The organism is Cupriavidus consociatus (assembly GCF_017814975.1).
Lineage (GTDB): Bacteria > Pseudomonadota > Gammaproteobacteria > Burkholderiales > Burkholderiaceae > Cupriavidus > Cupriavidus consociatus.
The window spans coordinates 1-57,671 of record NZ_JAGIQA010000008.1 but is presented as its reverse complement, the minus strand read 5'-3'; the positions used below and the strand labels follow the sequence as shown (position 1 = coordinate 57,671).

Genomic DNA, 57,671 nt, shown 5'->3' with positions numbered 1-57,671 from the left:
GTCAAAGGAAGGATTCCCTTCCGCCTTGCGCGAAGGCACGGTCGATGCCGCCGAGGCACCGTGGTCGGAACTGAAGGACATGTCTGGCGGCGGCTGGGTCATTACGGAAAGCAACCACAGGTATCGCGGCTACATACTGGTCGTCAACCGTGCGGCCCTGGATGCGCTACCAGGGCTGGTGAAGCAAGGATTTCTGAGTGATGCCCGTACTATCATCGACCGACACAATGCAGGCGCCAGGACTGGGGAGACGTTGGCGCGCAACAAGGCAATGGCTGGCCGGAATCCAAATGCGCTCTCACGCTATGATTATGACCAGTTCATCGGTCGCCTGAAGAGCTTTGTCAAAGACAGCCATCCGGATCGCGCGCAGATGGTGGCTCGGGCGCTGTCGGTGAGCAGCTTACAGCTGGCCCACAAGTACTTTCCTGATGAGGCCCCGGTGTTCGCGCTGGAACCTCTCCATCTCGCCCCAGTAGCAGTCGCGGCGACAAGCGCGACGAGGCAAGAACAGGCGTCCGCGACGCCATCCCCGTCCCCGGGACCTCCAACCACTGTTAGCTACAACGCGAGCCTGTCGCCGCTGTCGCCGGCAAGCAGCGCTTACCCGCAGCGGCAATCCCTGCGGTCGCGTCAGCTCGCGACGCTTCGGTTCTATCTCGGCCCGCACAATCCGGCATCAATCCTTCCCGTCCAACCAGCGGCTGCGGCAATCCAACGCAGCAAGGTTGATGTGCCGCTGAGCGTGGTGCTGGACTGCCCCTTCTGTGAGGCAAATGCCGATTCGCTCAAGCGCATCGTCTACAAGCCGGCTGAAAGCCGTTCCACGCAAGCCAGCTTCTCCTTCACGCCGGCACAAGCTCCCGCCGGAACGCCCTATGTCGGCACACTGCGCATCCTGGTGCTGAACGACGCCACGGGAGCAATACAGGATCGCATGGTGGTCGACGTCATCATCGATGCGGAAGACGCTGTACCTGCGTCTGTACAGCAATCCCCCGTGACCAGTGGCGGGGTCGAGCCGACGCCCGAGGCAGCGTGGAAGCCCGATATCGTCCTGCTTGTCACGGACAAGCAGGGGGTCAGTATCGAGATCCAGCCGATGAGTGCGGAGATGCAGGCTTTGATCGGCAAGCAGGCTTTCGACGAGCATGGCGAACGCAGGCAGTTTTCTTCAGGAATCGAGGACAAAGCCTTCCTGGATGCCGTGACCAACTCAGCTTACGGTGTGATGTCGGCAGTGAGCCTGCAAGGGCCACTGGTCAAGCGACTGAGCGCCACGGGAACGGAAGCGGCTGTCTCCAAGGCATCGCAAGCTAGCCTGCGCCTGACGGACGCGGAAGCAACGGCGGTCACTCAAGTGATCGGCGACATCGGCATGCAGTTGTACAGGAACCTGTTCACGGCCTCGAATGACCCGGGCTTGCTCACCATTATCCGCAAGCTTGAGGACGCAGCCGATGCTCCGCGTACCGTCCCGTTGCGCCTGAAGATTGTGACAGACGGGGTTTCGCTCCCCTGGCAGTATCTCCACCAGAGCGGCATGGATCCCGATCCGAAGAAGTTCTGGGGGATGCGCTTCAGCCTGAGCGTGTCGCGGGCAAGAAGCGGCGGGCCGGGCAGCGCAGCTCATCAGGCTCAGGAATTGCCGCAGAAGGTGGTTTTCGCCCGCTACGGTAGCACCGCCGATCCCACTGTGCCGTTGGCTCGTGAGCAGATGCGACAGCTGCGCCAGATTCCCATTTCGGACATGATGGAGGTCGATTCCGGGTCTGCGCTGCTGAACCAGGTGCTTCCGCAAGAGCGTAAGCGCATCTCTGCCGTGGTCGCATTTCTTCACGCATCGACTGGCGACGCCCAACCGGGCGATCGCTATAGTGACGGCCCTCAACTGAAGTTCAATGAAGGTGACCTGGTCACCAGCAACAAGCTTGAAATGCTGTTGAACAGGCAATCCGAAGAGGAACTGCGCGCGGGCATACCATACTTGACGAACGCCCCGCTGGTCATTCTCAATGCCTGCGAGACCGGGCCTTCCACGCAGCTTCCACACGTCAGCCTGGGAGATGTCATCGTTCGGCTCGGCGCGCAGGGTGTAGTTGTCACGGAGGTTGCGATCTGGATCACACTCGGTCATGAGGTGGCGACACGCCTGATCCAGAGACTGGGCAGGGGCGAGGCGGTAAGTGACGCCCTGACAGCGATTCGACGCGAGCTTTACGCCGAAAAGAAGAACCCCCTGGGTCTGCTGTATGTCTACTACGGCGATCCGGCCGCCACGCTTCGTTACTGATCTGCCAACGCCGAGGGTCAATATCATGCCCCTGAATCGTCGCGCTTTCCTGGCCACGCTTGCCTCTGCCTTGTGTCCGCTTCCGACAGTTGCGAATCCGCTGTGTCCTGTCGATCCGACGATCTCTGACCGGACTTTGCCACTGACCATTGATGTGCATACGCACATCTTCAACGGGCGCGACCTCCAGATTCGCATGTTCCTGGCAAAGACGACGGTAGGCGAAGACTCTGAACTTTACCCGCTCGTCAGCGGTGCGGGCGCGCTGTTGCAGGCGCTCGGCTGGCATTTTGCGCCAGACGCGCAAAGTGAACGCAAGGCCATCCGGAGCTACGCGGCACAACTCATCGAATGCAAGGATGCGGGGCAGATGCGATCATTGGCCGCGCCGGCATTCGAAGAGGGCTATGTCGTCGGCCGCCGCGAGCTGAAAGCGGCTGCCGACGCGGTCTACCAGACGCCCGACGGCGCCGCCGTTCTCGGGCCAAGGGACGCAGGGCCGGTGGGGATGGGTGCAGCCATTGATGCCCTGCCGGCTACCTACGATGAGTTTGAGCGACAACAGTTCGACACGGCCGGCATTTTGGGTAGCAACCCAACCTTTCTCGGGTACATCCGGTTCATCTTGCATAACTTCAACCATCGCCATGTCAACGCCATCGACTATCTGACGACCTATTCCCGCAACTCGGCGCGCAAGATTGACCTGATCATTGCCAGCATGGTCGACTATGACTGGTGGCTGGCGCAGGGAGCTCAAACGCCTACGACGCTGCCGGAGCAGGTTGAACTGATGGGGCTAATATCGACATTGACGGGCGGCCGCGTCCATGGATTCGTGCCGTTCTGCCCGTTGCGCGAGTTGATGACGAAGGGCACAGACGGCGTTGGCGCGTCGCTACGCCTGGTTCGGTATGCGATCGAGCAGCAGGGGTTCCTGGGGGTCAAGCTCTATCCTCCGATGGGCTTTGCAGCATGGGGCAATGCCGGCAAGACCGTCTGGCAGGATAAGAAGGGCTTGCCAGCGGCCGCGGCGTCGCCTGACTTCGGATCCCAGCTAGATGCTGCGATGGAAGCGCTGTTCCGGTATTGCATGAGGAATGACGTGCCAATCATGGCCCACACAAATCATTCAAACGGTCCCTACGAAGAATTCAAGGAGCTGGCGGGAAGCGACTACTGGTCGCTGGCATTGCGTAAGTTCCCCGGATTGCGCGTCAGCTTCGGCCACTTCGGCGACACTGACCCAGAAGACCATCACGGCGATAAGTCGCGCAAGTTCCTGAGCCTGATCACCGCCGCGCCCAACTCGGCCGGCGCGAATGCCTTCGCGGACAGCGGGTATTTTGCAGGAGTGCTGCTCAATCAGCCAAAGATAACCGAGTTGCTGCGGCACTTGTACGCTGCCTCGGACAACAACGTCCTGCGCGAACGGCTGATGTACGGCACCGACTGGACCATGATCCTGCCCCAGCACAATGTGGAGCGATATCTGTCGGACTTCATGGACGTGATGGCGCGGGTCGAAGCAGAAGAGCCGGGCAAGGTCGTGCGCCAGACCTCCCTGTCGAATGCCTTTTTCGGCCAGAACGCGGCGACCTTTCTCGGGCTGCGACCCGGCATGCGCAATCGCAAGCGGCTTGAAGCGTTCTACGCGGCGCGGCAGGTTCCCGATCCGGATTGGATGCACAAACTGCGTTAATTCAAGGCGTGGGTGCTTACACCGAGGCTACCCACTTCGTACGCGAAGACTTACCGCACACGCACCTGCCTGGAATCATGAGGGGGGATGTCTGCAGCCAGATGGGAGGCGAAAGCGAGTGCCGACAAGCACTCCCTGTAGCAGACCCACGACGAACTCCACGGCGGACACGATGCGTGGATGGGCTGCTCTCGGATCCCGTTGCGCTCGACTCAACGACCGCGGCCTATCCTGAAGGAAGGCAAGGTCGTGCGGAGAGGGCGAGATGCGACACGTACTTTTTCATCAGCCGGGGCACCCAGATCGGCCATGGCATGGTGCCCGCTACTATTGGCTTCTGTCGTTGCTATTAGTTGCCGCCGGCTCGATATATCTGGCGTGGACCGGACTGGCGCTAGTGTGAAATTTCTGTGACGCAAAAGACCCATGTTCGCCAGCCATCTCTTGTATTGGGGAAAGGTGGTTTTGTCCCTACATCAAGACATCAGGCCCCCCAGGTAAGCCAGCGATAGAAAAACAGGCTCTCTAATTGCGGTAGAGGTCGCGGATAGGTACGGGATACTGGTAGACCAACACAGCTTCCAGTTTGCCGTGGGCATTGACTTTGAAGACTTCGACGAGCACACGTTGCCCGCTACGATTCACGCCACTGACGTGATAAAACGAATGTCCCTTCCATTCGATGACGCCGACATCGAGGGTTGATTCGATACCGAACACGCGCGCCTGGTTCTGTAGACGCGGATCAAACGCCAGATCAAGGTAGTCCATTTCGCCTGGTGATGGTCAATATCCGTCTCTGACTCCCAGATCATGAGGAGCCACCATGCACCCACGACAAATGGATCAGTCAAGCGTGGCGATTGTTATTCTCTATCGGATCGCGGCGCCAGCAGGCAGGGAATGCACCAGGTCCCAGCACTTCAGGCATTCCAGAGGGCATAACACACGCCTGCCGGTAACGCGACCAATACTCACGCTATCATCCCAGATTTCCAGGCGAAGAGCCTGACACGATGGACTGCCCATTGGTACTTCAGTCCATATGCTGCCCGCCATTGATGGCGAGATTCGCACCGGTCAGGTAAGCCGCATCCTCTGTGCATAGGAAAGCGATCAGTCCCGCAACTTCCTCAGGCTTGCCGAGGCGTCCCATCGGAATCTGCGGCAGGATCTTGCTGTCCATGATGTCCTTAGGGACGGCCATCACCATCGTAGTCGCGAGATAGCCAGGAGATACGGTGTTCACCGTAACGCCTTTCCTGGCGACTTCCAGAGCTAGCGCCTTTGTGAATCCGTGCATGCCGGCCTTGGCAGCGGCGTAGTTGGTCTGGCCAAAGGCACCCTTCGAACCGTTGACCGACGAAATATTAATGATCCGGCCCCAGCCGCGCTCCACCATGCCGTCACAGAGTGGCTTGGTGACGTTGAACACCGAGTCGAGGTTGGTTTGTATCACCGCATCCCAGCTTGGCTTGTCCATCTTCTTGAACGCCATGTCGCGGGTAATACCGGCGTTATTCACGAGGATATCGACGCGGCCCACGTCGGCCACGATCTTCGCCATGCAGGCCTGGCAGTTTTCGTAGTCGGCGACATCGACCTCGTACGCGAGCATCTCGCGACCGCTCGCAGCCATGGTTGATAGCCATTCCTGTGCTTTCGCGTTTCCCGGCGAATATGTGACCACCACCTTGTGGCCTGCGTCATGCAAGCGGATCGAGATCGCCTCTCCCAAGCCCCCCATGCCTCCAGTAATCAGTGCAATTCTCTTTGTCATGCTCACTCTCCAGTTTTTTTTGTTAAAAAGACCCCGATGCCCGCCGAGAATGGCGGACCGACTTGATCAGTTCTTCGGGCAACAGCCTTCACCCCTGTCGGCGTGGAGGGTGACTGTCCGGGAACCGAAAGACTTGTTGTATGAATTTCGGCTCGTCGCGCTTGCGCACGCCCGCCGCGCTGGTCGCTCGCGCGGCGCCATCGGGGCTGGCGGAGAACTTCACCACGGTCAGCTCCGTGGACGGATTGATATAGATCTTTTGCCCGAAGCGTCCACTGGCTTCGATACTGCCGTCGCCGTCGTTGCGCTGGAACCAGTAGTTGCGGTAGCCGTAGCCTTCGCGGCCCGGCATCCTGTTGCCGCGTGCAAAGCGCTCTTGGTTGCCGGCGGGCTGCAGCGCGATGCGCACCGCCGCCGGCGAAATCCCGCCCGAGGCATCTCCCGCCGCTGCCCGGCGCACCGCCTCGGCAAAGCGGGCGGCGTCGCGCAGCGTGGAATTTAAGCCGCCGCTGGCCATCTCCGTGCCCTGGCGGTCCACCTGGGTATAGGCGTCATCGTCGGCGAAACGCGACCAGAGCCGCTCTGTCACCAGTTGCGCCCAATTCTTGCCGGTGATGCGCCGCAGCGCCCAAGCCACCGCTTCCGGCGAGCCGTTCTGGTAATACCAGTCCCTGCCCGCGTCGCGTTCGCCCGTGGTATGGACAACCTTGAGGAAATCGTAGATGGTGTCGGGTGCATCCGGCTGGCGCGGCACGATCCCCACCGCACCGAACAGTCCCAGGTCCGGCGGCAGCGTCTCTGGGTAGCCGACCGGCACCTCCATGTCCAGGTTCTGCTGCACTGTGGCCTCGCCGAACGGGTTGCCGGTCAGTTCCGGCACATACCGCGCCAGTCGGGCCTGCGGATCGAGCTTGCCTTCTTCTATCAGCATGGCGGCCAGCAGCCCCGTCACGGACTTGGTCATCGAGGCCCAGATATGCGGTTGGCAAGGGTCAAAGCCGGCGAGGTAGCGCTCATACGCAACCCTGCCCTGGTGCAGCACAATAAAGCCGTCAGTATGCGTGTCACGCAGGTAATCGGCCAGCCGCACGGTTGCGCCCGCGACGGCAAACGTGGTGCCGTCCAGGTCCGAGGCGGGCGGACCCGCCAGCGACAGCGGCTGGCTGGCATGCCGGATACCGGCCGTTGGTGACATCTCACGCGCATGCTGGAATGCCCAGCGCATATACGGCGGGCGCAACCCCGTGCCGCGGGTGACTTGCCTGTCGGGCAGCGGTGGGAAGCCTTGCATAACCTCGTCCTCGGCAACCGCCGAAGACCGGTCGATACCTTGAGCCAGGGAAACGCTCATCGGCGCCAACAGCAGCGCCACGGCCAACCACATCCGACTGCGTCCGAATTCCGTCCTGCGCGACACCGTTTGCGCTTGCATGCCCTCTCCATTGTTATCGAAGCGGGGACACGCGCGGTGCGCCGACTTCTATGTGAGTGCAAGCCTGCACGGTGCAGGCCGCGAGCGCCATAGTGCTGGCCGTGGGCCATGCCCACAATGATGTGTTCGGAATAGCGCCATAACCCGCTGGAATGTCTAGCGACGGCGGCATGGGCACAGACTCTGCTGATGGTCTTCAGGCGGCCCGGTGCGTGTCTATAGCATCAGGCGTCGAATATGAGCTTGCACGGTGGAGGAGATGCCGTATCTCGGTAGACACCAAGGAGAAACACAACGTCCATGTCAGATGCTTGATGCTCAGATCTCCTTAAGCACCACCCCCAAGGCGAGGGGCATCTAAAAATATGTCTCCACGCGGTGCAGCCGCCCGCCGCGTGCTAGGGTATTAAATGGCATTTGAATTGACTTCGACTCCTCAGTTGTCGATATGAGAAAGACTTACCATGTCTATTGCAAGATATCGAGGTTACGTCGTCGAGGGGTTCGCAAAACCTGCTGGGAGGGGCGTGTTCGCATCCATGGGGCGCGTCACTAGAGGCCGCCATACCGTCAGGGAGTCCGAAGTGCTCGGGCTTCACGACAGGAATGAGCGCGCCCAAAGCGAAGGCATCTCTTGGGCTCAAAGGTATGTCGACCAGCTCGAAGGCCCACATGACACCTAGCCCGTTGTTGGCGATTGCGCGCATCGTGGCGCTGCTGAAGGCGATGGGGCGCGCTTCCGTCATGCTACGATCCTCCGAAACGGACGGGGGCGACTATGGCAACAGAGACCTACGGGGGATACACCATTCGAGGCTTTGCGAAGCCCATGGGGGACGGCTCGTTCGAAGCTTCGGGGGGCCGTAGAGAAGGGAACCCAAGTGCTAGAGACCTCCGATCCGATTGGCTTTTATCCGAGCTTCCAGCGGGCAGTCGCGGAAGGCCTCGTCTGGGCGAGGGCGTGGGTTGATGCTCAGGTCTGAACCCTCCTGAACTCAACAGTCATCCGCGGAGGGGGCCTTTGATCTGCCACAGCGATCGGTAACCGCCTCGGGCGTCGGTGCTTAGACCGGGGTCAGTATAGTGTGCCAGTCACCATCCGCGCTGCGACGGCGAGCGATGCCCCGGGGATAGTATCCGCTTCACTGCAGTCGTTAGGTCGCTCGATGCGCAGGCTGGCGATCTCCGGCACCAGGCGACAACATGTGAATCGACACCAGCAAGTTGGAAGCGCAGTTTGCTTGCAATTCCACTATTGCTAGAAAAATATAACTCTGATTCGAACGCAATTACGGAGGGATCAACTTAATGATGAGCCGTGTGAGTGAGTCGGCCATGGGTGCTTCCAAGTTGCTAATCCGGGTAGCGGAAGCAGGTGAGCGGCAGGCAATTGCGGAGGTACTCGACAGCTGTGGCTTGCCAACAGACATTACTGGCGAACCGTCATCTTTCTTTCACGTGGCCCTTGTGAGCGAACACGTTGTCGGTTGTGCCTGCGCCGAGCAATATGGCGAAATAATTGTGGTGCGGTCCGTCGGCGTGCTACAGGAGTTTCGTGAGCACGATATCACCACGAAGCTAATTGGCAGCATTCTGATGCGCGCCCGTGCGCAGGGATGCCGAAAGGCCGTGCTCATTTCTGCTGGACGGTTTGGCTTGTCTGGCCACCACGGCCTCCCACTAGTGGAAGCGATGCCGGAGGCGCTCTCGCTGTCAGATACCCTGCTTCGAAGATTCCGGCGATAGGGGAATCTCCAAGCCTTAAGAAATGACTATTCCCGTCCAGGCAGTGTCTCAGAAATTATCGGAGCAAGATACCAAATCCCTGCGCTAATCCGCAGGGATTTGTATTTCGCCAGCGGGGGAAGGCGCCTACAGCTTGCGAATGCGCCTGACAGGGAAGACAGCATTCGTCACGGGCAGTGCCAGCGGCATGGGCCGTACCATCACCCTCCGGCTAATGCGAGAAGGTGCTGGCGTTGTGCTGGGCGGTGGCACACCCTTGACGAGGGCGCGGAACACACCGCGCAGGCGGTACGCGATGCCGGTGTCACCGCCTGGCTGCTGACCGGGGACCGCCGATGTCAAATAGGCTAGACTCGGTGAGCAAGTTCCAGACCTGATCCGCACCGAATTTGGGTGCGCTTGACCACGTCGATCGCCCTCGCGAGTCGCAATGCTTGAAAGCCCGGCGTGCATCTGGCGCCGGCCGCGCCTTGTATGACCGGCAATGCGGCAAACGGCCTGTGAACGCAATGGGAAACTTGAGTGGAGGACGGAAGGTTGAGCCAACTTGTCATCGCCTTGATTGCTTTCCTGTGCATCTTCTGCGCCGCCATGCTTGGACTTTACCTGCGCGACGTGTTGCCGGAGCATCACCTCAGCGAGGAATCGAGCAGTGCCATCAAGCTGGCGACCGGACTGATCGCGACCATCGCCGCCTTGGTGCTTGGGCTACTGATCTCATCGGCTAAAAGCACGTTTGACACGGTCAAGGGCGATCTTGTGCACAATGCCGCGAGCATTGTTCACCTTGACCGCCTGCTGTTCCATTACGGGCCGCCGGCACAGGAACTCCGTGCAACGCTTCGGCGCGACTATGCAATGTGGGTAGAGTTGCTGGCATCCAGGGACGCAGCCCACACGGCACGGCTGAGCAACCCGGAAATCAGCGTCCGCGTGGAGGCGTTTCAGCGTAAGGTGGCTGAACTCTCGCCCACCACCCCCTCTCAACGTGAGATTCAAGCGCGCGCCCTCCAGATCTCCGATGAAGTCTTCGCGTCCCGCTCGTTGGCGCTGCTGCAAAGGGAAGGCTCAGTTGCCCTGCCGCTTCTGGTCGTGCTGGTGTCGTGGCTCGCCATTATCTTTGGCGCATTTGGATTGCTTGCGCCGCGAAATGGGACGATTGTGGTCGCCTTGCTCCTGTGCGCGCTGTCAGCTTCAGGGGCGATTCTCCTGATCCTAGAAATGGATACGCCGCTCGATGGCGTGATCAAGGTTTCGCTGACGCCAATGCGCGAGGCGCTCGCGCGCTTGGGCAACTAGAACACCCTCATCGGCAACGCGAAGCTCAACAACCTCAATCCCGAGGCGTACCTGCGTCACGTGCTGGATCGCATTGCCGATCGTCCGATCAGTTTGTGGATGCGCAACCGCCCGTCCCGCCAGCGATACGTCGTGCTGCACCGGTGCGACCGTGATCTTGCCATGATGGATCGCCCGCTGGACCACACGGACGGCGCCGCGGTACGTTCCGCCATAACTTCCTTGTACCTTCCCATCCCGTACCGGCTTGCCGCGTCCACGTGACCGTCGATTAAATCGAATGTCAGTAGTTCGCCATCGGGCGGGCCCGACCCCGGGGGATGAAGCGGGGGACGTGGCTGGCGACAGATGGCACGTGGTTGTAGGATGAATTTTGGCGCTGCTGACGAGGTCGGCTTTCCCTTGGTGCGACAAGCCCGTTCAGTAGTTGGACCCGCAGTCCTGCGAGCACCCCCCAGAGCGATCCAGCGCGTCTGGCCGCGCTGGCCCAGGGCACCGCGCGCAACAAGAGCGCTGAGTTGCGCGAGGCACTGCGTGGACGCATCACCGACCACCATCGCACGATGCTGCGGCTGCACCTGCAGGTGATCGACGCCTTGCAACACACGTTGGCCGAACTGGATGCGGCCGTGGGAAAAGCGCTGGCGCCGATCCGGCAGCGCGCCCGCCTGCTCACGACGATGCCGGGGGTCAGTGACCTGACGGCCAGCGTCGTGGTGGCGGAGATCGGCGTGGACATGTCGCGCTTCCCCAGTTGGGTATGCTGGCAAGGGGAGTTGGTCGCCTGGCTCGAAGCCTGTTACGTGGCACACGGAGCGGCTCGCGGCCGCTGAGACGGCGCATCGCCAGCGCCTCCTGGACCGGGAGGCGGGCAGACGAAACTCGGAAGTGGCGGCGGCACAGCGTCGATCCGAGCGCGCCGACGCGGAGGCCCGTGCTGCCGCACCAGCTGCTGGCAGACTTGCGCCCGCCGCGTGAGCGGAAGGACGCCTGTGATGGACGTCCGAGGGGGACGCAGTGCAGTCCGAATGGCGGCAGCAAGGCGCCGGGCCGAGCGCACCAAGCAGAAGCCGTGCTGGCGCGCCCCTTTCCCAGGTCATCCGACCAGCACAAATTACAGGATCCTGGGCAGGAGGCGCCGGCGCTGCCCGGCTCCAACCAGGACGACAGCAGCGATAGCGACGGGCACGATGACCACGAAAACTGAGCGGTCGGCGGCGATTCCCTAGGCTCCGGGAGCAGAAGCGAAAGCGGGCGCGGCCTCGATTGCGTTTCCCTATCGCGTTGATTGTAAAAATTTAACGCGTCGGTCTTTGTTTTTGTACCGGCAGATACTACTCCAAGAAGTGGCACCTCACGATACCGAGCCCCGGAGGATGATATGTCTGACAAACAACATACTGCTAGTGTTAGCGAAAGCGAAAGCCCCGCTATACCTGCCCCCACTCCGAAGGTCAGCCGACCGCGGGTGAACAAGGATTGGTGGCCGAATCAACTGGATCTTTCGGTACTTCACACACACTCGCACCTGTCCTGCCCGTTGGAAGAGGAATTCGACTATGCCGAGCAATTCAGGACTCTTGATGTCGAGGCCCTGAGACAGGACCTCATCCAATTGATGACGACATCCCAGGATTGGTGGCCAGCCGACTACGGCCACTATGGGCCGTTGTTCATCCGCATGTCCTGGCATGCCGCGGGCACGTACCGCATCGCAGATGGTCGTGGCGGCGGCGGCGAGGGCCAGCAGCGGTTCGCGCCGCTGAATAGTTGGCCGGACAACGCCAATCTCGACAAGGCGCGCCGGCTGCTCTGGCCCCTCAAGAAGAAGTACGGGCAGAAGATTTCCTGGGCTGACCTGCTGATCCTTGCCGGCAATGTGGCTTATGAATCCATGGGCTTCAAGACCTTCGGCTTCGGCTTTGGCCGGCCCGACGTCTGGGAGCCCGAAGACATATTCTGGGGTCCGGAGGACACTTGGCTGGGGGACGAGCGCTACAGCGGCGACCGGCAACTCGCCAAGCCGCTCGCAAACGTGCAGATGGGCCTGATCTACGTCAATCCCGAGGGGCCGGGGGGCAACCCCGATCCGCTCGCTGCAGCGAAGGACATCCGCGAAACATTTGCCCGCATGGCCATGAACGATGAAGAAACCGTTGCCCTCATCGTAGGCGGCCACACGGTCGGCAAGACGCATGGTGCCGCGCCCGCGGCAGGCAATGTCGGTTCAGAACCGGAGGGCGCCTCGATCGAGCAGCAAGGCCTGGGCTGGAAGAGCAAGTTCGGCAGCGGCAAGGGTGCCGACGCGATCACCAGCGGGCTTGAGGGCGCATGGACGAACAATCCGACCAAATGGGACAACGGATTTCTGGAGAACCTGTTCAAGTACGAGTGGGAGCTGACTACGAGCCCTGCAGGCGCGAAACAGTGGAAACCCAAGAATCCCGAAGCGAACGACACGGTGCCCGATGCACACGAGGCGTCCAGACGACACGCCCCGACGATGCTGACGACAGACCTGTCTCTGCGAATGGATCCCATTTACGCGCCGATTGCGAAGCGCTTCCACGACAACCCAGACCAGCTCGAGGACGCGTTTGCCAAAGCCTGGTTCAAGTTGCTTCACCGTGACATGGGTCCCCGCTCGCGCTATTTGGGCCCTTGGGTCCCCGAGGCACAGCTTTGGCAGGACCCGATTCCGCCCGTCGATCATGAGTTGATCAATGAACAGGATATCGTCGCCCTCAAGCGCACGATCCTCGACTCTGGTTTGTCCGTCGCTGAGTTGGTTTCCACGGCCTGGGGCGCTGCCGCCAGCTTCCGTGGCACCGATAAACGTGGGGGTGCCAACGGGGCGCGGATTCGCCTGGCGCCGCAAAAGGATTGGGAGTCCAACGAGCCATCGCGGCTGGCAAAGGTCCTCACGGCCCTCGAGCGCATCCAGAACGACTTCAACCGCTCGCAGTCCGGCGGCAAGAAGGTCTCGCTTGCCGATCTGATTGTCCTCGGCGGATGCGCTGCCGTAGAGGAAGCGGCCGGAAAGGCGGGATACAACGTCAGGGTCCCGTTCGCGCCTGGTCGCACCGATGCGTCGCAGGAACAGACGGATGAGAGCATCTTTGACGTGCTCGAACCAATCGGCGACGGGTTCCGCAACTATTTCCGAGCGGAGGATCCTCTGTCGCCGGAGACCCGTCTGCTGGACCGGGCCAACCTCCTGAAGCTGACCGCGCCCCAGATGACGGTACTCGTGGGCGGCATGCGAATGCTCAGTGCAAACCACGGGCAATCCAAGCACGGCGTGTTCACCGACAAGCCGGGCGTGTTGAGCAACGACTTCTTCGTGAACTTGCTCGACATCGGCCTGGCGTGGAGACCTTCCGTCTCGGACAAGCATGTGTACGAGGGCATTGATCGCACTACGGGCAAGACCAGGTGGACCGCGACGGCTGCCGACCTCGTCTTCGGGGCGCATTCTCAGTTGCGTGCGTTGGCTGAGGTCTATGCTTGCGACGACGGGAAGGAAAGATTCGTGCGCGACTTCGTGGTCGCGTGGAATAAGGTCATGAATCTCGATCGCTACGACCTGCTCGGCGGGGGAAACGGTCGGCGAGCGGTTACCGCTAAACCAGTGTGACAACCCGCTGCAACAAGTGCGGGCGCCCGCTTCTGGAGGGGCGCCTGCGCTTAGTTGCTTGAAGCGCGTCGCTCAGAGGTGACAAACCGCATACGCGGCCAACTTCCCGCTTTGCAAATGGCCGCAGCATCGGCGGCGTCGTACGTTGGGGCACGCGGCGAAGCCAATCGCTCCCCAATGGTAAAGGCGTAGTCAAGAGCAACAAACGCGTCCATCGCCACCAGATAGGGCCGTGCACAGCTGACGTTGGACCAGTTGGAGGCGGTGGGGGTGCGTTGACTGGCGACCTCCACCGCCAGCGGTCTGCTACCGCAACCCGAGGGGCGGAGCTGGTCGAGGGGGAGGGGTGATAGTCGCCGAGACGCGGCGGGCGCTTAATACGGACAACAAGTTGGTTGTTGTTCCCCAGTCGCGTAGGGAATCCGTCGTTTCCCGGCAATTCCGTGCCTAACCGCAGCACGCAATTCAGTAGCGCCCCATTGCCCCTGCTCGATGGCGGCCAAGGCTTCGCCAGCAACTGAGAACCGCCCACCACAAGCTTCGCAGCGGTAGATGCGACCGCCATGCAACCGATCTCTTTGATCGAGCCAGCGTCGCGCTAGTGACGCACAGAGTAAGCATGGAACGGCTGCCTCAGTGCTCATGAAATGCCTCCGATCTAATTCGACCACGCCGAGATACATACCGCAGGCGCAGATACGTCCCATCTGGAGGTTCTGCCGGTTCTCCGTGGTCGAACGGCTGGAAGCTGGTTTATCGTGCTTGGCTAGGCCCGCACCACCGCAACACTAAATGCACCATGGTCCAGCGCATCCGCGATGGCATCGCAGGCGTGGGGGAAGAAGCCGTAGTAGGTGCCCCGTCCATTGACCACGACCCTGAACAGGATCGTTGTCCGACTCTCTTGGAAAACGGGCAGCTCTTTGGGAAAAAGACCCTCTGCAAGCTCACGACCGGCATTGATAGACTCAGTCCAATGCATAGTGCCTCCTCGAATGGGTACGCGTGCTAGCATTCACCAGGACTCTGCATCACGGCGGCAACTGCCCGACCCGCAGCGAATTCGTCTCCGCAGAAAAGCATACTCGCCAAGCGCAAAGTGGATCATCAGCCAGAGGTATTAGTTTGCCGATGCATGAGCCGCACACGTTTCCCCCCATTGCAATGCCAAACGCCATCCCTAAGAATGAGTTAATCAATGAAGAGAGCTGACATGGAAATGCGGTGGGAAAAGCTTTACTCCGATGGCTTAGGTGAGTTCCACAGGTCCGAGCGGACAATCTGTCTTCGTGGACGACGGGCGAAGGTATTGAAACTGTCGTGGCAGGTAGTGCTGCCAGTTGCATTAGCCGTGGGCTGCGGTTTCATCTTTTGGTAGTTGCCCTACCTGCCTTGCGCGGCCAAGCATTCGGCTTCGGCGCCGTCTTTGTACTCAGCGCCGCGCCGGCCGTGCCGGCGAGTCGATCCGCGGTACCCGCCCCTGTCGCAGCGAGGTGGATCTACTTCGATGGCGTTGCACAAGCGCCCCCATCCTCGACTTCTTCCAAGCAGCTGCATTGCCATGGCGGAAGCGCTCTGCACGCGCAAGCGCGGCTTCCCTGCGTTGAGGCGCGGTGAAACGTCTAGTCAGGATAGCGCCGGGCATCCCGTGAATAACGAACCGGGCCAATCGACGAAACTCCAGCCCAGCACTTCGAGGCTGTCATGTCGTTGCGGCGGTTTCCGGGTTTCCCCAGGGATCGTCGCTGTACAGTAACGCATAGTCGATCGGAAACAGCTGGCGGAACGGAGGAGGGTACTGAAAGGCTAGGACCGCTTCTAGCGCTGCCTGCCGAGTATTCCTGAAGATCTCCAACAGCCTGCGCTGTCGATATTGGTCCCAGCCGAACACGTGGACATACCGGTGGTCGTTCCAGTCCAGCGTTCTCGCCTCGAAGGGTGTTGCTGCTGGACATGGCAATACCGAGCTCGGAGTCGGGTGTGAGCGTGCCAATTGGCGATTAGCACTGACCACCGGGGTCTCGGCGGTGACGCAAGAGCTCCAGCGGTCAGAAGATGGAGAGCCCAGCAGCACGTGCGGCAGTGCGAATGGACGAGTTGACGTGGTGACGTACTATGCGAATGGTTGCAGCGTAAATCCACCTGGCGAGGAAGAACATGGGCCGCAACGGGCCGAGAGAATCCGGGATCTTTTCGCAGGCGTGCTGGCGCACGATCTGCGGTCGCCTCTCAGTGCAATGAGCAATTCCTTGGAGGTCATGTTGCGCGATGAGAACCTCTCGGCGATGAGCGTAAGGGCTGCCGCAAACATGCGGCGTGGTACTGCGTGCAGCAATTGAATGGTGAACGATCTCCTGGACTTCACTCGCACGCGCCTGGCCGAAACACTACCCATGGGCTTGTAGCGTCAGGACCTTGGCAGGATTTGCAACAATGCCGTGGAAGAAGTTCGAGCGCCGTACCCGGATGCGGTTATTCAAGTCCACCAGGACGGTGACCTGGCAGGGCGCTGGGATGCGGATCGCATTGGTCAGCTTGTGGTCAACCTGCTGGTCAACGCCGTTAGACACGGTTCGGGGGAAATTCGGCTATTTGCTGCCGGCCGCGGAAAGGCGGTGGTGCTGGAGATAGAGAATGATGGGAACCCCATCCCCCCCGGCAGCCTTTCCTACGCTGTTTGCCGCTAACGCGGAACATATCTACCTCAACACAAGGTGAACCGCATGCTGGACTGGGGCTCGGTCTCTACATTTGTCGGTGCATCGCGATCGGCCATGGAGGCGATATAGGGGTCGCATCAGATGAGCGAGGACGACCTTTACCGTCTCGTTGCCGCGCTCGCAACGGATCTAGCGCCCGCGAGCGCTCCGCTCGTCGATTCCTGCGTGCACTCTGGGGATGGCGGCCGACTTGTCATCATGAAAAGATTCGACCCTTAGCAAGGGATTTTGTCAGGATCCGCGTCCATCTCCATCGCGCGCCAGCTTCGCGCGCCTTTCCATTTCCTTTGCGCTCGGCTTGGTCTGCGCAAACGAACCGAGCGGGACCTCGCCGGTCGGAACGTAGGTGCTCATTACGACACCGGTTTTAGAAGGCTGCGATGCGACCAACTGCAGCGCGCCGGGTTTCGCGCCGGCCTCGAACAGCCGCTTGCCGCGCCCTAAAACGACGGGGAAGGTCCACACGTTGTACTCGTCGATCAGCGATGCGGCCCGGAGTGTCTGAATCAAGTTGCCGCTGCCGATGATCTGCAAATCTTTTCCCGCTTCTCCCTTGAGCGCTCTGATCGCTGCGATCACGTCGCCACGCAGGAGCGTGGAGTTGTTCCAATGCAGCGTCTTCAGCGTGCGCGAGGCGACGTGCTTCCTGGTCGCGTTGAACGTCCGCGCAATGGGGTTGTCGTCCGGCTGGTACGGCCAGTACGCCTCGAAGATCTCGTAGGTTCTGCGGCCGAGCACGAGCTCGCGGTCCTTGCCGTCGAAGCCGTTCATGGAGCGGCCCATGGCCTCGTCCCAGTAGTTGAAGGTCCAGCCACCGAAGGCGAACCCGCCGGTGGGATCTTCATCCGGGCCGCCTGGCGCCTGCATGACGCCGTCGAGCGAAACAAAGGTGGATGCAATGAGCTTTCTCATGGAGCGACTCCGTGGATTGGGAGGACCGAGCACCTCGCAATTCTACGCGCTTTGCCTCTGTCGAAGCGCTGTCCTCGGACTCCGCAAAGCACCCATCGTTGGCTAGAGAATTCGACTTAGGCGGCCGCCCGCTGATGGCTGACGCTGATTGCCGGATGCGGCCGTTGAATGCGGGGAAGGGGAACATCTGGGCCACGATTGATGGCGCTAGCGGAATGCGTCGCAACCTTAGGTCACACTTCATTTAACACAGCTTTGCGGGCAGCCAGGCGGAGCTGGACTTGCGCCTGACGCCGGGAGGGCGCTTGCATTTCGGATCGTCGCTGATGGGATCGGCGCTGCTGGCAGCAATACCGGTGCTGGAGCGGTGCTACCTGCAGAGCCATGTGGAACGCAAGGCGGGCCGCGACTGGCCCAGGCTGCGGCGGCGCATGGCCGAGAAGACCTCGCAAATGCATGAGTTCGGCTTCTGCATGTCGCTTGGTGAGGGGAAGGCAGACTTGGGCGCGATCGCCGTGCCGCTCTACATACCGGAACAGCCGCCGCTGGCCGTCGCCTGCATCGGCCGTGCCGCGCGCATGGGTGCGCGCCCGTGTCGAACGCGAGCTCGGGCCAGGCCTACTGGCGACGGCGCGGGCGCTGCAGGAACGCCTGTTTCGCGCGGATAGGCCGTGCGAAACAGGGCGGGTATGCCACCGTCTTCACCTCGTCTTTAACTCTGCCTGCATTCATCGACGAGTGCGCAGCCGAGTGGCAGTATATGGCGCTCTATGAGTGCGACGCCTCCGAACCGCAGATCGTCACTGACGGCATACAGGCGCGCATCGGCACTGCGGACATGCCAATGAATGACGCATAAGCCAATGTCCGCTATGCCTGCTATTTCGAGCCAATCACGGAGATCGTCCGCTGCAAATAGAAGTCGGGGGAACGCTCCGGCCCCGTTGGTGGACTCAGAGGTGCTTGCGGTGGAAGCTAAGCAATCGCTCAACGGCCTGCGCGACGGGGCCGGGCTGGTCGTAGAGATCGTAGCGAGTTGCCTCTTCGACGATGAACAGGTTTTTCTGGCAGTCGGCGCGCATATAGGGCGTCATTCTGTAACAGGCCAAAGGCTGCTTTGGGACAGTTGATCTTATGTGCTTCTCCGTTCGGGAATTTCTGCCAAGCTCACGCGAAGTTAAGGTCGCCGAGATATCGGGCGCGTCGGTTTATATCAGGCATTCAGACCTTGATACTTTGACTCACCACCAACTTGTTGTTGACGCTGGCCCGGGAAGCGGGGGACGCTTCTCAACAACCACCACGAGCGCGAATTGGCCGAGCGCCTGACCCGGATCCAGCCCCGACCACCACGAGCTCACGGTGTCGACGATGCATGCCCATCTGGATCACGAGCACTGTATTGAGACCGTCATCCTGAAAGGCCCGGCCAGCGCGGTGCGCAAGCTGGCCGATGCCATCAGCAGCGAGCGGGGCGTCAGGCAGGGCCAGTTGAACATGGTCATGACGGCCGGCGATCCAACGCGCTTCGAGTCGCACGCTGCATCTCACCCGCGCGAGCACCTGCACCCCCACCCACATTTCTAAGCGGTTCCGGACGTTGGCGGGGAAACCTGGTGGCATGTGACTGGGCGCTTGGTATGAAGTTTGCAAAATAGCTCTTACCATTCCACATAACAAAAAAATGTGCCCGTCTTCCCGCCATTTTCACGCTCCGGGCCGCGGAGCCATGTCCATCGCTCCCTTATCTGTGCGGCTTGCACTGTCGTGGTGCAGAGTGCTGCACTGGCCGGCGGACAGCAGCAGGCCGAAGGCGAACTGCCTGCCGTGACCGTATGGGCTTCCAGTGACGACGCGGTGCAGGCCATCCCTGTCACGGCGGCAAACCAGGGCTACGTCACGCGCGCACAACTGGAGAACCGTCCGCTGCTGCGGCCTGGCGAATTGCTGGAGACTGTGCCGGGCCTGATCGTCACGCAGCAAAGCGGCGACGGCAAGGCCAACCAGTATTTCCTGCGGGGCTTCAACCTCGACCACGGCACCGACCTGTCGACCACCGTGGCCGGCATGCCCGTCAATATGCGCACCCACGCCCACGGACAAGGCTACACCGACCTCAATTTCGTGATCCCGGAACTGGTGAGCGGCATCGCGTACAAGAAGGGCACATACTTTGCCGAGGAAGGCGATTTCTCGGCGGCAGGCGCGGTGCGCATGGACTATGTATCGAGCCTGCCTTCCGGGATCGCGCAAGTCGAACTGGGGCAGCACGATTATCGCCGCGCGGTGCTCGCCAAGTCGAACCAGGTCGGGCCGGGCACATTGCTGTATGGCTTCGAATGGCTTGGCGAGAACGGGCCGTGGGTGCTGCCGGAGGGCGTGCACAAACTCAATGGCGTGCTGCGCTACACGCTGCCGCTCGGCGGGGGTGAGCGGCTGGGCGTGACCGCGATGGCCTACCGCAACGACTGGCACTCGACCGACCAGGTGCCGCAGCGGGCCATCAATGAGGGCCTGATCCCGCGCTTCGGCAATATCGATCCGACCGACGGCGGCTATGCGTCGCGCTACAGCGTATCGGCGGACTGGCTGAGGCCGCTGGGGAACGGCGTGATGCAGGCCAACGCCTACGTCATCAAGAGCCGCCTGCAACTGTTCTCGAACTTCACCTATGCGCTGAACAACCCGGAGCGCGGCGACCAGTTTGAGCAGTTCGAGAACCGCGTGACGGCCGGCGCCAACGTTTCGCGTATCTGGTTCGGCAAGCTCGGCGAACGCGACTCGGAGACCGAGATCGGCACGCAGGTCCGCTTCGACCGACTCGACCCGATCACGCTGGCGAATTCGGAGGCGCGGCAGATCTACCAGACGGTGCGCACCGACACCGCCAACGAGACCAGCGCGGCGCTGTACCTGCGCAACACGACCACCTGGCTGCCGTGGCTGCGCACGGTGGCCGGGCTGCGGGCGGACCACTTCTGGTACGGGGTATCGGGCGACAATCCTGCCAACTCGGGCAACGGCAGCGACCGCGTCATCAGTCCGAAGCTGAGCATCGTGATGTCGCCGGCGGACAGGACCGAAATCTTCCTGAACTGGGGACGCGGCTATCACAGCAATGACGTGCGCGGCGCGTCGACCACCGTCGAACCGTCGACCGGCGCGCCTGCGCAGAAGGTCAGCGTGTTGGTGCCGGCGACCGGCTACGAGATCGGCGTGCGCACGCTGCGGTTCGCGCCCGGGCTGCAGTTGTCGGCCTCGTTGTGGCAGCTCGACATCGGCTCCGAACTTGTGTTCTCCGGCGACAGCGGCACCACCGAGCCGAGCCGGCCGAGCCGTCGCACTGGCATTGAGCTGGCGGGCTACTTTGCCCCGCAGGGCGGCCCGCTGGCCGGCCTCATCCTCGACGCCGACGCCGGCTTCTCCCGCGCGCGCTACCGCGATCACGAGGACGTTGGCGACTCGATTCCCGAATCGATCCAGACCACGGCCTCGGCCGGCGTCTCGCTGAACCGGGGGCGCTGGTCGGTCGGCGCGCGGGCGCGTTACTTCGGCCCGCGACCTCTGGTGGAGGACAACAGCGTGCGCTCGTCGTCGTCGTTCCTGGTCAACCTGAAGGTGGGGTATCGCGTGCTGAAGGACGTCCGGATCTTCGCCGAAGTGCTGAACGTGTTCGACAAGCGCGTCAACGACATCGACTACTACTACGCCTCGCTGCTGAAGGGCGAAACGTCGCCCGTTGATGCCAGCGGCGTGGCCACAGGCATCAACGACCATCATATCCATCCGGCGGAGCCGCGGACGTTCCGCGTGGGGGTGCTCTGGAGCTTCTGAAGGCAATGCAGTGATTGGCCTGTGCCGCAATGCCGGGCGCCAACGGCTGCAGTGATTCATACCAGATGGTTACGCGAGACAATGCGGCAACATCGCGCCACATCCTGGCTAGTCAACGCAACCTTCCACGAGAATTGAGGCCGCGTCCTTTTGTACCTCCGCATTGGTCGACAATCAACACGTCAACATTCCGAAGTGAATGGACCGGTTCCTGAGCGGAACCGACAACGCCTGCTGCACGGAGTGCGTCATCCAACCATGCGGGACGAAGAGCTTCTCCGGACTTGATGCCGGCAATGGTGGGACTTGTGGCGACAGCGGCCCAATTCCTCATGACACGCATCGCGCCGGCTGTCTTGGCAGAAATGCCCAATGTAAAGCTCCGCATCGAAGTGGCAACCCATGCGTCATTGGCTCCGATGTAGCGAGAGAGATACCTGTCAGAAGCAAACATGGCGCGGCGTCTCGAACTTCGACATAGGGAGGGGGCGTACATGTCTCCAGTGGCGAATCGGCTGATCGAACTATTGGTTGAGGCTGGCAGAGCAGTTGTCTAGCGGCATACCAGAGCTTGATTTGCCCCCGCCAAAGATCGCATTCCACTTGGAGGAAGACGGCGCACAGATACGCTGGGTAAATTAGGCAAACTTTGGGTGTCTCGTTGTGTGGTTGCCGTACGCCCGTATCGTCGAGTCCGATGGACGCAGCCAGCGATATACGATTCGAGAGTGTTGTCCGGTCCAAAGATCCTGGGGATGCGTACAACCTGTCAGGGAACAGGCGATCGGCTGCGCGTTGAAGTATACACTGGATCCGCCGATAGCCGTCCTAGTCGCACTTCCGCAGAGATGGCGGCAGTCCACTCTTCTGGAAGGGATTTTCCGCTTTCAAACTGGATATGCATGCCAGAGCATAATGGAAATATCGAACTTGTACGCTTTTGCGCGGATACTTTGACACCTCCCTTCCTATTGCAGTTTCATGGCGGCAATGTGACTTCCTGGATCTGTCAAGACTTTTATGCGAATTTTTAAATCCGTTCTTAAAAAGATTCAATGGTCTTTAATGTATCTATCCATTAAATTCACTTCGCAGGCCATTTTCCTGTCCCTCCAGAGCGCTCCCCGTATCTGGCAGGTAATTTGAAAGCGCGGGATACCCGCGCTTACTTTTTGTTCGTGGACGACCTTTGCCTCTCCGCGGCGGTCCGCAAGAAAGGACGCAACTACTGTGTTGACACAAAAAAACGGCGCTCACATGCCAGCCCCTGTCGTCAGATGTCGTAGACACTGACGATTCGCAGTGCCTTCATTTTCAAATAATGCCCTTCATTATTGAAGCTGTTGCGACTGCCGATGTGCGAAAACAGCTTACTCTCGAACGCTGGCGGGTCCGTGAGACGGCACGAGGGGATCGATATTTCCTCGGATTCTGCATTGAAATCCAAGCAGGACGCGTTAGTACAGCCATACGATCCTTTGACGTTGTCAGCGGCGTTGGCATAACCGCAAGCGGGCGACAGTACTTGCTCTCCGGATGGCCATGCTTCGATGCGGAGGCTGAGCGTATTTGGCACCGTTTAACGGAGCAACATGCCATCACACAATTCAAGGATGTGAGTACGGAATACTTGCCAGTGCTACGCCATGAAGAATCATAGAGAAAGGCAAAAATATCGTTTGCCCGAGAGCCAGGCTGACAACTGGCGCGAGCTATCCAAATCCGCAGGCGATTGCAGAGCGCCGCTGCACAAGCCAGGTTGGAACAGAAGGTCGCCGCCGCGGCGCGTTCCCTCAACCAATGTGAAGCCGACCATCGTCCCGATGATCAGCTTCCGATTGCCTGCTCTGGCTTGGTCTTGCATCGATCTTGTCGCCGGACATCGACCAGTTGGGCAACGTGCGCGAAAACCAGTGCAGAAACAGCCCGCCGCCATCAATTGGAAGTGAATAGGAGCGTCCTGCAGCCAAGAGGAAGCAATTTCTGGCGCCCTGATTCATGCTCTGTCTGTCTTCTCATTCACTTCAATCCCCCGTCTCTCCACCGGCGGGCTGTACTTCAAAGGTTACGCGATTGAAACAAAAGACGGCATGAGCCATATGGCGTATTCGAAAAGAATGGTTTCGACGATGTGGCGATGCAAAAGTAGCAACTGGGGCATATTTGCTCCGAAAAATGAAGCAGATGTTCGCCGCCTTAACGTTGGTGTCATAGGCAAAACGGATTACCCCCAGGGCGGGGTAGTGGTCGCACTCGTCGCAGGCAGCCGAAGTGCAGCCTGATGTGAGCGACCCTCATATCAGAGTTCAACGTGCTTTAGGACAGATCCAAAGCTGGCGTTGCATCGTGTTGTGCGCTGCTGCGCAGCGAGATTCTTGCAACGGGTGTACATGCAATGCTTGTTGTTACGTCGTGATGACATCGCCTTGAGAACACGGATCACCCGTGACCGTTGAGGTCTTAGTGTTTCCCCGATTGTCTTATCGAATGTATGCCCTGATAATCGCGCCCTCACCGGCACCATATCCGCGTATTGACGCCACAGGGCCACATTTCAGAACAACAGATTCGGACGGCTCACATGTTTCGTTTCGAGTATGGGACGACCAACGTCTACGCGCAGCTCGGCTTCTCGGACGCGGACGAGATTCCGCTAAAAGCCGAAATCGTGAAGGACATTGCGGCATGTATGAAAGCCGCAGGCATCCCTTTGGCCGCCGCTGCCGCCATGCTCGGCACGCTTCCATCGGACCTTGCCCTGGCCCTCTGCGGTAAGTTCCAGCATTTTCGCGCAGAAGAGTTGCGTGGTTGGCTCGCGGGCCTGTCACCCGGGCGGGATGATTGCAGCTCCCGCACCCAATAGAAAGCAGTGCCCTGCCCACAACATTTGTGGCTAAAAGCGTCGTTGACACAGAACAGAATGCAGCCGCGCTAATCACGTGCGGCAGCGTTAATGGCTACCGCCAAGGTATACGTGGCAGTAGCGGCCGAAACCCAATCGCAGAATTGGGGCAATCGGCGTGGTAGGGGTCCTACAAACTTTGACAGAGAGAAGCCGGATGACGAAACGCATTGCATTGGTGACTGGTGGTATGGGCGGTTTGGGGGAGGCGATCAGTATCAGGCTGCACGACGCGGGCTACGCCGTGGTCGTGACACACACACCAGGCAACCCGACTGTGCAAGACTGGCTCGCCACCATGGAGGCTGCCGGCCGCAATTTCCGCGCGTACGGAATAGACGTGGCGGACTACGATGCCTGCCAGGCTGCGATGGCGACGATCCTTGCCGAGGTCGGTCGAATCGACATCCTCGTCAATAACGCCGGCATTACCCGCGACATGGCCTTCAAGAAGATGGACAAGGTCAACTGGGACGCCGTGATTCGAACCAACCTGGACTCAGTGTTCAACATGACCAAGCCGCTGTGTGAAGCCATGGTGGAGCGGGGTTGGGGGCGCATCATCAATATCTCTTCCATCAACGGCTCGAAGGGTGCATTTGGACAAACCAACTATGCGGCCGCGAAGGCGGGCATGCACGGGTTTACCAAGTCGCTGGCGCTCGAGGTGGCTCGCAAAGGCGTGACGGTCAACACCATCTCGCCGGGCTACTTGGCGACCAAAATGGTCACCGCCGTACCGCAGGAGATCATGGACACAAAGATCCTGCCTCACATTCCGGTGGGGCGGCTTGGCAAGCCGGAGGAAGTTGCAGCCCTCGTTGCCTATCTGTGTTCCGATGATGCCGCCTACGTGACAGGATCCAACATTGCGATCAACGGCGGTCAGCATATGCAATGACAGAGCGGCGGAGCACGATTCGTTAGCGACAGCGTGCCCGCCTTTGCGACTGAGTCGCGTAGCGCAAAGAGATCTGTTTCATTTTTCTGCTTCCGGGCGTGCGAAACCGGCGCTGCTGCGGGAACCGCCGATCTATCGCAACACCGTATGTTCGCGGCAACGTCACTCTCTAGCGGAGGATGAGGACGCGTCATCGGGCAGATTTCAGACGATCAATCATGGCCTTGATCGCTTTAAGCTGGACCGCGTCTTTCGTATCCCATTTTTCCGACTTTGTGTAGCCCCACCAGTCCCAGCAACCCTTCGGGTTGTAAGGTGTGCCGGCTGATGCAATCGTCTGGGGATAGAGGACCACGATGTCGTTGGTGTCGGCCCACGGGTTATAGCCTGCATGCTCGATGAATCTTCGCTGGACTTCGGAGAAATTCTGACTGCAGCCGTGAAATACCACATGCAGACGGCAGCGCTTTGATGCACAGCTCTCTGGTACGTAGACCCACCCCGTGCGCGCCATGCTCTGGCTCTCCGGGGTGCGAAGGAACTCGTTCTGGTCGAATTCGATCAGGTGCCCGCGTGGCAGGCCATCGTTACGAGGCTGAAGATTCCCATAGAGATGCTTCAGGATCCGTCCGGCGGCGTCGAAGCTGCAATCGCTAATGTAAGGTGCGGCTGAAGTCGAACAGCGATTTCCATCCCGATAGGAATCGGTCGGGAAGGTATGGGCTGCGTCCGGGACCGTTTCATAGCGCAGATTTTCCGCTCGCACGAAACTCTGGTAATAGGCCGCCAACGCATTCATGACCGCTGGCCTGACGGTATGATCGCGCATTCCCGAGACCAAGAGTACGCGTTGAGTTCGCAGGTTAGCTACGGGATCGATTTCTCCCGCGATCGCTCGCGTGCGCGTTGCCTCCACCGAAAGGGCTACGTCGGGTGCATCCGTTCCGGCACAGATTGCAAGCCCCAGGAAACACCACATGCGCTGCCAAATAGAATAATTCCCAGCCATGCACGGGCCAAGCGCGCGCTGCAGATTCGCCTGCTCTCCTTTTCCCGTTTGTGCACAGGCATACGGCCCCCCTGCAATTATCCCGGCGCCCTTAATGAGGGCGGAGTAGGCCACATGCATTTGTACCGCCATGTAGCCCCCGGAGGAGATGCCGGACGTGGTGATCTGATCCGGCTTTACGTATTCCGGCGGAAGCTGAACCGGCGTTGCCAAAGCCAAAGTGCCAAAAATCAGGCTGCCAGCGCAGATCACGCATTTCGTCACTGACTTGCGACGCAGATTCATCAATAGCTCCCTTCTGTGCTGGCAAGATCTACGTGACGGTGACCGCGCCGTTGGGTAGGCAGGGAAACGGCGGCAGGCGAGGCTACTCGATTGTCAAGCGATTCCTTCCCCGAGGGGGGGATGATTCACTCTGCGCGGTTTTATTGTAGAGGAGATCGTGAACACTACAGCGAGGGCCACCGTGGTTTGCGTCTGCAGCGACCGTGTGTTGCTTGATTCCAAGGACACCCTGGCATGAGCGTCGCAGGGCGCGTCAGCGCATGGTGAACGGCCAGTTCTGGTCTACGGTGCTGCTGCACTTGACTTAGCGAATGGCGGAAGATGTGGCCTCCTGCGAGGCCGGACGCTTCATTCATCTGTCGCACGCTTGTCGAGTATGATGCGCTCTGTCGGCAGACTACTGACAAGGAGTAGGCAGTGAAACTGAAGATTCGAGCTACAGCAATTTGTTTTCGCGAAGATCGCCTGTTGCTTGTCTCGAAGGATGGCGTCAAATGGTCCCTGCCTGGTGGACGTCCGGCTGAGTCCGAGTCGTTCGCTGAGGCGGCTGGGCGAGAATTGGAAGAAGAGACGGCGCTAAGCGCCAAGGGCGTCCGATTTCTGTTCCAGATCATCGGGCCAACCACGGTGCATCATGTCTTCTTGGCCAACATCGGCAAAACAGCCGTTCCGAAGGCAGGCAAGGAAATCGGTCGATGCCAGTGGTTCTCGCCCTCAGAAATGAATGAGATTGTCGTGAGCGCTACCACGCGCCACATTGTGGATTCCTTCCTCGCACGACACGCGGGTTAGGCTTGAACGTACGGCGGAGTGCTTGGCATGCAGGCCATTCAGTACGGGCTTGGACAATATCCGGCGGGGCCTGCGCCGGATTTCCGGGAGCGGCAATCACAGTCATCGCGCCTACCGTAACTCGCAATGCATGCACAGTCCGGGGGCGATGCCCGCCAAGGTATGGGAAGTGCGGACCGAGATAGGGAGGGTATCGGCCGAAATCAGGCGGAACCCATATCGGGAAATGTGATACATGTCGCCAGCATTTCCGGTGGCTGGATAGAACAGTGGCTATCGTTTGGACGACGCAGTATCGCACACGACACCGTCAGGTTCTCGGGCACGGGAAAAGCCGGGAGTCAGGATCCCTGAGCTGCTTAGGCGAACATGGGCTGAGCCGTTACCAACGTCAGACGGTATTGTTAGCCTCCAATTCCGCAGTACTCCCGGAGGACACCCGCTGAATTGCGCGTGTCGTCCACGCGCGCATACCAGCAAAATAGATATTCCGCTCCGCGATGTCCCCGCGTGGCCTATCCTGCAGGATAGGCAAGGTTGCGCGAAGGGGGCGAAATGCGACACGTGCTCTTTCATCAGCCGGGACATCCAGACCTGCCATGGCATGGCGCACGCTACTATTGGCTTCTGGCCTTGCTGCTAAGTGTCACCGGCATGGTATATCTGGTATGGACCGGGCTGAATCTGGTGTGAGACGCCACAAGGGCCGTATTTTCGAGCGGACTCAAGCCAAGCTGTAGGGCTAGCAGATTCGCCGCTCCTCGATGGCGGATCGAGGTGTCATGTCGTTGCGACGATTTTCCGGTCGCCCCAGGGATTGTCGCTGTACGGTAACCTGTAATCGATCGGAAACTCCCTTTGCTCACAGATATAAAGCTCATCGAATGCGGCGCAGGAGGGAATGCCCCTGGCTTGTCAGTCGCGGATGGGCACGGCGCCGTATTGCCTTGGGCGGAATGTCGCCCTCGAAGCTGGCATAGTCGAGTGGATGGTCCTCAATATGGACGGCAATGCGCTTCTCGGCGGGATCGTAGCTGGGGCCTTTCGGCACCGCCCAGCAGAGCAGCACCCCGTCGAACTCCAGCCGGAAAGCGTAGTTCAGGCGCGGGCCCAATGCTTCGGGGTAACGAAGCGCAGACGTGCTTTGCTTCTTGCGACGCTGTCGCCCTGCGGCCGGTTCACGGGTGATGCTGAAGTCCCGCTTCTGTTCATAGCGTTCGAGCGCCGGTGATCGCGACGTCTCGTGGCGCTTGGTCCTCAGTCTCGTGTGAGTCGTTGCCATACCAATGACTTTTCCCGGCTCGTCTACACCATACAAGGGAGCAGCACAGTTCCGGTCCTGTCGGAAATCGCTGGTGCGGCGGACAGCACGGAGCGGGCCGTACCGGTTGGCAGTCCATTGTCGACCGGGCTATCCAGTGATGTCGCGCGGATCGTTGCCGAACGAATTGCGCTCCCGAATCTGGCCATCGCGGCCGTGGATCAGCAGCTCCGCGTGTTGTTCCCGGGCTCGTTCGGTGCCGGAAGCGATCGCCTCATCTTGCGTCTCAAACGTTTCTCGTCCGACGCCTTGCGTTTCGACTGTCCAGCGGTCGCCGACCGGTACGACATGAATGTCATCGCTTGGCATGGCTGTCTCCTGAAGTGATGGAGTCAGTCTCTGCCCGCGAAGAGGACGCCGGTATCAGACGCTGTCCGACAGCCTCGATGGGGTGCAGTGCAGCTCGCATATGTTACCCAGGACACATTCAAAGCTCGGCGAACCACGTTTCTTAAATGAAACTAGATCAACAAGTGGCGGTACGTGGGAGTTGCTATGCGAACAGTTGCGCCGGGGTTGCTCACTGTTCTCGTGTTGTTGCTAATGGGCACACCCGAACTGTGGTTTGACTCGCTTCCCCGTGCGGCCGATCTGCGGGAGTTAATCACTTTTGATGTACTGATTAACTGCTTCCCCTCCTTGCTTGCCGCCTTTGGCTTGCGGCGCTGGTAAATGGCGAGCTATATAGCAAAAGACGGTTGACCCTTCAGCAGCGTGGGGGCGGGCTATGCACAGCGCGTCCTCTGCAATCTAGCCCTTTCTGTGCCGTCGGAGAATTCCCGCGGCTGGCGCACGTGGGCGTGGTGGCAAAGGCAACTGGCGAATGCGGCAGCTCAACTCTAGAGCCCCAGGACACCGGGACGCCGTTGGCGTGGGCGGGAGTGTTTCGGTAGTCACGATCAGCATCTATCGAATAACAGTTACGAGGATCGTGACATAAGTGGGAGCGACGCGATTTGTACGGAATGTGGCCGTTCTGACCGGAAGCTTCCACGCGTGCCCAAATCTCCCTCGCGCAGGAAGGGGCCGGGATTGGCGGGAGCGTCACCAGAAGAGGAATGGCACGGCCGAAGCCGTCAGGTGGTGCCAATCCCTTACTTTCATGATAATGAAACAATGTAATGGCGATGCTGGCGAAGGTGGCGAGAACTACGTTCCTTGCCGTTCGCCGAGGAGCATCTTCTCAAGATAACCACGACGTTCCGCCTTCTGTTCGTCAGTGCCCTGATGCGACAGCAGGGATTCCGACAATGTGTAGCTGTAGAGGGAGAATGCCCTGGCCCGCGCTTCGGCGATACCGAACCCGAGTGCACTGAAGCACTGTGAGATATAGGACAACCGCTTGGCGTCCACCTCGTCGAGTACGTGACGCACGCGTTCATCGCGCCTGGCCCACGCCCGGATAGCCAGTTCGGTCGAGGCGGCTTCCTGCGCCGCGGCGCCACGAAAGGGCAGCATCAGCAGATCGCGGACCAAATCCCGGGGCGCCAGATTGCGTCGCTCAAACCGGTAGATGATCTGCTCGGTGGCTTCGTTGCGCCAGGATTCGAGCATCCGGTTCAGCAGGTCGTCGCGGTCCTTGAAGTGCCAGTAGAAGCTGCCGCGCGTGACTTCCAGTTCCTTTGAAAGGACTTCCACGCGCACCGCGTCCACGCTCCGGCTCACCAGCAAGGCGCGCGCGGCGCGGATCCAGTCTTCGGGCGTCAGCTGGCCGCGTGTTTGCGCGGCCGTGCCCTGCGTGGCTTTTGGCATTCGGTTCTCCATTAGGCGTGTCTGCGATTCTACTACCTCGCCACAGTTCGCCCCCGTATGGCTGGGATGGGTGTGGGATAACCGCGTAAACCCCTACAGTAACGGTCAATTTTTCGCTTGACCGCGTGATGGCCGGTTCCTACCATACACATACGTATGTGTATGGAGACGAAACGAGATGGGAAATTACGAAGGCGTCGGCGCCACGCTGGAAGCTGCGGGACACCAGACCAACTATTTCGATGTCGGCGCGGGCAAGCCGCTGTTCCTACTGCATGGCTCGGGTCCTGGGGTGTCGGGCTTTACCAATTGGAAGGGTGTCATGAACGACCTGGCCAAGCAGTTCCGGGTGGTCGTGCCTGATATTGCTGGTTTTGGCTTCACGGAATTCAAGGAAGGCACGAAGTACGACATCAAGCTCTGGGTCAGCCATCTGGTCGGGATCATGGATGCGCTTGATATCGAAAAGGCGTCGTTCGTCGGCAATTCGTTCGGCGGCGCGCTGGCGCTTGGATTGGCGGTCTTCGACCCGACGCGCGTCGACAAGCTCGTGCTGCTCGGCACGCCCGCGGGTGAGTTCGAGCAGACGCCCGGCCTGCGCTCGGCCTGGGAGTACGAGCCGTCGCCCGAGAATATGGAAAAGGCCATGCGGCTGTTCCCCTACGACCAGTCGATCATCACCCCAGAGATGGTGCAGTCGCGTTTCGAAGCCAGCGCCCGTCCGGGCGCACAGGATGCGCTGCGCAAGCTGATTCCCCGGCCGAACGCCGAAGGCCCGACCATCGTGAAAGGTTTTCCGGAGCACGTGGTGGCCAAGATCGAAGCCCGTACGCTCGTCCTGCATGGCCGCGAGGATCGCGTCGTGCCGCCGGCATGCGGGCAGCTTCTGGCTCGTGCGATCCCCAATGCGGATCTCCACCTGTTCGGCAAGTGTGGTCACTGGGTACAGACCGAGCGCCGCGCGGATTTCCTGAAGCTCGTGGCCGACTTCGTTGCGTGACGCCATGAGCCGTAACGTACTCGAACGGGTGCTGCACCAGCTCACCGTGGATCGTGCAGCAAAGCAGCGCTTTCGCGAGGATGCGGAGGGCTACCTCAAGCGGTTCGCGCTGACTGATGCCGAGCGCGCCATGCTGACGGGGTTTGATGTACTCGGCCTGCAGCAGGCCGGCGTGAACCCGATGCTGACGATGGGCTTCTGGCAGGAACTGTCGCCCGAGCGCGATATGCGCGCCTACATGAGGAAACTACGTCCCGTGGGCACGTCCGAGGCGCTGCATAGCGCTGCACTCAAGCAATAGGAGCCGGAATGGGAAAGATCGTAGGCGGCTTCCTGGTGCCGCATGATCCTGTGATGTTCGTCGCGCCCGAGGCGCCCGAGCCCGCCGTACGGGACCGTATGTGGGGCGCGTTTGCGACCTGCGCCGAGCGCCTCGCGGCGCTGGAGCCCACCAGCGTCATCATCATCGGCGCCGACCATTACATGTTGTTCGGCACCACGTGCCTGCCCAGCTATCTGATCGGCACGGGCGATGTAGATGGTCCGCTGGACGCCATGCCGGGCCTTAAACGAGGCTCGATTCAAAACAGTGAAGCGCTCGCCGCGCATATCGCGGCAGACGGCCATGCACGCGGTTTCGACTGGGCTGTAGCCCGGGCATTGACGGTGGATCACGCCATTGCGATTCCGAATCAGTTGATGGTCGATCCGCTGCGCGCAGCCGGGCACAGCGTCGGCACTGTGCCGGTCTATCTAGCTGCCGGGGTAGATCCCTACATCCGGATCTCGCGCGCCATCGAAGTGGGCAGGCAGATTCGCGAAGCGGTGGAATCGTTCGATGCTGCCGAGCGCGTCGTGGTCATTGGCAGCGGCGGCATCAGCCACTGGGTGGGAACGGCCGAGATGGGACGCGTCAACCCGGAATTCGATCACCAGATTCTGGAGTTCGCCAAGAACGGGGACTTGTCGGGTATGGCGAGTCTTTCGGACGCCTACATCCTCGAAGCCGGCGGCAACGGCGGCATGGAAATCCGCAACTGGGCCTGTGCGATGGGCGCGCTCGTAGGCGCGCGCGGCGAAGTCATCGCCTACGAAGCCGTGCCGGAATGGGTGACTGGGCTTGGATTCGTGCAACTGCACCGCCAGTCATAGCGTCAAGGAAGCAAACATGAGCAAGAAGGTATTTCTGATCAGGCGAGAAGCGCTGGAGCCCGGGCAGGTGCGCAAGGTCGAGACCGAGCGCTGCCCGCTGGCAGTCTACAACGTAGATGGCACGTTCTATGCCACGAGCGACATCTGCACCCATGCCACGGCTTCGCTCTCCGACGGCGAGATCGTCGACGGCGACCTGATCGCCTGTCCGCTGCATGACGGGCAGTTCCACATCCCGACGGGTCAGGCCATGGCCTTCCCGTGCACAGTGGATCTGCGCACGTACCGGGTCATCGAGGAGGGCGACGAGATCTTTGCGGACCTCGACGAGGAATCCGAAGCCGCGGCGTCGGCCATCTAAGGAAGAACGTCATGACTCACGACTGCATTGGCAACTGCGAGCGACTGCGCAAGGATCCTGTCAGCGAACCCATGGCGGGGCTCGACCGTCTGATCGACCTCGACACGGGCAAGCTGTCGCGCCGCGTCTATTGGGACCAGCGCATCTACGAACAGGAGCTGGAAAAGATCTTCGCACGTAGCTGGCTGTTTCTGGCCCACGAATCCCAGATTCCAAAAGCGGGCGACTATGTCACGACCTATATGGCCGAGGACAACGTCATCGTCGTACGGCAGAAGGACGGCTCGATCAAGGCGTTCCTGAATACCTGTCCGCACCGCGGCAACAAGCTCAACTTCACGGATGCCGGTAACGCCCGGACATTCGTATGCAACTACCATGGCTGGGCGTTCGGTATCGACGGCGCGCTGCGCGGCATGGCCGGCCAGGAGCTGTTTGACGAGAGCGGCATGAAGCGCGACGATCACGGCCTGCATCCGGTGGCCCGGGTTGCAACCTACAAGGGGCTGGTTTTCGGCAACATGGATCCCGATGCACCATCTCTCGCGTCGTACTTGGGCGACTTCCGCTACTACCTCGACGTGATGCTCGACATGGACGGCGAGGGCACCGAATTTGTCGGCGGCTGCGTCAAGTCGGTGATCCACTGCAACTGGAAGGTGCCGGTCGAGAACTTCATCGGCGACATCTACCATGCGCTGTGGACGCACGACTCGGCAGCCCGCGCGATGCTGGGCGGCCCGGTGGCCGAGGTCTACAAAGACCCCGAGTCTTACCACGTCAACTTCAACGGGCATGGCTGGGAGTTCAACCTCGACGTGGTCGGTAACGCGGCCACGCTCGGCGACAAGGCCATCCGCAAGTACTTGTACACGATCCAGCCGCAGGTGGCGGAGCGGCTCGGCGAGTTCCGCTCGAAAATGATCGGCTCGATCTCGTCAGTCAGCGTCTTTCCCAACCTGTCGTTCCTGCCTGGCCAGAACACGTTCCGCGTCTGGCACCCGCGCGGCCCGGGAAAGATTGAGCTGCATACCTGGACCATCGTCAACAAGAGCGCGCCGCAGGAAATCAAGGACCGCTGGCTCAAGGGCACGATGATGACGTTCTCGCCGTCTGGCGTGTTCGAGATGGACGACGGTGAGAACTTCGAGTTTTCCACGCGCACGAACGCTGGCTTCGTCACGCGGCAGCAGGAACTCTACATGGGGCTCGGACGCGGCTCGCAGCTTCAGGACAGTGGCTTGCCTGGCAACGTCTACCGCAACCAGGTGAATGAAGCCAATCACCGCGCGTTCTATCAGCGTTGGCTGGACCTGATGAAGTCCCAAAGCTGGGGCGAGGTGCCGCAGCGCGACGAGCCAAAGCTCGCCGATGAAGCGTTCGCATATCAGGCCGATGCGAAGAAGGAGGTGGCATGAGCGCCAATCCTGCTGCACTGGCCAGCGTACCGGCCCGCAAGTCCGTGGACCGCGAAACCGCGCACCGCATCGAACAGTTCCTGTTCCGCGAGGCGCGTCTGCTCGACACCGAAGCATGGGACGCCTGGCTGGGACTGATGGCTGACGACATCCACTACTGGATGCCGGCGATCGAGAACCGTCGCCGTGCCGACAAGCTTGGCGCCTATGCGCGAGGCCGTGGCGCTTATTTCGACGACACCCGCTTCGACCTCGAGCGTCGCGTGGCCCGCTTCAAGCAACCTTCAGCGTGGGCCGAGGATCCCCCGACGCGCCACGTCCACGTGATCAGCAACGTCGAGGCGATGGCGGCCGACGAATCCGGCGGCTACTTGGTGCATTCGGTCTTCGTCAACTATCGCAGTCGTGGCGAAGCCGACAACGATCTGCTGCTCGGTCGCCGCGAAGACCTGATCCGGTCCGTGGACGGCGAACCTGATGACTTCCGCATCGCGAGACGCAAGATCGTGATTACGCAGTCGCTGTTCATGTCGAAGAATCTCAACACTTTCCTGTGACCATGGGCTGGCTAGATAACGATGTGGCACTCGTCACCGGAGCCAACTCCGGCATCGGACTCGCGGTCGTACGACGCTTCCTTCAGGAAGGCGCGCGCGGCATCGGGGTACTGGTGCGAAGCGAGAAGGGTGCCGACCAGTTGCGCGGCGAATTTGGCGAGCGCGTGACCGTCACGGTGGGCGACGTACGTGATCCCGATGCCAACGACGCCGCCGTGGCAGCGACGCTCGCCGCGTACGGCAGGCTCGATACTTTGGTTGGCAACGCTGGCGTCTGGGACTATTTCGCGCCGCTGCGAAAATTCGCTGACGGCCACCACGTCGCGCAGACGTTCCGTGAAGTCTTTGACATTAACGTCCTCGGCTATCTGCTGGCTGCCTACGCCGCCGCACCGGCGCTGCGAGAGTGCCGTGGCAGCATGATCTTCACGCTGTCGAATGCGGCATTCTATGCCGGCGGCGGCGGCCCAGCCTATGTGGCGTCCAAGCATGCCGGTGTCGGATTGATCCGCCAGCTCGCGTACGAACTGGCCCCCGAGATCCGCGTCAACGGCGTGGCGCCTGGCGGGACCGCCACGCCGCTGAAAGGACCGGAGTCGCTTGGCAAGCAGGGCGCGAAGCTCTCCGAAATCCCTGGATTCGATGAGGCCGTGGCCAACGCCGTACCGCTTGGATTCATGGCACAGCCCGAGGACCATGCGGGCCACTATGTCCTGCTGGCCTCCCGCACAAACTCTCCTGCAACCACGGCCGCCATCCTGCAAAGCGATGGCGGTTGGGAAGTGCGCGGCCGGCCTGCGCGCAAGCCACGCCCCGAATGACAACGATGAACGCACCAATGTCTCCCATGCATTCAGCCCATACCGCGTTGCGCGCAACGTTCCAGACCGCGCGACTGCCGGTGATGGCTGCACCCATGTTCCTTGTCTCCGGGCCGGAACTGGTTTGCGCAAGCCTCAGCGCCGGCATCGTCGGCACTTATGCCGCGCCTAATGCACGCAACGTCGAGGCGCTCGACGCCGCCCTGTCGCAGATCGGCGCGCATGCGGCGGAATGTGCCGGCGTGCCCTGGGCGCTCAACATGATTGTCCATCGAAGCTATGACCGATTCGAAGCCGAGATGGCGCTCGTCGAGCGCTACCGACCGGGCATCGTCACGACAGCGCTGGGCAGCCCACGGCGAGTGCTGGATCGTGTGCATGCGTACGGCGGGCTGGTGATGGCCGACGTGATTTCTCCCGCACTGGCCCGCAAGGCCATCGAAGCCGGTGTGGACGGCCTGCTGCTCGTCACCAATGGGGCGGGCGGACACACCGGCCAGTACCACCCCTTTGCGTTCCTCGCCGAGGTGCGTGAGTTCTGGGATGGGCCGATCGGCCTGGCTGGCGCCATTTCCACTGGCTCGCAGATCCGCGCAGCGCAGTTGCTGGGCGCCGACTTCGCGGTGATCGGCACCAGACTGATCGCTACGCCCGAGAGCATGGTTTCCGACCAGTACCGGGATCTGCTGGTATCGAGCCGGATGGAGGACCTGACAATGTCGAGCGCCGTTTCCGGGGTCCCGGCGAACTGGCTGAAGCCGACACTCGAATCCGCAGGTTTCACCGCCGAGCAGCTCAAGGCCGAAGCCCGCATCGATTTCTCCGGTGACATCGTTGCCGCGCCGAAGGCGTGGAAAGACGTATGGTCCGCTGGGCACGGCGTAGGCGCTGTGCGCCGGGTGGCGCCGGTGCGGGAAGTGGTTGAAGAATTGGAGCGTGAATACTTGGCTTGCCTGCGCAAGGAGCAGGGCGACATCTCTGCACTGGCGCGCCGGCATGCCGACCGGAGCGTGACGGCGTGACGGCGTGACGGCCTGATCGGCCGGGTGAGAGCAGGACCTCGCGGCGACGCCCGATGCCGCGCGATGACAACATTAGAACAGAGGTAGACAGGATGACAGCCCCTCAACTGCAACAAGCCGCCGACGCCATCTTTCAGGCGCGCGCCACTCGCGAAGCGATCCCCCGCATCTCGGAGACCCACGGCGTCACGACGCTCGACGACGCCTACGCGGTCGCCCACCTCAACACGCGTCGCGCGCTCGACGGTGGACGCGTCATGAGCGGCAAGAAAATCGGCCTGACTTCACTGGCCGTGCAAAAGCAACTCGGCGTAGATCAGCCCGATTTCGGTGTGCTGTTCTCGGACATGGAGTTCGTCAGCGGCATGACGGTGCCGGTTTCACGGCTGATCCAGCCGAAGGCCGAAGGTGAAGTGGCTTTCGTCATGGGCAAGGACCTGGATGGCGACCTGACGTGGGGCCGATTCCTCGCCGCCATCGAATACACGCTGCCGGCCATCGAGATCGTCGACAGCGTGATCCAGGACTGGCGAATTACCCTCGTCGATACCGTGGCCGATAACGCCTCGTGCGGCCTGTACGTACTCGGCGCCGATCCGAAGCGCCTGTCCGACGTGACGCTGCCAGATTGCCGCATGCGTTTCCTGCGCAACGGCGAGGTGAGTTCCGAGGGCAATGGCGCCGCCTGCCTCGGGCATCCGCTCAATGCGGCATGGTGGCTGGCCAGGATGATGCAGGACGTGGGCGAGCCGCTGCGCGCCGGCGACGTGGTGCTGTCGGGCGCGATGGGGCCAATGTTCCCGATTCGCCCTGGAGAGCAGCTGCAATTGGAGGTGGAGGGGCTCGGCAAGGTGACTTGCCCGACCGACTGATCGATTCGTAGCGCCCGCCACGGAGAGCGGGACACCGGAGACAACATGACCAAGACAATGTACAAGGCGGCAGCCCTCGCGCTGGCCACCTCGGCAGCGTTCACCCTTTTGTCGGCCAATGCTCTCGCACAGGCCAATGAAATCAAGATCGGCGTTTCACTGTCCACCACGGGCCCCGGTGCCTCGCTCGGCATTCCCGAGAAGCAGGCGCTGGCGATGCTGCCCCAGACCCTGGGCGGCAAGCCGGTGAAGTACATCATGCTGGATGACGGCACCGATCCATCGAATGCGTCCAAGAATGCTCGCCGACTGATCGAGGAAGAGAAGGTCGACGCCATCATCGGGTCGTCCACCGTCCCCACGGCTATCGCCGTCGCAACGGTGGCTGCAGAGGGCAAGACCCCGGCGGTCGCGCTGAGCCCCTTCGTACCGAAGCCGGGCTGGCTGGCGTGGTCGTTCTCGCTGCCCCAGCCGGTTGGTGTCATGTCGGCCGCGCTGTTCGACGACATGGCGGCCCGCAAGGTGCAGTCGCTGGCTTTCATCGGCTACAACGACTCGTATGGCGAAGCGTGGCTCAAGGAAGTGCAGCCCCGCGCCGAAGCCTCCGGCATTAAGCTGGTGGCGACCGAGCGCTTCGCGCGGACGGACCAATCCGTGGCCGGGCAGACGGTCAAGGTCGTTTCTTCGCGCCCTGACGCGGTCATCGTGGTCGGTAGCGGTACGCCCGCAGCGCTGCCAATGACCGCGCTGCGCGACCGCGGGTACAAGGGGCCGATCTACCAGACCCACGGCGTTGCGAACAACGACTTCTTGCGCGTCGGCGGCAAGTCGGCGGACGGTGTGGTGCTGCCGGCGGGCGCATTGCTCGTGGCGGAACAGTTGCCCGAAGGCCATCCGAGCAAGGCGGTGGCGTCGGACTTCGTGAAGCGCTACGAAGCCAAGTATGGCGCCGGCTCGCGCGACCTGTTCGCCGGCTACGCCTACGACGCCTACCTGCTGCTCGGCAAGGCTGCAGCATCCGTGCCCACCTCTGTCCAGCCCGGCACGCCGGCGTTCCGCCAGGCGTTGCGCGATGCGATCGAAAATACCAAGGGGTTGCCGGCCACCCATGGCGTCATCAGCGTCAGCAAGACCGAACATTCGGTCTACGACGCATCGAGCCGTGTCCTCGTGAAGGTCCAGAACGGTAGCTGGAGGATCGAGAAATGAGCGCGGTGCTGACAACCATATCCGCGGAATCGCTGGTGGGCACGCGTCCGTTGCTGGCCACACCCCGCATCCTGCGGGAGGACCGCGCCGATGGCAGCTTCGTCCTGCGCTCGGACGAACCGCTGCAGCCGTTCGTCCGCTGCATCGGCGACTGGCTGCAATACTGGGCGCAGGAGGAGGGCCACCGCGTGTTCCTGGCCGAGCGGGCCGGTGACGGTTGGCGTCGCATGACCTACAGCGAGGTACATGCCGCCGTGCGTCGCGTGGCGCAGGCACTGCTGGACCTGCACATCGCGCCTGACGCGCCGGTCGTTGCCTTGTCCGAGAACAGCCTGAATCTGGCCATTCTTTCGCTGGCCGCGATGCACGTCGGACGACGGATAGCGGTGGTCTCTTCAGCGTACTCGGTGGTGGCGCGCGACCATGCCAAGCTGCATGCCATTCTGGATCGCCTCCATCCGGGCCTGATCTATGCCGAGGACGGGGATCGCTATCGGCCAGCCATTGCCGGGTGGCAGCCTACGTGTCCCGTTGTCTTTACCGCTGGAGCCGGGGCGGGCGAGGTGTCCTTCGACACGTTGCTGAGTATCACGCCGGGAACCGGGGTAGACCTCGCATTCGCCGCGATGACGGGCGACACGGTGGCGCGCATCTTGCTGACCTCCGGCTCCACGGGCGTGCCCAAGCTCGTGCCGAATACCCATCGCATGCTATGCGCCAACCAGCAGATGATTGCGCAGTGCTGGCCCTTCATCGACCGTGCGCATCCTGTAGTGCTGGACTGGCTGCCCTGGAGCCACACGTTTGGCGCCAACCACAACTTCAACCTGATCCTGCGCAACGGCGGGACGCTGTTCATCGATGCGGGGCGTCCGGCGCCAGGCGCCATCGAGGCCACCGTCCGCGCGCTCGAAGAAGTCAAGCCGACGCTCTTCTTCAACGTGCCGCGTGGATACGACGTGCTGCTGCCCTTTCTGGAGTCCGACGACGAGCTGGCTGGCGCGCTGTTCGAGCGCCTGGATATGCTGTTCTTTGCGGCGGCGGCCCTGCCCCAGCAGTGTGCGGAACGCCTGCGCGCGGTGGCGGCACGTGTCCGGCAACGGCCTTTGTTCTTCACGACGGAGTGGGGTTCGACCGAAACGTCGCCCGTGGTCACGAGCGCGCATTTCGAGACCAGCGAAACACGCAACATCGGCGTACCGGTGCCCGGTGTGGAGCTGAAGTTCTCGCCATGCCAGGAGAAGCTCGAACTCCGCGTGCGAGGCCCGTCGGTGTTCCCCGGCTACCTCGACGATGACGCGAAGACAAGCGAGGCATTCGACGAGGAAGGCTTTTACCGCATGGGCGACGCCGGGAAGCTGGCCGACCCGGCTGACCCGAACAGCGGCGTGATCTTCGACGGCCGCGTCTCGGAGGACTTCAAGCTGACGACGGGCACGTGGGTCTCGGTTGGCACGCTGCGGCTCGCTGCGGTCTCGTCGATGACGCCGTACGTCCAGGATGCCGTCGTGGCTGGCCATGACCGCAACGAGGTGGGACTGCTCCTCTTTCCATCGCCGGCGCTGCGTGCACTGGCCGATGACCTTGACAACAACTTCTGTGGCAAGGCGCTGGGCCAACACCCGGCGGTGCGCCAGGCTCTTGGCGAGATCTTGCGCAAGCTTGGCCAGGGCGCCGGAAGCTCGCAACGACCTGCCCGCGTGGCGATCCTGAGCGCGCCCCCGTCGATCGAACTCGGCGAGATCACGGACAAGGGCTACATCAACCAGCGCGCGGTATTGACCCTGCGCGCGGAGGATGTTGAGCGGCTCTTCTCGGATTGCACCTCCGTTATCCATCCGATCTGACATATCTGACTATCACTGGAAGCAGTCATGACGCAAAAACTCAAGGCAGCCATCATCGGCTCCGGCAACATCGGGACGGACCTGATGATCAAGATCCTCCGCCATGGACGCCATCTCGAGATGGGTGTCATGGTCGGCATCGATCCCACCTCGGACGGTCTGGCCCGCGCAGCGCGGCTCGGCGTGGCCACGTGTGCGACGGGCGCCGCCGGCCTCAGGGACATGCCCGCGTTCGCGGACATCGACATCGTCTTCGACGCCACGTCGGCCGGTGCGCACGTGGAGAACGACAAGCTGCTGCGCGCGGCAAAGCCCGGGATCCGCATGGTGGATCTCACGCCCGCTGCCATCGGTCCGTACTGCGTACCCGTTGTCAATCTCGAAAGCCATCTCGATGCACCGAACGTCAACATGGTGACGTGCGGCGGACAGGCGACCATTCCCATTGTGGCGGCCATTGCGGCGGTGACGAAGGTCCACTATGCGGAGATCGTCGCCTCGATCTCTAGTAAATCGGCTGGACCTGGTACCCGCGCGAATATCGACGAATTCACCGAAACCACTTCGCGGGCGCTGGAAGTCGTGGGCGGTGCACAGAAGGGCAAGGCGATCATTGTGTTGAATCCCGCGGAACCACCGCTGTTGATGCGCGATACGGTGTACACGCTGTCCGAGACGGCGGACCAGACCGAGCTCGAACGCGCCGTCCAAGCGATGGTCGAGGCAGTCAACAAGTATGTGCCCGGCTACCGCCTGAAGCAGAAGGTCCAGTTCGAAACTTACACGGCGGGCAATCCGCTGAACATCCCGGGCGTGGGTCGCGTGCCCGGACTCAAGACCACGGTTTTCCTGGAAGTGGAGGGCGCGGCCCACTACCTTCCCGCCTACGCCGGCAATCTCGACATCATGACCTCTGCCGCGCTCGCCACGGCCGAGAAGCTGGCCGAGCGCCAGATGGCCGCCGCCCACTGACCCCAGACGGATACAACGATGGACAAGAAACTCTATATCTCCGACGTGACGCTGCGCGACGGCTCCCACGCGATCCGCCATCAGTACAGCGTGGCCCAGGTGCGGGCCATCGCGACCGCGCTGGACGCCGCGCGTGTGGATTCGATCGAGGTGGCTCACGGCGACGGTCTGCAAGGATCGTCCTTTAACTACGGCTTCGGCGCACATACCGACCTGGAATGGATTGCCGCGGTGGCCGAATCGGTCAGCCACGCGAAAGTGGCCACGCTGCTGCTGCCGGGCATTGGCACGATCCACGACCTGCGTGCGGCCTATGACGCGGGCGCGCGCGTCGTTCGCGTGGCGACCCACTGCACCGAAGCCGACATCTCGCGCCAGCATATCGAGTACGCGCGCGAGCTGGGCATGGACACCGTGGGCTTCCTCATGATGAGCCACATGACCACGCCTCAGGTGCTGGCGGAGCAGGCCAAGCTCATGGAGCGCTATGGTGCGACGTGCATCTACGTGGTGGACTCGGGTGGGGCACTGACGATGGACGGCGTGCGCGAACGCTTCCGCGCGTTCAAGGACGTCCTCGACCCGGCAACCCAGACCGGCATGCACGCGCATCACAACCTGAGCCTCGGCGTGGCGAACTCCATGGTGGCGGTGGAGGAGGGCTGTGGCCGCATCGATGCTAGCCTGGCAGGCATGGGTGCAGGGGCTGGCAATGCGCCGCTGGAGGTCTTCATCGCCGCCGCGGAGCGCATGGGATGGCAGCACGGCACCGATCTCTACAAGCTGATGGATGCCGCGGACGACCTCGTGCGGCCGCTCCAGGACCGGCCGGTGCGGGTGGATCGCGAAACGCTCGCGCTGGGCTATGCCGGTGTCTACTCGAGCTTCCTGCGCCATTCCGAAGTTGCGGCCGCGCGACACGGCCTCAAGACCGTCGACATCCTTGTCGAGCTGGGCCGCCGCCGCATGGTGGGCGGTCAAGAGGACATGATCGTCGATGTGGCCCTCGATCTGAAGAAGCAGCAGGCCCTCTGAACCCATGCTCAACGATCACATCCTGGAGCGGCCAGACATGGCGAACGACATCGCGCCGGCAGCGGCCAGCACTACGGCTGCAGGCGAGGACGGCAGCCCGCATCGTGTGGTCTTCCTGCCGAAGGGCGCGGCGGTGTCCTGCGAGGCGGGCCAGTCGATACTGGACGCGGCGCTTCATGCAGGGTTCTTCCCGAAACATAGCTGCCGGCGGGGGGAGTGTCATGCCTGTGCCGCCAACATTGTCAGCGGATCGGTGAGTTATCCCTCCGGATTCGTGCCGGAGGGCCTGCCGCCGGGGCAATGCCTGACGTGCATGGCGCGGCCGGAAGATGACCTCGTCATCGAGGCGCCCGAGGTGGCTGCCGTGCCGGGTCGCAGGGTGGTGCAGGCAGGCGCCCGGGTCCTGACTGCCCAGCGAGTGAGCCATGATGTGACCATCGTGCGATTGCAGGTTCCGCCCGCGGCGGATTTCGCGTTCGAGGCCGGGCAGTATTGCGACGTAGTGCTGCGCGACGGCTCAAGACGAAGCTACTCGATGGCCAACGCCCCGGACGGAACGGGCGTCATCGAATGGCATGTGCGTGCGCTGCCCCGGGGACGCTTCTCTACCCACGTGTATTCCGCGCTCAAGCCGCGCGACATGCTCCGCGTCGAAGGCCCGTACGGCGCGTTCACGCTGTCGGATACCGGCAAACCTGTGGTGCTCCTGGCGTCCGGTACCGGCTATGCGCCCATCGCAGCGATCTTGAAGACGCATGCTGACGCGCTGCGGGCGCGCGGCGCCGTCCTGTACTGGGGCGGGCGCAGGCTGGAAGACCTCTATGCCTTCGAGGAGGCGCGGGCGTGGCAGCAAGAATCGGACAGGCTGCGCTTCGTTCCTGTGCTATCCGAGCCGGACGGCGAATGGACTGGACGGACCGGCTTCGTGCATGAGGCGGTCGCTGAAGATCTGCCGAACATGGCCGGCGTGGAGGTCTATGCCTGCGGCAATCCGTTGATGGTGGACGGCGCGCGCGCGTGTTTTGTGCAGGAACATGCGTTACCCGAGGATGCCTTCTTCAGCGATGCCTTCATCACGTCGCTCACCCCCCAAGGCGCAACGTAGCGATCGCCAATGCTCGACTGCCGCATATAACGATACAGAGGAGACAACACATGCCTACGCCCCATAAATACCTTCCCGTTCGCTGGGCTCTCGTGGCCGCCAGCCTGGCACTGTCGGCCGGAGGCGCCATTGCGCAGGTCAAGATCGGCGTCACGCTCTCGATGACCGGACCGGCGGCCTCGCTCGGCATTCCGGAGAAACAGACGGTTGCGCTCTTCCCCAAGGAAATCGCCGGCCAGAAGATCATAACGGGCTGGATCAGCGTGCACGCGTCATGGTGACGATCGAGGGCGGCCGCTGGAAGCTGGTCCGTTGAGAGGGAGAACGTGTGATGAACGAGACAAGCACCCTCACTGTCACCAGTGTAAAAGACCTGCGCAGGATCGAGTCGACTCCGCTCTGGGAGCGCATCGGCGCCCAGAACGTCCCAGCAGCCCTCGAGAACGTGGCGGCCCGGTATCCGGACCGCCCGGCGCTGACATTCCTTCCCGATGCGAAGCTCGACACAGCGCCCGATGTGCTGCGCTATGGCGACCTTATGCGCAAGATCCGGCAAGCCGCCAATCTGTTCCGCGCGCTGGGCGCGGACGAACACAACGCCGTTGCATTCCTGCTGCCGCCGATTCCGGCGGCGTACATCACGCTCTGGGCCGCCGAAACTGCCAGCCGGGCGTGTCCGATCAACTATCTGCTCGATACGGAGCATATCGCCCACCTGCTCGAAGCTGCTGGCGCGACGATCCTGGTAGCGCTTGCGCCCTGCGACGCGCTGGATATCTGGTCGAAGGTCGCCACACTGCAGGAGCGTGTGCCGGGGCTACAGCACGTCATTCCGGTATCTTGCGACGGTTCGGTCGATCCAGGCGGCTTCGATGCGTTGGTCGCCCAGCAGCCCGATGCGGCGCTCGCCTTCCATCGAGACATCGGTCCTGACGATGTCGCCGCGCTGTTCCACACGGGCGGCACCACGGGTACGCCGAAGCTGGCACAGCACACCCACGGCAACCAGTTGCACGCGAGCTGGGGCGCGTCGGTGATGTACCGGACGACGTGCGAGGACGCCATGATCAATGGCTTTCCACTCTTCCATGTGGCGGGCTCATTCGTGTTCGGCCTGTCCACGCTGCTGGCCGGTGGCAACGTCATCCTGCCGTCGCTGCTCGGCATGCGCGACAAGGCGTTCGTCTCGCGCTACTGGCAGTTTGCTGCGCGCGAGCGCGCGACGCTGCTGGCCGGCGTCCCCACGGTAGTGTCAACGCTGCTCGATGTCGATCCCGCCGGCGCAGATATCAGCCGCGTGCGGTGCATGCTGACGGGCGGATCGCCTTTGCCCACCGAACTGGCCGCCAGCTTCGAGCGGCGTCTCGGCATTCCCGTGCGCAACATCCTCGGCATGACCGAATGCGCGGGCGTGGTGAGCATCGTGCCGGTCGACATGCCACGCAAACCCGGCTCGCGTGGCCTGCCCGTGCCTTATTCCGAGGTGCGAGTGTTGCGCATGGGCGGAAGCCTCTCGTCGGGCGATTTCTGCGCGCCGGGAGAGTCGGGCATCGTCGTGCTTCGCGGACCTAACGTTTCACCGGGCTATACCCATTCCGCGCGCAATCCAGGTACTTTCGAGGACGGTTGGCTGATCAGCGGCGACATCGGACATATCGCCGATGACGGTCAGGTACACCTTACGGGCCGTGCCAAGGATGTCATCATCCGCAGCAGCCACAACATCGATCCTTCGATGATCGAGGAGGCGCTGATGCGCCATCCTTCGGTGGAGTCGGCGGCGGCGGTAGGCGAGCCCGACGAGTATGCCGGCGAGCTGCCTGTGGCCTTCGTCACGCTACGTGCCGACGCCCGGTTAAGCGCGGAGGAGCTGCTCGAATTCGCCGTGCCGTACATCGGCGAACGGCCTGCGGTGCCCAAGCGCATCAGCATCATCGAGCACATCCCTGTCACGCCGGTAGGCAAGATCTACAAGCCCGCGCTAAGGCTGATGGCGATGGAACGCGCGATCGGCGAGCGTGTCGCGCAATGTGCGGTGCTCGGTCACGACGTGGTCGTGAGCGGCGTAGACCACGGCGCCCGGTTGTCAATGCAGTTCGTGATCGGGGAGGGCGCCCAGAACGGCGATCAGCTTGAACGCGAGCTAGAACGGATCATGGCGCCATTTCCGATTGCGTACAGCGTGATTCGCGAGAGCGGCTACCACCCGCCGCTCTGAAGCCAGCATCCAGCAGTAGAAGTCGAGGTCGTTGGCAGTCATGAGGTTGGACAGTCAGCACGCAGAAGAGCTTCATTGTAGTGACAAGCGCCAATCAATTGGCGGGTAGTGCGGTGGAAACAGCTATCAGGTAACAGGAGACAAGATGGACATCACAACGGCCGCCCTGCTTGCGCAGGACGGCATCACTTCAGGCGCTGTTTATGGCCTACTTGCGCTGGCGCTCGTGCTGGTCTTTTCAGTGACACGCGTCATCTTCTTGCCCCAAGGCGAGTTCGTGGCTTATGGAGCGTTGACTCTGGCCGCCATGCAGGCCGGACATGCGCCGCAGACGAGCTGGCTGCTGTTGGGGCTTGGCGTGCTGACTTTCGCATTCGACACGTGGCTGGTACTGCGCAGCGGTGAGGGACACCCGGCCGCTGCGCGGCGGATCGGCGTGCTGGCGCTCAAGTACCTGCTGTTCCCGGTGGCGGTGCATCTCTGCGTGCAGAGCTTTGCGAGTGCGCAGACCCCCATGCTGCTGCAGGTTGCACTGACCATGCTCGTGGTAGTGCCGATGGGCCCGATGCTGTACCGCGTGGCATATCAACCCCTGGCGGAAAGCAGCGTTCTCGTGCTGCTCATCGTCTCCGTCGGCGTCCATTTCGCACTGGGGGGGCTCGGCCTCGTCATGTTTGGCGCCGAAGGTTCGCGCACGACAGCGTTCTCCGAGGCGTTCTTCGAACTCGGAGGGCTGAACGTGTCTGGACAGAGCCTGTGGGTGGTCGGCGTCGCGGTGGCACTGATCGTCGGGCTCTTCGGCTACTTCGAGCGAACCATTTCCGGAAAGGCATTGCGGGCTACGGCCGTCAACCGGCTCGGCGCGCGGCTCGTGGGGATCGGCACAGTGCAGGCCGGCCGGCTGTCCTTCACGCTTGCCGCGGCAATTGGCGCGCTGTGCGGCGTGCTGATTGCGCCGCTGACCACGGTCTACTACGAATCCGGGTTCCTGATCGGCCTGAAGGGCTTCGTGGGAGCCATCGTGGGCGGCCTAGTCAGCTATCCGCTGGCCGCGGCGGGGGCATTGCTGGTCGGATTGCTCGAGTCGTACTCGTCGTTCTGGGCGAGCGCCTACAAGGAAGTCATCGTGTTTACGCTGATCATCCCGGTGCTGTTGTGGCGCTCGATGGTCAGCAAGCCGGCCGAGGAGGAGTGAGATGGATATCGTGACGAACAAGCGCCGTCCCCTGCAAACGGAGGTGGGTGCCGGCTGGAACGGCGCCACCGTGCGGCGCGCGGCCCTCGGCTTATTCCTTGTCGTGCTCGTGGCGCTGCCCGTGCTGCCAACTCCTGAATTCTGGATCACGCTGGGCAACTACATCGGCCTCTACAGCATCGTGGCAGTCGGGCTGGTGCTGCTGACCGGCGTAAGTGGCATGACGTCGTTTGGCCAGGCCGCCTTCGTGGGGCTTGGTGCCTACAGTACCGCATACCTGACGACGCACTATGGTCTTTCGCCATGGCTAGGGCTGGCCGCCGGCCTGACAATCACGGTGGTCTCAGCCTATCTGATCGGGCTGGTGACCATGCGGATGTCGGGACACTACCTGCCGCTCGCCACCATTGCATGGGGCCTCTCGCTGTACTACCTGTTCGGCAATCTGGAGTTTCTCGGCAAGTACGACGGCCTCAACGGCGTTCCGGTGCTGCAACTTGCCGGCGTCGACCTGCAGTCGGGCCGCGCGATGTTCTACCTGATCTGGGCTGTCGTGCTGCTTTCGATCCTGGCCGTGCACAACCTGCTGAACTCGCGCCCCGGCCGCGCCATCCGCTCGTTGAAGGGCGGTGTGGTGATGGCAGAGGCCATGGGCGTGAACACGGGATGGATGAAGGTGGTGGCATTCGTGATGGCGGCGGTGCTGGCCTGCATCTCAGGCTTCCTCTATGCGCATTTGCAACGCGCGGTGAATCCCACGCCGTTCGGCATCAACTATGGCATCGAGTACCTGTTCATGGCGGTCATTGGGGGGGTGGGGCACCTGTGGGGTGCGGTGCTGGGCGCCGGCATCCTGACCATCCTCAAGGATGCGCTGCAAGGCATTTTGCCGAAGCTGCTTGGCTCGAACGGAAATTTCGAGATCATCGTGTTCGGCGTGCTGCTGGTCGTCCTGTTGCAGTACGCGCGTGATGGCTTGTGGCCGTATTTGAAGCGTCTCGTGCCAGCGGCGCCATCCCGTGGTGTGCCCGAACAGGCTACGCCGCTGTCTGTGCGCAGCAAGCCAGAAGCGGGCGAACTGGTGCTCGATGTGCGTGCCGCGCGCAAGCAGTTCGGCGGACTGGTCGCTGTCAACGACGTCAGCTTCCAGGTACGCGCCGGCGAGATTGTCGGCCTGATCGGTCCCAATGGCGCCGGCAAATCTACCACGTTCAACCTCGTGACGGGCGTGCTGCCAGTCACGAGTGGCGAGGTGCGGTATCGCGGCGAGGTGATTTCCAACAAACCGTCGCGCGAGATCGTCAAGCGGGGCATCGGTCGCACGTTCCAGCACGTGCATCTGTTGCCCACCATGACAGTGCTAGAGAACGTCGCCATCGGCGCCCACCTGCGCGGCGATTTCGCGGCCCAGGGCGGCATCGCGGCTGCCGTTCTCCGGCTCAACCGCACCGAGGAAGGCAAGTTGCTGGCGGAAGCGGCCCGGCAGCTGCAGCGCGTCGGTCTGGGCGACTACCTGTATCACGAGGCCGGCAGCCTGGCGCTCGGGCAGCAGCGCATTTTGGAGATTGCGCGCGCTCTCTGCTGTGATCCGGCACTGCTTCTGCTCGACGAACCCGCTGCGGGCCTGCGCTACAAGGAAAAGCAGGCCCTGGCCGAGCTTCTGGGCAAGCTGAAGGGCGAGGGCATGAGTGTACTGCTGGTCGAGCATGACATGGATTTCGTGATGAACCTGACCGATCGACTGGTGGTGATGGAGTTCGGTACGCGCATCGCGGAAGGAGCGCCTGTGGATGTGCAGAAGGATCCGGCAGTACTGCGGGCCTATCTGGGCGATATCGACTGAGAGAGACAAGATGAGCGCAATTCTGGAAATCGACCGCCTGCGTGTCTGCTACGGCAAGGTCGAGGCAGTGCATGGGGTGAGCCTGAAGGTGCAGGCCGGGCAGATCGTGACGGTGATCGGGCCGAATGGGGCAGGCAAATCGTCAACGCTGGCCGCGATCATGGGCGCAATGCCGCCGAGCGGATCAGTTCTTGGCACGATCCGGTATCTCGGCCACGCGTTGGACAGCCTGCCCGTCGAGGCGCGAGTCGCCCGCGGCATGTGCCTCGTACCCGAGAAGCGCGAGCTATTCGCGTCGATGAGCGTGGAGGACAACCTTCTGCTAGGCGCGTTTCGCAGGAAGAGAGCGGGCGACAAGAACTATCTGGATCAACTCGATGTCGTCTACGAACTGTTTCCCCGCCTGAAGGAGCGCGCGAAGCAAGCGGCCGGGACGATGTCGGGCGGTGAACGCCAGATGCTGGCCGTCGGCCGCGCGCTGATGGCCAAGCCGCAACTGCTCATGCTCGATGAGCCCAGCCTTGGGCTGGCGCCGCTGATCGTCAAGGAAATCTTCCACATCATCAGCAACCTGCGCCGCACCGGTGTCGCGACGCTGCTGGTAGAGCAGAACGCCCGTGCTGCCTTGCAAGTGGCGGACTACGGGTATGTCATCGAGACGGGCGATCTTGTGATGGAAGGCGCTGCCGCAGATCTGGCGGCCGATCCGCGCGTCATTGAAACCTACCTGGGACTCGCAAAAAAGGCTGCCTAGCCGCATACGGCATGGAGAGGCGGGAGAAGTAAGCCAAAAGGCTTTGCGGCGTGGTCGACACCGGTATCGAGTATCTCAACGATCAAGCCTGACCTTCATTTCCGTCTCCTCTCCTCCTAGACAGACGTTGCTTGGGCGCGATAGGGCGATAAGATTGCGGCCGCAACGACGGTTCTCGACTGCGGATTCAACCCAGCTCTGCCACTGGGGCCGTTTTTTCAGTGGCAGCTTTGCAGCCGACAGCGGACATGGGTTTCAAGGAGGACGTTTCCACTCGCCTGGCAATGAGCGCCACGGTGGAAAATCAGCGGCAGGTTCTCTGGAACAATCTCCTCACGGATGCCAAATCGATGGCTGGCGGTCTGCCCGCGCGAGCCGGAGATAAACTACGAGAGTTAACGTCCCGCAGCAAGCATCAGTTCGGCATATTCGCCCAGTTTGTCGCGGGTCAGGCGGCTGATCGGGCCAGAGATGCAAAGCGTGCATTACGCCGGAACAGCGCGATGCGCTCGAGCAGCTGGCGCTGGTTGCCGACATACTGGCCGATGGGGCGGGACGCCTGAAGCGAACATAGCCCGTCGCTGTGCGTGACGGTCTACTGGTTTCGTGGATCGGCCTTCCCAGGCGACCCGGGAAGGCCACATAGCGTTAGCGCGCCACTACTGCTTGCTGTTGGCGCCGTCGGTGAACGGATCCGCCTTGCCTGCTTTCGCGCCATCAGTGAACGGATCCGCCTTGCCTGCTTTCGCGCCGTCGGTATAGGGATCTGCCTTGCCAGCCCTTGCGCCGTCCGTATATGGGTCTGGCTTCGCGGTCGGCGCCAGGTCGGTACGGGTCGAGGACTTGGCACCTTCCGTATAGGGATCGAATTTCCCGGTTTTCGCACCGTCCGTATATGGATCCGGTTTTCCCTTGGCCCCCTGCGTGTATGGATCCACTGCCTTTTGCGCGTAGCAGGGCAGCGTGAGTAATGCGCCGAAAGCCGCAATTACCGAAAAAACAATCGGCCTCATTTCTTTCTCCTGAAAATATTGAATTCACTCAAGCGTAGAACCCGACGGCGCTGGCGAACAGCCATGAACTGGCATTGCCAAGTCGCGCCCACGATGGCTGCCTCCCCATAGTAGGTCGTTTTGTGAAAGATATTGCGCGCCCGACCGTGCCTCATAGTGCCAGCCAGGAAACCGATTTCGTTGTCCCTCCCACCCAGTGAGTTCAGGCTGCAATGGATAGCGCCGCCGCGAACTCGTTCAGCGCTACCTTGCTGGGCCGCCGCGCAAACATGCCGAGATTGCGCTGCTGCTCGGCTTTGGCGGATCCAGTTCCTTTTCTCGCTGGTTTCGCACACAGTTTGGTCGGGCGGCTTCGGATTTCGAGGGGGTTGCAGATGAAGGGGGCATGCCGGCATATGGCCGGAAATGAAACATTCGCTTGATGTCGGTTCCGAGAATACCTTTGCATGGCTTGCGGTGGCAGGTGTAGTGGATCCTTTTATGGCCATCTGAGACATTTCGACTTCACTGTCACTGAATTTCGTCCGACTTCGTAACGGCAGTGTCAGATCAGCTTGAGCAGGGCCGGTACTGTCAGCACCGCGGTGTAGTAGCCCATGAATTGCACCCCGGTATTGAACCCGATGAGGCGGGACAGCAGTCCGCCCAGAAGGCCCATCGTCAGGATCACCAAGAGACCGACTGGCCCGCCTTCCCAGGCGCTGATAACCAGGATGAGTCCCACAAACGTGCCGATAATGGCCTCGTGCGAGATCTTGCGCGACACGAACAGCGCGGAACGGCGTGCGTAGTTCATCGCGAATGGGTAGGCCACGAGCGACGCCAGCAGCACGGCAAGCAGCCCGTATCCCAGGAATTCCCAGTGGCTAAGGAGGTTATGCAGGTTATGCGTTTGGCCCGAGCCGGCGTCGACAGTGAAGACCGGCGGCGCGTTGAAAAGCGGTGCGGCCGGCCCTGCGGCGACCGGACTCAAGGGCAGGCCGAAAGCGATCAGCGGAATCAGCGCTTCGGCAATGTACGTGGCTTCGGTGACGCCGTTTCGGACGCTCAGCACGGTGGTCAGCCGGTGATACGCGTGGCGGATGCGTGCCCCCACCAGTTCGCCCAGCACCACCGTCATGGCGACCGGGCTGAACACGAAGGTCGCGCTCGACACGGCGGCGGCGCCGATCGTCCATTTCACCTGGCTCTTGTCGAGCACGCGCGCAGGATTGGGAAAGTAGCCGGACCAGCCCTTGACGTCTGGCGCCAGCGCGAAGGTGCGCACCGTGTCGCGGCGCATGCGGGCGCGCTCCTTCGGCGAAAGCAGCGAGAACAGGTCGGCGATCAGTGGTCCAATCGCGATCCCGAGGAAGTAGCTAATGCTCAGCTTGGTGCCAAACTTGGTGGTCAGCGCCTGCAACGCGACGATGACGACGACGAACGGAACCAGAGTCGCAACCGATGCCCATTTCCCTGACGAGCAGTACGCAATGATCACCGCCGCGACCACGAAAATCCACGGCGCCGCCTTCGTGATGGTGGGGCCGAATGGCGCGAGCAGCACGGCGAACAGGACCGCCAGCGGCACCGCGACGAACGCGGCGATGATGGCGCCTGAAATCATCTTGCGCAGCGCGATGTGTGGCACGCCGAGGTTGCGCAGATGATTGGCGTCTTGCAACAAGGGCGTGGCCATCGTGTCCCCCGGAATGCCAAGCAGGGCAGTCGGAATGGCGTGCGTCATATGCTTGGCGACGGCACCCGCCATGAAAAAGGTGAACACGCCTTCAGGGGGTACGCCGAGCAGGACGACAAGCAGCGTCAGCGGTGCCAGCGTGGTGGTCTCGTCAGTCCCGGAAATCAGGCCGATGGCGGCGAACACGACGGCGCCAGCGAGGCCCATGCCTGCCGCGACCAGAATGTGCGACAGCAATGCGGATTCGATCATGTTGTGTCTCCGATGAATAAGGGTCAGGCGCTTCGATCCGCCAGCGTGGCAGTTCGCTGCACTGAGCGACTGCTTGCGCGATCGGCCGCTTGTGGACCAGGCTCTCTGGAGGCAAACAACTCGAACAGTTGGAGTTCCTTCAATTCCTGGGCGGCGGCTGAGGGAAGATCGGAGGTGGAGCCCAGGCCGCCTGGCTCCATGGCAAGACTGGCGAGGACTTCTCCCCGCCAGCTCGGATCCGCCGGCTCGCCCTCGATGACTTCGCGCTTGGGAGGAAACAGGACTGCGCAAAGCGCGCCAGCCACCAGGCAGCCGACGAGGCCCGCGAGCATTGCATAGGCTCGCGCCAGGTCGGGGGACTTGACAAGGTCGGCAAGGATGCGCGCCGCGACCAGAAATCCTCCAAGGCTGACGGCGCCGCCGATCACGATCGAGCAGGCCAGATGCCGGATATCCGCAGTGTCGCCCCAGACTTCGATCAAGCGGCGCGGCGCAGATGCTTCGTTGATATTCATCGGTTGTCTCCTGTCGATGAGGTCCGCCCCGACGGTGGGGTCGGTCTGGCGCTTCATCGGTCTTTTGTTGTACAGCGGAGGTGATCAGCGCGCGGCACGCAGTTCCGCCAGGAGTTCCAACGCACGGTCCGTCCGTACGTCCGTCTCACTGGCCAGCCGCTTTGCGATAGCATCGATCTCGTCGCCCACCGCGCCAGCGACCAGCGCGATGTTGCGGGCGTGCAGCGCCATGTGGCCGCGCTGGATGCCTTCTGTTGCCAGTGCACGCAGAGCGCCAAGGTTCTGCGCGAGGCCGACGGCCACCGCGACCTCACCCAGATCCTGAGCTGACTTCACGTCCAGAATCTTCAGTGCCACGCGCGCCAGTGGGTGCGTTTTGGTGGCGCCGCCAACCAGTCCGACCGGCATCGGCATCTCGATCGTGCCGACCAGTGCGCCGCTGGCATCTTTCTCCCAGTGCGTAAGAGAGGTGTACCGGCCGCCACGGCAGGCATAGGCGTGGGCACCCGACTCCACCGCTCGCCAGTCGTTGCCGGTGGCGACCACCAGCGGGTCTATCCCGTTCATGATGCCCTTGTTGTGAGTGGCGGCTCGGTACGGGTCGATGGCGGCGAAGGTGTATGCGTCGATCACGCCGTCAATGATCTCGGCGCCGCTGCGTTCTTTCGTGGCGAGAGCGGCCTCGGTCAGCCGCACGCGCGCCCGGGCCAGCCTCAGGTCGGCCAGGTTGGAAAGAATGCGCAAGCGCACCGAGCCGCCGGTCAGCTTTTCAACGAGAGGCGAGACGGCTTCAGCCATCGTGTTGACGGTATTCGCGCCCATCGCGTCACGCACATCGACGATCAGGTGCATCACGATCATCGGGCCGCGTGGGGTATCGGGAAAAACGTGGACCTCGATGTCACGGCAGCCGCCGCCAAGGCTGATCAGCACCTTGTCGCGGCTATTCGCCACGGCCAGGATTTCATCGCGCTGCTTCAGGATGGCAAGACGTGCGCCGTAGGGATCGCCAATACCTAGCACCTGCACCTGCGCACGCATCAGTGGGCCCGTGCTCGACGTCTCGAAGCCGCCACAGTCGCGCGCGAGCTTCGCCATGTACGACGCCGCCGCCACGACTGAAGGTTCTTCCACCACCATGGGAACCAGGACGTCGCGGCCATTCACCTGAAAGTATCCCGCCACGCCGAACGGTAGTTCAAAAGTGCCGACTACGTTTTCGATCATGCCGTTTGCCCGATCTACCCCAAGATCTCCGGGCTGCGATACGAGCTGGACTTCGGCGGAAGTGAGGGCTGCGGCGGATGCAATATGGTCAAGGCGCTGTGTGGGTGTGAGGGCGCGAAAGTTGGGCAGGACGGAACTGGCAGCCATATCTGTCTCCTTGCAATGAGTAGATCAACATGGCAGACAGATTAGGCCTACTGTACCAGTAGATAAAGGTACAATTTTCCGGGACAGTTGGTATTCTTGAAGCTGAACCCAGAGGCTGGTCTTGCCTTCAATATGTCTCATAAATCACCCTCGATAGCGGTTACTCTCGCAGATTCCCTTGCCAGGCAAATCGCTGAAGGCGCTTACCGCGTCGGCGAGAGACTGCCATCACTGCGCGACGTCGCCGCAATGCATGGCTACAGCAAGAACACGGTCGTCGCCGCTTTCGAGTTGTTGGTCGAGCGTGGGCTGCTAGAACCGCGGCGGGGTGCTGGCTATTTCGTTCGGTCTGGTACGGCCAAGGCCACCACGGAAGACGATGCCGGCACTCTCGGCCGGGCCATGGACATTGTCTGGCTGATGCGCGAGCAGTTGAAAAGCCGCCCCGATGTGCTGGCAGTGGGCGATGGATTTCCGCCCGTGGAATGGCTAGCGGAAGCCCGCCTGGACAAATATCACCACAAGGTCGTGCGCACCGGCCTGGGCGCATTGTTCCGCTATGGGCATCGCTTCGGGTATGAGCCGTTGCGCGTCCATCTCGTCCGCAAACTGGCGGCCATCGGCATTGGTGCCGAGCCGCACCAGATCGTGCTGACCCACGGCGCGAATGATGCCCTTGACCTGGTAATCCGCTATTTCGTGCCCGCCGGGGCCGCAGTTCTTGTCGACGATCCAGGGTATTACCCGCTATTTGGCAAGCTGAAGTTGGCGGGAGCCAAAATCATCGGCGTGCCGCGGCTGCCCGATGGTCCGGACATCGAAGCGCTGGAGCGGCTCCTGACGCAGGAGCGTCCCAGGCTCTTTTTTACGCAATCCGTTGCCCACAATCCCACCGGATCGGACCTGTCGGCGGCCAAGGCATATCGGATCCTCCAGCTCGCTCAGCGCTTCAATCTTCTGTTGGTGGAGAACGACGCGCTGGCCGACTTCAAGCCAGCGTCGCTTTCAAGGCTTTCCGCGCTGGACCAGCTCGAGCGGACCATCTATGTGGGAAGTTTCTCCAAATCCTTTTCCGCCGCCCTGCGCGTGGGCTACATCGCGTGCGGAGACGGCTTGGCCAGCGACCTGGCCGACCTGAAGGCCCTGATCCATGTCAGCAGTTCGGAATACTGCGAGCGGACCGTCGATGTCATCCTCAGCGAAGGGCATTACCAGCGCTATATCACTCGCCTGCGCTCGCGTCTGGCCCTTGCTACGGAGAAGGCGGTGGCATTGTTCGACCGGCTGGATGCCCGCGTCTTTGCCAGGACCGACGAGAGCCTTTATCTATGGGGAGCGCTCCCTGGCGTAGAGGATTCACTGCCAATGGCTGAGCAGATGCTGGCAAGAAAAGTCATGATGGCGCCGGGACGAGTGTTCCGCGTCGACTCGGAAGCGATCTCACCTTGGTCACGCTTTAACGTGGGAGCGGTCATGGATCCGCGATTCGAGGCTGCTGTAAGGGGCTCCATGAGCCGCTAATCACCTTCGGGCACAGGCAGCAAGCCACAGGTACGAACTAAAGCCCGCGCGGGCTTACCGGCCACCTAGACTTAACTGGCCAGGCCTATCCCAACCCGGTATTCCGGCCGGGCTCTGCCGTTGCACTCCATGCCTTCCGTCGGAAGGCATGGGTGGGGAAAGAAGCGTGAGCGGGCCGTTGATACGTTGACACAGGTGCTGGAAATGGACGTTGGAGCGGCGGATGATGATTCAGAGTGAGATTGACTGCCTTGCGAGATGCGTAGGGCATCGTTGTCCGACTGGAGGCGTATCGCAGATTAGCAAGGCCGCAGCTTTCGCCGATACCTGACGTCGGTAGGCGAAGAAGTCCCTTTAAATCGATGGCTTCATCGCCTTTGTTCGCCTTTGTTCGCCGTTGTTATCGCGCTCGTGAACAGTTCGTCGCATCAGAGTGCGTTGACGGGGATTTTAAGATATCGCTTACCGTTCGTCTCAGGAGAGGGTAGCTCTCCCGCCCGCATGTTGACCTGCACGGACGGCAGGATCAGGGCGGGCATCGGGAGCGTGGCGTCACGCTCCTGGCGCATGACGACGAACTCCTCCTCGCCGATGCCGTCGCGCACATGGATGTTGTTCGCGCGTTGGTCAGCTACCGTGGTCACGTAGCTGAGCTCCCTGCCGCCAGGCTGATAGTCGTGGCACAAGTAGAGGCGCGTCTCCGTTGGCAGGCTCAGCACCTTGTCGATGGAGCGGTAGAGGGTACGCGCATCGCCACCCGGGAAGTCGCAGCGGGCGGTGCCGTAGTCTGGCATGAATAGCGTGTCGCCGACAAAGCCAGCCATCTCCTGGCCGTCGCTGATCACATAGGTCATGCATGCCGGCGTGTGGCCTGGCGTATGCATCGCACGCACCAGCAGGCCGCCGAGCGTGAAGGTGTCTCCGTCATGCCACAGGCGATCGAACTGACACCCGTCTGGCGCGAAATCCCGTCCTGCATTGAATAGCTCGCCGAAGACCTTCTGTACCGTTGTGATATGGCTCCCAATGGCGGTCTGCCCGCCCAGTCGTCGCTTGAGATACGGCGCGGCCGAAAGATGGTCGGCATGGACATGGGTTTCCAGAATCCATTGAACGGTCGCCCCCAGTTCCAGCACGCGCGATATCAGCTGATCGGCGCTGGTCGTGCAAATCCGACCGGAGTTCGGATCATAGTCAAGCACGCTGTCGATCAGCGCGCATCGCCGGCTTTGTCGGTCAAGAACGAGATAGCTAAAGGTACAGGTACTAGGATGAAAAAAGGCGTTGACTTCCATGGAGGAGGAAATTGAGGCTGGAATCATCGTGATGTTGTGGCGTTTCAATTGAGCCCACTCAACGTGCGCTCGGCTTGGAAAGCTTTCCTGTGCCGGCCTTGATGCAGCAGGCCGGTTTCAGCGGTGTACTAACTTTCCAGGAAGAGAGCGATCCGGTACTTTACTGAACCGCCTTGAACATGTCCTCGACCACCTTCTTGGCGTCGCCGAACACCATCATGGTCTTGTCCATGTAGAACAGCTCGTTATCGAGACCCGCGTAGCCGGCTGCCATCGAGCGCTTGTTGACGATGATGGTCTTGGCCTTGTACGCCTCCAGGATCGG

General features: G+C 61.6%; 49 protein-coding genes and 4 pseudogenes (1 of these 53 running past the window's edge). 36 read left to right on the top strand and 17 right to left on the bottom strand.

The features are described from left to right. Positions 1-2,293: the 3' portion of a TRAP transporter substrate-binding protein DctP gene (dctP, locus tag J8I82_RS13020; protein ID WP_209758015.1), read on the top strand. Its footprint begins 605 nt before the window's first position; the window shows 2,293 of its 2,898 coding nt (coding positions 606-2,898); its start codon lies off the left edge, out of view; it ends in the stop codon at positions 2,291-2,293. A 25-nt stretch (positions 2,294-2,318) separates the two neighbouring features. Beyond that, the gene (locus tag J8I82_RS13015) at positions 2,319-3,995 is read left to right on the top strand and encodes an amidohydrolase family protein (protein ID WP_209758013.1); all 1,677 of its coding nucleotides are present in this window, start codon (positions 2,319-2,321) and stop codon (positions 3,993-3,995) included. A 525-nt stretch (positions 3,996-4,520) separates the two neighbouring features. On the opposite strand, the gene J8I82_RS13010 is transcribed toward J8I82_RS13015, so the two are convergent. The 3 genes from J8I82_RS13010 to J8I82_RS13000 form a co-directional block, all read right to left on the bottom strand. Continuing rightward, positions 4,521-4,766 carry a hypothetical protein gene (locus J8I82_RS13010; RefSeq protein ID WP_209758011.1) on the bottom strand — a complete coding sequence of 82 codons (246 nt, stop codon included), beginning with the start codon at positions 4,764-4,766 and terminating at the stop codon, positions 4,521-4,523. A gap of 265 nt (positions 4,767-5,031) precedes the next feature. Continuing rightward, positions 5,032-5,775: an acetoacetyl-CoA reductase gene (phbB, locus tag J8I82_RS13005; RefSeq protein WP_209758009.1), complete on the bottom strand. Its 744-nt coding sequence runs from the start codon at positions 5,773-5,775 to the stop codon at positions 5,032-5,034. Positions 5,776-5,863: 88 nt separating this feature from the next. Further along, positions 5,864-7,207, bottom strand: a complete 1,344-nt coding sequence (locus J8I82_RS13000; protein ID WP_209758007.1) for a serine hydrolase domain-containing protein — start codon at positions 7,205-7,207, stop codon at positions 5,864-5,866. A gap of 1,335 nt (positions 7,208-8,542) precedes the next feature. On the opposite strand from J8I82_RS13000, the gene J8I82_RS12995 reads away from it, so the two are divergent. From J8I82_RS12995 to katG, 5 genes and pseudogenes are all read left to right on the top strand, one after another. Next, positions 8,543-8,953, top strand: a complete 411-nt coding sequence (locus J8I82_RS12995) for a GNAT family N-acetyltransferase (RefSeq protein ID WP_209758005.1) — start codon at positions 8,543-8,545, stop codon at positions 8,951-8,953. A 537-nt stretch (positions 8,954-9,490) separates the two neighbouring features. Continuing rightward, on the top strand, positions 9,491-10,252 hold the full coding sequence (locus J8I82_RS12990; RefSeq protein ID WP_209758003.1) for a bestrophin-like domain: 762 nt from the start codon (positions 9,491-9,493) through the stop codon (positions 10,250-10,252). 3 nt (positions 10,253-10,255) lie between these two features. After that, positions 10,256-10,345: pseudogene (locus tag J8I82_RS12985) on the top strand (transposase domain-containing protein); the annotation flags it as partial. Positions 10,346-10,707: 362 nt separating this feature from the next. Then, a pseudogene (locus tag J8I82_RS12980) lies at positions 10,708-11,052 on the top strand (transposase); the annotation flags it as partial. Between the two features lie 581 nt (positions 11,053-11,633). Continuing rightward, positions 11,634-13,889: a catalase/peroxidase HPI gene (gene katG, locus J8I82_RS12975; RefSeq protein ID WP_245179698.1), complete on the top strand. Its 2,256-nt coding sequence runs from the start codon at positions 11,634-11,636 to the stop codon at positions 13,887-13,889. A 766-nt stretch (positions 13,890-14,655) separates the two neighbouring features. Here the strand turns inward: katG and J8I82_RS12970 are convergent. After that, positions 14,656-14,871, bottom strand: a complete 216-nt coding sequence (locus J8I82_RS12970; protein WP_209758001.1) for a hypothetical protein — start codon at positions 14,869-14,871, stop codon at positions 14,656-14,658. Between the two features lie 1,456 nt (positions 14,872-16,327). Here J8I82_RS12970 and J8I82_RS12965 point away from each other — a divergent pair. Next, positions 16,328-16,576 (top strand): ATP-binding protein, encoded by a 249-nt coding sequence (locus tag J8I82_RS12965; protein ID WP_209757999.1) that lies wholly within the window; start codon positions 16,328-16,330, stop codon positions 16,574-16,576. 264 nt (positions 16,577-16,840) lie between these two features. Here J8I82_RS12965 and J8I82_RS12960 read toward each other — a convergent pair whose 3' ends face one another. Next, positions 16,841-17,521: a dihydrofolate reductase family protein gene (locus J8I82_RS12960; RefSeq protein WP_209757997.1), complete on the bottom strand. Its 681-nt coding sequence runs from the start codon at positions 17,519-17,521 to the stop codon at positions 16,841-16,843. A 305-nt stretch (positions 17,522-17,826) separates the two neighbouring features. Between J8I82_RS12960 and J8I82_RS12955 the strand changes: the two genes are divergently transcribed. Beyond that, the gene (locus J8I82_RS12955; protein ID WP_209757995.1) at positions 17,827-18,189 is read left to right on the top strand and encodes an IclR family transcriptional regulator; all 363 of its coding nucleotides are present in this window, start codon (positions 17,827-17,829) and stop codon (positions 18,187-18,189) included. 285 nt (positions 18,190-18,474) lie between these two features. Here J8I82_RS12955 and J8I82_RS12950 read toward each other — a convergent pair whose 3' ends face one another. Continuing rightward, complete coding sequence (locus J8I82_RS12950; protein WP_209757994.1) at positions 18,475-18,615, bottom strand: hypothetical protein; 141 nt, start codon at positions 18,613-18,615, stop codon at positions 18,475-18,477. A gap of 40 nt (positions 18,616-18,655) precedes the next feature. On the opposite strand from J8I82_RS12950, the gene J8I82_RS39590 reads away from it, so the two are divergent. The 3 genes from J8I82_RS39590 to J8I82_RS12935 all read left to right on the top strand — a co-directional run bounded on the left by J8I82_RS39590 (position 18,656) and on the right by J8I82_RS12935 (position 21,355). Next, on the top strand, positions 18,656-18,850 hold the full coding sequence (locus J8I82_RS39590) for a DUF779 domain-containing protein (RefSeq protein ID WP_209757992.1): 195 nt from the start codon (positions 18,656-18,658) through the stop codon (positions 18,848-18,850). Positions 18,851-18,892: 42 nt separating this feature from the next. Further along, positions 18,893-19,108, top strand: a complete 216-nt coding sequence (locus J8I82_RS12940) for a hypothetical protein (RefSeq protein WP_245179697.1) — start codon at positions 18,893-18,895, stop codon at positions 19,106-19,108. Between the two features lie 183 nt (positions 19,109-19,291). Next, positions 19,292-21,355 carry a TonB-dependent receptor gene (locus J8I82_RS12935; RefSeq protein WP_284183059.1) on the top strand — a complete coding sequence of 688 codons (2,064 nt, stop codon included), beginning with the start codon at positions 19,292-19,294 and terminating at the stop codon, positions 21,353-21,355. Positions 21,356-23,148: 1,793 nt separating this feature from the next. Here J8I82_RS12935 and J8I82_RS12930 read toward each other — a convergent pair. Further along, on the bottom strand, positions 23,149-23,355 hold the full coding sequence (locus J8I82_RS12930) for a hypothetical protein (RefSeq protein ID WP_209757988.1): 207 nt from the start codon (positions 23,353-23,355) through the stop codon (positions 23,149-23,151). Between the two features lie 581 nt (positions 23,356-23,936). Here J8I82_RS12930 and J8I82_RS12925 point away from each other — a divergent pair. Next, entirely contained in the window at positions 23,937-24,218 is a 282-nt protein-coding gene (locus J8I82_RS12925; protein WP_209757986.1) for an XRE family transcriptional regulator, read from the top strand. Positions 24,219-24,414: 196 nt separating this feature from the next. Continuing rightward, positions 24,415-25,158, top strand: coding sequence for an acetoacetyl-CoA reductase (phbB, locus tag J8I82_RS12920; protein ID WP_209757984.1), 744 nt, complete (start codon positions 24,415-24,417; stop codon positions 25,156-25,158). Positions 25,159-25,348: 190 nt separating this feature from the next. Here the strand turns inward: phbB (J8I82_RS12920) and J8I82_RS12915 are convergent, their stop codons facing one another. Next, positions 25,349-26,452 (bottom strand): extracellular catalytic domain type 2 short-chain-length polyhydroxyalkanoate depolymerase, encoded by a 1,104-nt coding sequence (locus J8I82_RS12915; RefSeq protein WP_209757981.1) that lies wholly within the window; start codon positions 26,450-26,452, stop codon positions 25,349-25,351. 417 nt (positions 26,453-26,869) lie between these two features. Here J8I82_RS12915 and J8I82_RS12910 point away from each other — a divergent pair, with 417 nt between their 5' ends. Continuing rightward, a complete protein-coding gene (locus J8I82_RS12910) occupies positions 26,870-27,244 on the top strand; it encodes an NUDIX hydrolase (RefSeq protein WP_209757979.1) in 375 nt (124 codons plus the stop codon). A gap of 946 nt (positions 27,245-28,190) precedes the next feature. On the opposite strand, the pseudogene J8I82_RS12905 reads toward J8I82_RS12910, so the two are convergent. The 3 genes and pseudogenes from J8I82_RS12905 to J8I82_RS12895 form a co-directional block, all read right to left on the bottom strand. Beyond that, positions 28,191-28,526: pseudogene (locus J8I82_RS12905) on the bottom strand (DNA polymerase ligase N-terminal domain-containing protein); the annotation flags it as partial. Positions 28,527-28,655: 129 nt separating this feature from the next. Further along, positions 28,656-28,874, bottom strand: a complete 219-nt coding sequence (locus tag J8I82_RS12900) for a DUF2188 domain-containing protein (RefSeq protein WP_209757977.1) — start codon at positions 28,872-28,874, stop codon at positions 28,656-28,658. An 840-nt stretch (positions 28,875-29,714) separates the two neighbouring features. Then, positions 29,715-30,317 (bottom strand): TetR/AcrR family transcriptional regulator, encoded by a 603-nt coding sequence (locus tag J8I82_RS12895; protein WP_245179694.1) that lies wholly within the window; start codon positions 30,315-30,317, stop codon positions 29,715-29,717. Positions 30,318-30,495: 178 nt separating this feature from the next. Between J8I82_RS12895 and J8I82_RS12890 the strand changes: the two genes are divergently transcribed. The 20 genes and pseudogenes from J8I82_RS12890 to J8I82_RS12795 all read left to right on the top strand — a co-directional run bounded on the left by J8I82_RS12890 (position 30,496) and on the right by J8I82_RS12795 (position 50,261). Further along, a complete protein-coding gene (locus J8I82_RS12890) occupies positions 30,496-31,317 on the top strand; it encodes an alpha/beta fold hydrolase (protein ID WP_209757975.1) in 822 nt (273 codons plus the stop codon). A gap of 4 nt (positions 31,318-31,321) precedes the next feature. After that, on the top strand, positions 31,322-31,618 hold the full coding sequence (locus tag J8I82_RS12885) for a hypothetical protein (protein WP_209757973.1): 297 nt from the start codon (positions 31,322-31,324) through the stop codon (positions 31,616-31,618). A gap of 8 nt (positions 31,619-31,626) precedes the next feature. Beyond that, on the top strand, positions 31,627-32,469 hold the full coding sequence (locus J8I82_RS12880) for a DODA-type extradiol aromatic ring-opening family dioxygenase (RefSeq protein WP_209757971.1): 843 nt from the start codon (positions 31,627-31,629) through the stop codon (positions 32,467-32,469). Positions 32,470-32,485: 16 nt separating this feature from the next. Next, entirely contained in the window at positions 32,486-32,830 is a 345-nt protein-coding gene (locus tag J8I82_RS12875) for a non-heme iron oxygenase ferredoxin subunit (RefSeq protein WP_209757969.1), read from the top strand. Between the two features lie 11 nt (positions 32,831-32,841). After that, positions 32,842-34,248 carry an aromatic ring-hydroxylating dioxygenase subunit alpha gene (locus tag J8I82_RS12870; protein ID WP_209757967.1) on the top strand — a complete coding sequence of 469 codons (1,407 nt, stop codon included), beginning with the start codon at positions 32,842-32,844 and terminating at the stop codon, positions 34,246-34,248. After that, positions 34,245-34,805 carry a 3-phenylpropionate/cinnamic acid dioxygenase subunit beta gene (locus J8I82_RS12865; RefSeq protein WP_209757965.1) on the top strand — a complete coding sequence of 187 codons (561 nt, stop codon included), beginning with the start codon at positions 34,245-34,247 and terminating at the stop codon, positions 34,803-34,805. The genes J8I82_RS12870 and J8I82_RS12865 overlap by 4 nt, the downstream gene beginning before the upstream one ends. Positions 34,806-34,807: 2 nt before the next feature. Further along, positions 34,808-35,626 carry a 3-(cis-5,6-dihydroxycyclohexa-1,3-dien-1-yl)propanoate dehydrogenase gene (gene hcaB / locus J8I82_RS12860; protein WP_209758324.1) on the top strand — a complete coding sequence of 273 codons (819 nt, stop codon included), beginning with the start codon at positions 34,808-34,810 and terminating at the stop codon, positions 35,624-35,626. A gap of 26 nt (positions 35,627-35,652) precedes the next feature. Beyond that, positions 35,653-36,648: an NAD(P)H-dependent flavin oxidoreductase gene (locus J8I82_RS12855; RefSeq protein ID WP_209757963.1), complete on the top strand. Its 996-nt coding sequence runs from the start codon at positions 35,653-35,655 to the stop codon at positions 36,646-36,648. Positions 36,649-36,701: 53 nt separating this feature from the next. Continuing rightward, entirely contained in the window at positions 36,702-37,520 is an 819-nt protein-coding gene (locus J8I82_RS12850; protein ID WP_280906839.1) for a 2-keto-4-pentenoate hydratase, read from the top strand. 45 nt (positions 37,521-37,565) lie between these two features. Further along, positions 37,566-38,729, top strand: coding sequence for an ABC transporter substrate-binding protein (locus tag J8I82_RS12845; protein ID WP_209757961.1), 1,164 nt, complete (start codon positions 37,566-37,568; stop codon positions 38,727-38,729). Next, on the top strand, positions 38,726-40,576 hold the full coding sequence (locus tag J8I82_RS12840) for a feruloyl-CoA synthase (RefSeq protein WP_209757959.1): 1,851 nt from the start codon (positions 38,726-38,728) through the stop codon (positions 40,574-40,576). The genes J8I82_RS12845 and J8I82_RS12840 overlap by 4 nt, the downstream gene beginning before the upstream one ends. A 27-nt stretch (positions 40,577-40,603) precedes the next feature. After that, complete coding sequence (locus tag J8I82_RS12835; RefSeq protein WP_209757957.1) at positions 40,604-41,548, top strand: acetaldehyde dehydrogenase (acetylating); 945 nt, start codon at positions 40,604-40,606, stop codon at positions 41,546-41,548. 18 nt (positions 41,549-41,566) lie between these two features. After that, entirely contained in the window at positions 41,567-42,583 is a 1,017-nt protein-coding gene (gene dmpG, locus J8I82_RS12830) for a 4-hydroxy-2-oxovalerate aldolase (RefSeq protein WP_209757955.1), read from the top strand. A gap of 4 nt (positions 42,584-42,587) precedes the next feature. Further along, complete coding sequence (locus J8I82_RS12825) at positions 42,588-43,688, top strand: FAD-binding oxidoreductase (RefSeq protein WP_209757953.1); 1,101 nt, start codon at positions 42,588-42,590, stop codon at positions 43,686-43,688. A 50-nt stretch (positions 43,689-43,738) separates the two neighbouring features. Continuing rightward, positions 43,739-43,933: pseudogene (locus J8I82_RS12820) on the top strand (ABC transporter substrate-binding protein); the annotation flags it as partial. An 86-nt stretch (positions 43,934-44,019) separates the two neighbouring features. After that, a complete protein-coding gene (locus tag J8I82_RS12815) occupies positions 44,020-45,906 on the top strand; it encodes an AMP-binding protein (protein WP_209757951.1) in 1,887 nt (628 codons plus the stop codon). A gap of 145 nt (positions 45,907-46,051) precedes the next feature. Then, a complete protein-coding gene (locus J8I82_RS12810; RefSeq protein WP_209757949.1) occupies positions 46,052-47,101 on the top strand; it encodes a branched-chain amino acid ABC transporter permease in 1,050 nt (349 codons plus the stop codon). Between the two features lies 1 nt (position 47,102). After that, positions 47,103-48,944, top strand: coding sequence for a branched-chain amino acid ABC transporter ATP-binding protein/permease (locus J8I82_RS12805; RefSeq protein ID WP_209757947.1), 1,842 nt, complete (start codon positions 47,103-47,105; stop codon positions 48,942-48,944). A 10-nt stretch (positions 48,945-48,954) separates the two neighbouring features. Beyond that, positions 48,955-49,698, top strand: a complete 744-nt coding sequence (locus tag J8I82_RS12800) for an ABC transporter ATP-binding protein (RefSeq protein ID WP_209757945.1) — start codon at positions 48,955-48,957, stop codon at positions 49,696-49,698. 248 nt (positions 49,699-49,946) lie between these two features. Next, positions 49,947-50,261, top strand: a complete 315-nt coding sequence (locus J8I82_RS12795) for a hypothetical protein (protein ID WP_209757943.1) — start codon at positions 49,947-49,949, stop codon at positions 50,259-50,261. A gap of 96 nt (positions 50,262-50,357) precedes the next feature. Here J8I82_RS12795 and J8I82_RS12790 read toward each other — a convergent pair whose 3' ends face one another. The 4 genes from J8I82_RS12790 to J8I82_RS12775 all read right to left on the bottom strand — a co-directional run bounded on the left by J8I82_RS12790 (position 50,358) and on the right by J8I82_RS12775 (position 54,530). Continuing rightward, on the bottom strand, positions 50,358-50,711 hold the full coding sequence (locus J8I82_RS12790) for a hypothetical protein (protein WP_209757941.1): 354 nt from the start codon (positions 50,709-50,711) through the stop codon (positions 50,358-50,360). Positions 50,712-51,255: 544 nt separating this feature from the next. After that, positions 51,256-52,641: a tripartite tricarboxylate transporter permease gene (locus J8I82_RS12785; RefSeq protein ID WP_209757938.1), complete on the bottom strand. Its 1,386-nt coding sequence runs from the start codon at positions 52,639-52,641 to the stop codon at positions 51,256-51,258. A gap of 23 nt (positions 52,642-52,664) precedes the next feature. Next, on the bottom strand, positions 52,665-53,156 hold the full coding sequence (locus J8I82_RS12780) for a hypothetical protein (protein ID WP_209757936.1): 492 nt from the start codon (positions 53,154-53,156) through the stop codon (positions 52,665-52,667). A gap of 84 nt (positions 53,157-53,240) precedes the next feature. Beyond that, positions 53,241-54,530, bottom strand: coding sequence for a hydroxymethylglutaryl-CoA reductase, degradative (locus J8I82_RS12775; RefSeq protein WP_209757935.1), 1,290 nt, complete (start codon positions 54,528-54,530; stop codon positions 53,241-53,243). Positions 54,531-54,662: 132 nt separating this feature from the next. On the opposite strand from J8I82_RS12775, the gene J8I82_RS12770 reads away from it, so the two are divergent. Continuing rightward, positions 54,663-56,051 (top strand): aminotransferase-like domain-containing protein, encoded by a 1,389-nt coding sequence (locus J8I82_RS12770; protein ID WP_209758319.1) that lies wholly within the window; start codon positions 54,663-54,665, stop codon positions 56,049-56,051. 428 nt (positions 56,052-56,479) lie between these two features. Here the strand turns inward: J8I82_RS12770 and J8I82_RS12765 are convergent, their stop codons facing one another. Further along, complete coding sequence (locus J8I82_RS12765) at positions 56,480-57,346, bottom strand: MBL fold metallo-hydrolase (protein WP_209758318.1); 867 nt, start codon at positions 57,344-57,346, stop codon at positions 56,480-56,482. Between the two features lie 160 nt (positions 57,347-57,506). Next, on the bottom strand, positions 57,507-57,671 hold a 165-nt coding region (locus J8I82_RS12760), incomplete at its 5' end, for an NAD(P)(+) transhydrogenase (Re/Si-specific) subunit beta (protein ID WP_209758316.1).

Coding starts and splice junctions, on each gene's coding strand:
- J8I82_RS12810 (WP_209757949.1), top strand. CDS start 46,052: ATGGACATCACAACGGCCGCCCTGCTTGCGCAGGACGGCATCACTTCA.
- J8I82_RS12875 (WP_209757969.1), top strand. CDS start 32,486: ATGAGCAAGAAGGTATTTCTGATCAGGCGAGAAGCGCTGGAGCCCGGG.
- J8I82_RS13010 (WP_209758011.1), bottom strand. CDS start 4,766: ATGGACTACCTTGATCTGGCGTTTGATCCGCGTCTACAGAACCAGGCG.
- J8I82_RS13000 (WP_209758007.1), bottom strand. CDS start 7,207: ATGCAAGCGCAAACGGTGTCGCGCAGGACGGAATTCGGACGCAGTCGG.
- J8I82_RS12870 (WP_209757967.1), top strand. CDS start 32,842: ATGACTCACGACTGCATTGGCAACTGCGAGCGACTGCGCAAGGATCCT.
- J8I82_RS12950 (WP_209757994.1), bottom strand. CDS start 18,615: ATGACGCCCTATATGCGCGCCGACTGCCAGAAAAACCTGTTCATCGTC.
- hcaB (WP_209758324.1), top strand. CDS start 34,808: ATGGGCTGGCTAGATAACGATGTGGCACTCGTCACCGGAGCCAACTCC.
- J8I82_RS12785 (WP_209757938.1), bottom strand. CDS start 52,641: ATGATCGAATCCGCATTGCTGTCGCACATTCTGGTCGCGGCAGGCATG.
- J8I82_RS12840 (WP_209757959.1), top strand. CDS start 38,726: ATGAGCGCGGTGCTGACAACCATATCCGCGGAATCGCTGGTGGGCACG.
- J8I82_RS12825 (WP_209757953.1), top strand. CDS start 42,588: ATGCTCAACGATCACATCCTGGAGCGGCCAGACATGGCGAACGACATC.
- J8I82_RS12885 (WP_209757973.1), top strand. CDS start 31,322: ATGAGCCGTAACGTACTCGAACGGGTGCTGCACCAGCTCACCGTGGAT.
- J8I82_RS12815 (WP_209757951.1), top strand. CDS start 44,020: ATGAACGAGACAAGCACCCTCACTGTCACCAGTGTAAAAGACCTGCGC.
- J8I82_RS12835 (WP_209757957.1), top strand. CDS start 40,604: ATGACGCAAAAACTCAAGGCAGCCATCATCGGCTCCGGCAACATCGGG.
- J8I82_RS12880 (WP_209757971.1), top strand. CDS start 31,627: ATGGGAAAGATCGTAGGCGGCTTCCTGGTGCCGCATGATCCTGTGATG.
- J8I82_RS12915 (WP_209757981.1), bottom strand. CDS start 26,452: ATGAATCTGCGTCGCAAGTCAGTGACGAAATGCGTGATCTGCGCTGGC.
- J8I82_RS12770 (WP_209758319.1), top strand. CDS start 54,663: ATGTCTCATAAATCACCCTCGATAGCGGTTACTCTCGCAGATTCCCTT.
- J8I82_RS12995 (WP_209758005.1), top strand. CDS start 8,543: ATGGGTGCTTCCAAGTTGCTAATCCGGGTAGCGGAAGCAGGTGAGCGG.
- J8I82_RS12890 (WP_209757975.1), top strand. CDS start 30,496: ATGGGAAATTACGAAGGCGTCGGCGCCACGCTGGAAGCTGCGGGACAC.
- J8I82_RS12805 (WP_209757947.1), top strand. CDS start 47,103: ATGGATATCGTGACGAACAAGCGCCGTCCCCTGCAAACGGAGGTGGGT.
- J8I82_RS12765 (WP_209758318.1), bottom strand. CDS start 57,346: ATGGAAGTCAACGCCTTTTTTCATCCTAGTACCTGTACCTTTAGCTAT.
- J8I82_RS12780 (WP_209757936.1), bottom strand. CDS start 53,156: ATGAATATCAACGAAGCATCTGCGCCGCGCCGCTTGATCGAAGTCTGG.
- katG (WP_245179698.1), top strand. CDS start 11,634: ATGTCTGACAAACAACATACTGCTAGTGTTAGCGAAAGCGAAAGCCCC.
- J8I82_RS12865 (WP_209757965.1), top strand. CDS start 34,245: ATGAGCGCCAATCCTGCTGCACTGGCCAGCGTACCGGCCCGCAAGTCC.
- J8I82_RS12940 (WP_245179697.1), top strand. CDS start 18,893: ATGCATGCCCATCTGGATCACGAGCACTGTATTGAGACCGTCATCCTG.
- J8I82_RS12925 (WP_209757986.1), top strand. CDS start 23,937: ATGTTTCGTTTCGAGTATGGGACGACCAACGTCTACGCGCAGCTCGGC.
- J8I82_RS12960 (WP_209757997.1), bottom strand. CDS start 17,521: ATGAGAAAGCTCATTGCATCCACCTTTGTTTCGCTCGACGGCGTCATG.
- J8I82_RS13015 (WP_209758013.1), top strand. CDS start 2,319: ATGCCCCTGAATCGTCGCGCTTTCCTGGCCACGCTTGCCTCTGCCTTG.
- J8I82_RS12790 (WP_209757941.1), bottom strand. CDS start 50,711: ATGAGGCCGATTGTTTTTTCGGTAATTGCGGCTTTCGGCGCATTACTC.
- J8I82_RS12895 (WP_245179694.1), bottom strand. CDS start 30,317: ATGCCAAAAGCCACGCAGGGCACGGCCGCGCAAACACGCGGCCAGCTG.
- phbB (WP_209758009.1), bottom strand. CDS start 5,775: ATGACAAAGAGAATTGCACTGATTACTGGAGGCATGGGGGGCTTGGGA.
- J8I82_RS12850 (WP_280906839.1), top strand. CDS start 36,702: ATGCCGCGCGATGACAACATTAGAACAGAGGTAGACAGGATGACAGCC.
- J8I82_RS39590 (WP_209757992.1), top strand. CDS start 18,656: ATGTGCTTCTCCGTTCGGGAATTTCTGCCAAGCTCACGCGAAGTTAAG.
- J8I82_RS12855 (WP_209757963.1), top strand. CDS start 35,653: ATGCATTCAGCCCATACCGCGTTGCGCGCAACGTTCCAGACCGCGCGA.
- J8I82_RS12900 (WP_209757977.1), bottom strand. CDS start 28,874: ATGCCAAGCGATGACATTCATGTCGTACCGGTCGGCGACCGCTGGACA.
- phbB (WP_209757984.1), top strand. CDS start 24,415: ATGACGAAACGCATTGCATTGGTGACTGGTGGTATGGGCGGTTTGGGG.
- J8I82_RS12795 (WP_209757943.1), top strand. CDS start 49,947: ATGGGTTTCAAGGAGGACGTTTCCACTCGCCTGGCAATGAGCGCCACG.
- J8I82_RS12970 (WP_209758001.1), bottom strand. CDS start 14,871: ATGCATTGGACTGAGTCTATCAATGCCGGTCGTGAGCTTGCAGAGGGT.
- J8I82_RS12845 (WP_209757961.1), top strand. CDS start 37,566: ATGACCAAGACAATGTACAAGGCGGCAGCCCTCGCGCTGGCCACCTCG.
- J8I82_RS12930 (WP_209757988.1), bottom strand. CDS start 23,355: ATGAATCAGGGCGCCAGAAATTGCTTCCTCTTGGCTGCAGGACGCTCC.
- dmpG (WP_209757955.1), top strand. CDS start 41,567: ATGGACAAGAAACTCTATATCTCCGACGTGACGCTGCGCGACGGCTCC.
- J8I82_RS12800 (WP_209757945.1), top strand. CDS start 48,955: ATGAGCGCAATTCTGGAAATCGACCGCCTGCGTGTCTGCTACGGCAAG.
- J8I82_RS12775 (WP_209757935.1), bottom strand. CDS start 54,530: ATGGCTGCCAGTTCCGTCCTGCCCAACTTTCGCGCCCTCACACCCACA.